The organism is Streptomyces cyaneofuscatus, assembly GCF_000718135.1.
Taxonomy (GTDB): Bacteria; Actinomycetota; Actinomycetes; order Streptomycetales; family Streptomycetaceae; genus Streptomyces; species Streptomyces cyaneofuscatus.
In genome coordinates, this window is the sequence record NZ_JOEM01000014.1 from 1 (window position 1) to 57,671 (window position 57,671).

A 57,671-nucleotide genomic window follows, 5' to 3' on the forward strand; every position below is an offset into this window, starting at 1 on the left:
AAGCAGAAGACGGCATACGAGATTTCTGCCTGTCTCGTGGGCTCGGAGATGTGTATAAGAGACAGCCCCCAACACCCCCCGCACCCCACGACGCCTCCCGTACGCCCCGCCCAGCCCGCGTCCTCCCCCACCCCCGAGGCGCCGATCGGTGCCGTCCGGCCGGCGAAGCCCGTGGCGCGGCGGCCCGTGGTCCGGCCGGTGGAGGAGGACGAGGCGCCGGACGGGCCGCCGTGCCCGAAGTGCGGGACGCCGAACCGGCCCGGGCGGCGGTTCTGCCGGCGCTGCGCGGCCCTGCTCCACCCCAAGGAGGAGTCCGCGCCCCTGCCGTGGTGGCGCACGGTGTGGCCGTTCCACCGCCGAGTGCGGGTCCGGTCGGGCCGGGTGCTGCGGCGGATCCTGCTGGTGCTGGCGGTCGTCGGGCTGCTCTTCGCGGGCTTCCTGTTCCTGCCGGCCGGCCGCGTGCTCTTCGAGGACGTCCGGGACAAGCTCGGCGGCACGGCGGAGATCAGCCCCTCCGGGGTGACCGCGAGCGGCGCGGCCCCCGGCCATCCGGCGGGCGCGGCCACCGACGGCCTGACCAACAAGTACTGGGGCGCACCGTCGCTGGGCTCGTCGCTGACGTGCACCTTCGCCACGCCGTTCCGGCTGGTCGGGGTCGTCCTGCACACCGGGGCGTCGAAGGAGCCCGAGGAGTTCCGCCGGGAGCCGCGGCCGATCCGGGCGGAGCTGATCGTCACGACGGCGGACGGCACGCGCCACAAGCAGCAGCTCACGCTCAACGACAAACCCGGCGAGCAGACGGTACGGACCGGCATCAGCGACGTCGCCTCCGTGCAGCTCGTCCTGCTGGAGGCGGCGGGCCGGGCCGAGGGCCGTCCGATCGCCCTCGGCGAGGTCGAGTTCTTCAAGCGCACCTGACCGGCGTGGGCCCCGGTGCGACGCACTGGGGCCCCTCCGGTTGTTTTCAGTCTCAGAAGCCCTCCAACTGCTCATAGCTGCGCAGCAGTTCTGACCGATGAAGCAATTCCGGTCACATATGGCTTCCCTCCACCCCTCCACAGGGGGTTGACTAAGCCTCACGCATGGTGACGCGATCGGTCTCGCCGACTCGTCGACCCAGCTCCGGTGCCCCACCCCGGCGGAGGAGAGAGGACAGCGATGACCGGCTCACCTCGTACGGTCTCCCCTTGGCCAGGGCATATGGACACCCGGCGGCCGCCCTCCGGCGGGAGCGCGCCCATGCGCGATCACCGGGAATGCGCGGCGCGCATCGCCCATCCGTACTCATTCGACGAGGGGCAGCAATGAGCCAGATAACGTTACCGGCGTTTCATATGCCGTTCGCCAGCGCTGGGTGCAATCCGGGTCTGGAGAAAACCAGGGAGGCCGCCTGGGAATGGGCGGAAGCGGAGGGGCTGATTCTCTCTGTTCCGGCCCGCAGGAAGATGATCCGTACCCGGCCGGAACTCTGGATTTCCCTCATCTTCCCGAAAGCGTCGCAGCACCATCTGGACCTCTTCTGCCAATGGCTGTTCTGGGCCTTCCTGGTGGACGACGAGTTCGACGACGGGCCGGCCGGCCGTGACCCCCTGATGTGCGAGGCCGCGATCACCCGGCTGGTGGACGTGTTCGACGGGGCCGCGCCGCGCGGGCCGATGGAGCAGGCGCTCGCCGGGCTGCGCGAGCGGACCTGCCGCGACCGGTCCCCGCAGTGGAACCGGCAGTTCCGGCGGGATACGGCGGCCTGGCTCTGGACGTACTACGCCGAGGCGGTCGAGCGGGCGGCCGGGCAGGTGCCGAGCCGGTCGGACTTCGTCAAGCACCGCCGGGACTCGGTGGCCATGCAGCCGTTCCTGGATCTCCATGAGATCACCGCCGGAATCGATCTGCCGGATTCGGCCCGGAGCCTGCCCGCGTACATCGCCCTGCGGAACGCGGTGACCGATCATTCGGGGCTCTGCAACGACATCTGCTCGTTCGAGAAAGAAGCCGCGCTCGGCTACGAGCACAATGCGGTACGGCTCATCCAGCGCGACCGCGGCTCCACACTCCAGGAAGCCGTCGACGAGGCCGGAATTCAACTGGCACGTATTGCCGAGCGGGTGGTGCGGGCGGAAAAGGAGCTGATCGAGGAAATCGACGCGGCGGGGATCAGTTCCACGACCCGGGCCGCACTCGAACGCTGCGTACAGGACTACCGGAGTCTCGTACGAGGCGACTTCGACTATCACGCGCGCGCCGAGCGCTACACCCGCCCGGACCTGGTGGAGCTGGACGCGCGGAACTCGATGTCCCGCTACTTCGCCGCCTGAGAGCGCCCCGCCACACCTGCGTGAGGCCAGGGGGCTTGGAGGCGGAAGCCTTCCAAGCCCCCTGGGGCCGACCCCCCACTTCCGATCCGATCCATCGGGCCCATCGGGTCCATCAGATCGATCGGATCACATCGCGGCAGTCGGGAAGGGACAGGCCCGGTCGGAAGCGATCGCATGGAAGACTGTGCCGCGCAAGCATGTCCCGGGTCGCCCCACCGGCCGGGCCGGCCACTTCGCCGTGCCCCCGGTCAGCGGCTGACCGGTCGGAATGCCATGTCTTCCACCACAGTCCCCGGGGAATTCACACGTGAGAGCACAGCAGCGCCTCCGGCTCCACGTACTACACCAGGTCTGCCGTCACCGTCGGCTGGAAGGCGGCCACGCCCGCCGCCCTCGTGAAGCAGTACGAACTGCTCGTCGGCGGCAAGCCGGTGGCCACCGTCAAGGGCAACGTCACCTCGGTCGCGGCCACCCTCGCGGTCGGCAAGCACTCCGTGCAGGTGCGGGCCACCCACCAGTCGGGCAAGGTCACCACATCGGCGGCCGCCACGATCGTCGCCGAGCGCACGGCCCCCGTCTTCACCACCAAGCCGGCCCTGACCCTGCGCGCCGGCACCGTGAACACGGCCGCCGTCCCGCTCACCCTGACGTGGAAGGCCACCGACGCCACCGCCCTCAAGGAGGTCCGGCTCACCGCGCCCGTCGCCAAGACGTACGGCCCGACGACCGGCAGCGCCTCGCACACCGCGAAGTCCGGTGCGGCGACGGCCTGGAAGATGACGGCGTACGACCACGCGGGCAACACGGCCGCCGCCTCGGTCTCCGGCACCCCGGTGATCCTCCAGGAGACCGCCGCCACGAAGACCGGGAAGTGGACGGCGAAGTCCTCCTCCAGCTACCTGGGCGGCAGGTCTCTGACCAGCAGCACCAAGAACGCGAGCCTGACCTGGACGTTCACCGGCCGGTCAGCCGCCTGGGTGGTGTCGCGGGCCGCCACTTCGGGGCAGGCATACGTCTATGTCGACGGCAAGAAGGTGGCCACGGTGGACCTGAAGTCGACCGCCACCAAGTACCGGGACGCGATCTGGACGCAGTCCTGGTCGACCAGCGCCCAGCACACGGTCAAGATCGTGGTGGTCGGTACGAAGGGCCGCCCGGCCCTGACCACGGACGGGCTGGTCTACCTGAAGTGACCCGCTGAAGCCACCGCACCGCGAGAGGGGTTGGCACACACCATGTCCGACATCGTGGAGGCCAGAGCCAGGACCGTGCAGGGCACGGTGCGCGGTGCGGTGGAGCGGGGTGTCGCGGTCTTCCGCGGCATTCCGTACGCGGCTGCGCCGGTGGGCGCGCGGAGGTTCCGCGCGCCGGAGCCGCCGGAGCCGTGGGAGGGCGTGCGCGACGCCCTCGCGTTCGGGCCCACGGCGCCCAAGCGGCCCTACGCCCCGCCGCTGGACCGGCTGCTGCCGGACCCGGCGGTGGAGGGCGAGGAGTGGCTCAACCTCAATGTGTGGACGCCGTCCACGGAGGGGGCCGAGGGTGGCGAGAGGGCCGAGGGGCTTCCCGTACTCGTCTGGATCCACGGCGGCTCGCTGCTGCACGGTTCCTCGGCGGTGCCGGTGTACGACGGGTCCGCGTTCGCCCGGGACGGGGTGGTGCTCGTCTCCGTCAACTACCGCCTGGGCGTCGAGGGCTTCGGCCTCTTCCCGGACGCGCCCGCCAACCGGGGGCTGCTGGACCAGCTGGCCGCCCTGGAGTGGGTGCGGGAGAACATCGCGGGGTTCGGCGGCGACCCGGACCGGGTGACGGTGGCCGGGGAGTCGGCGGGGGCGGTGAGCATCGGCGCCCTGCTGGCCACGGACCGGGCGGCGGGGCTGTTCCGGCGGGCGGTCCTCCAGAGCGGGGCGCCCGCCGCCCTCACCCCGGACGCCGCGCGCGGGACGACCGAGCTGATCGCCCGGCGGCTCGGCGTCCCCGCCACCGCCGCCGCCTTCGCCGCCGTGGACCCGGCGGCGCTGCTGACCGCGCAGACCGAGGTGACGAGCGGCGGCAACCCGCTGACCGGCCGCAACTCCTTCCAGCTCGTGGTGGACGGCGAGCTGCTGACCCAGGACCCGGCCGAGGCGCTGCGTACGGGCCCGGCGGCGGCCGGGATCGACCTGCTGATGGGGACGAACACCGAGGAGTACCGGCTCTGGTTCGTCCCCGGCGGCCTGACCGAACGCATCAGCCGGCTGAAGCTCCGCCTGGCCCTGCTCAAGTTCAAGGTCCCGAACGCGACCGCCCGCACCTACCGGTCCAACCGCCCCGACGCCACCCCGGGCGAACTCCTCGGCGCCCTCGCGACGGACCTCCTGCTGCGGGTCCCGCTCAACCGGCTGGCGGACGCGCGGGCCGGTGCCCCGGGGTCCACGTACGTCTACGAGTTCGGCTGGCCCTCCCCCGTACAGCGGCTCGGTGCCTGTCACGCGCTGGAGCTGGGGTTCGTCTTCGACACGCTCGCCCACCCCGACACGATGGCCCTGACCGGACCGGACGCCCCGCAGGAGCTGGCCGACGCGATGCACCGGGCGTGGGTGGAGTTCGCGACGACGGGCGACCCGGGGTGGCCGTCCTGGGACGCGTCGCGGCCCGTGCGGTTCTTCGGGCCCGGTGCCCCGGCTCTCGTCCTGGCCCCGCGCGACGACGAGTTGCGGAGCTGGGGACGGGGTTAGGGTCGTAGCGACATCCCGTGCGGGTCGGGGACCACGGTGAGGATCGCCGAGACGACCACGACCGCGCCCAGCACGGCCTGTTCGCGGCGGGCGAGGCGGTGGGCGACGGCCGGGTCGGTGTCCCGGAGCATCCGCCGCCGGGCCGCCACCGCCAGCGCGCTGACCACCGCCATCAGCGCCAGCTTGACCAGCAGGGTGCGCCCGTAGGCGGAGGTGAACACGGTGTCCAGCGGCAGCCGGCGCAGCGTCGATGCGGTGCCGGTGGCGGCGAGGGCCACGTACAGCCAGATCGCCAGGCGCGCGTACCGGCCGAGCAGCGCGCGGGCGGCGTCGGGCGACCCACGCCAGAGCCACATGGTCCGCAGGACGTACAGCAGGCCCCCGGTCCACAGGGACGCGGCGGTCAGGTGGACGACGGTGAGCGCGGCGCCGATCTCCGGGCTGTACGCCTCCGGGTGGGCGCGGATGGCTTCCGCGCCGATGACGACGGCGAGCGGGGCGAGGGCGAGGGCCGGCCGCTTGCTCGCGGCGCAGAGGGCGGCCAGGACCAGGCCGTTGGCGATGAGCAGGAGCAGCCCGCCGTCCCGGGTCGCGTACGTCTCGGTGATCCCGAGCCCGCTGACGGCGGCGAGCTGCACGATCTGCCCGGCCGCGGCGGCGGCCCCGGCGAGCGCGGCGTACAGGGACCAGCTCCGTACGGCGGTACGGGGGCGGCTTCGGACGGGCCGGATGAGCTGCGGGGCGAGGAGCTCACCGAGGTGGACGGCGAGTGCGGAGAAGAGGACGGTACGGAGGAGGGTGGTGAGCCCCGCGCCGGGTATCCGCAGCTCCCCGGTGCCGCGCGCGGCGATCCCGGGGCCGGCCAGGGCTATGAGGAGCGCCAGGAGTCCGGCGGCTGCCAGGGCGATGGTCGCGGCGTCGGCGGGTGCACCGGCTGACGGCAGACGGGGAGGGGTGGCCGTCGTACCAGGTCCGGTGGACGGCGGGCCGGCTCCGGTGGCCGACGGCAGACCAGGTCCGGACGACGACGTACCGGAGCCGGATGCCGACGTGCCGGAGCCCGTCGGCGGCGTCGGTGCGGTCGGATCGGCCGGAGGTCCGGAGAAGAGCACGGCTCGATCGTCTCCGGCGGACACCTACCCGGCAAACCGCACAGGTCCCCCGGCCGGCCCAAGGCGGCCGGGGGTCCCGTAGCGGCTCAGGCCTTGTTCTGCGCGGCCCAGAACTCGTCGAAGGTGAGCAGGCCGTCACCGTTGCCGTCGTGGGCGTTGATGATCGCCTGGGCCACCGTCTCGGTGACGAACGGGTCGCCCAGCTGCGCCATCGCGCTCTTGTACTCGTTGGCCGTGATGAGACCGTCGCCGTTCGCGTCGAACTTCTCGAATACCGTCCGCGCCGACTCGATGTCCGCCACTGTTCCCGCCCCTTCGTGGTGCCGAATGTCTGGATCAGATTATCCGGCCGTACGGGTGACGGATGCGGCGGCCGGGGCAGGGGCCGGGAGCCGGCGGCCCCTGGTGCACCGGCCCTGACGTCAGCTCAGCAGCTCCGTGGCCGTCACCGCGCGCAGCCCGCGCCGCTCGATCTCGGTGAGGAGCAGGGGCAGCGCGGCGACGGTGACGGGCCGGGCGAGGCTCAGCCCCACCACGGAGCCGTGCCGGAGCTCGCCCGTCACCTTGCGCAGGACGGCAGGTACCCCGGTCGCGGCGTGGTCGAGCGACTCCACGTCGTACGAGAGGACGTGCGGGTAGCCGGCCCGCCGGGCGAGGTGCTGGACGAGCGGGGTGGCGTCGGGGCCGGGCGAGGGGCGGAACCAGGTGCCGATGGACCCGGTGAGCCGGCGCAGCCGCCGGGCGCAGGCGGTGATCTCCTCGTACGCCGCGCGCTCGTCGAGGGCGGCGAGGTCGCGGTGGTTCTGGGTGTGGTTGCCGATCTCGTGGCCGCCGTCGAGGATCCGGCGGGCCATGGAGGGGTGCGCGTCGAGCCAGCTGCCGACGGCGAGGACGGTGACCCGGGCGCCGGCCCGTTCGATCCGGGCGAGCGCGGCGGTGGCGAGGCCGGGGTCGCCTCGGCCCTCGAAGGTGAGGGCGACGCGGGGCCGGTCGCGGGGGCCGTGGGTGATGCGGACGGGCAGGCCGGGAATGCGGCGCGGGGCGCGTGCGGCGGTGGGCGCGGGGGTGGCGGCGTACGGGGGTGAGGACGCGGGCGCCCCGCCGGCCACGGCCGCCGGACCCCCGGGGCTCCACGCGCAGCCCGCCGCGAAAGCCGCCGCGAGGAGCCCGGCGCCGGTGCCCAGCGCGTCGCGGCGGCGCATCGGCGCCCTGCGTCCGTCCATCCCCGACCACCTCGCGTTCCACAGCGTCCCCGGATTCCCCGGATCTCCGGATCTCCGGATTCCCCGGGACACAGTAGAGGCGGAACGGGCGAAACATCCCGATTGACCGATTGTCGGAATGATCTATGAATCATTCATGCCACGCCATAAGGATGCACGGAAAGCCAGGCGAGTGACCGATCCCACCTATGATTCAGCAAAGAAATGACTGATTAACCCGAGAATCACCCTAAATGAATCTTTGGCACCGAGGTCGCCCGTCTGCCATAGTCGGAGCCACGACCCCCATTGACCCGGGCCGAGGTCGTCGTAAGCGGCCGTGAACACACCCCACCTTTCACGGCCCCCACAGAAGCCCCCGCAGCGCCGCACCACGGCCGACCGGGGGCTTCTGTGCGTCCGGCACGTGTCAGCGGGTCCGGTCAGCGGCCGGATCAGGGCCGGATCAGCGGTCGGAGATCCGCATCTCGAACCAGGTGGTCTTGCCGCGCGGCAGCAGATCCACGCCCCACCGGTCGGAGAGCTTGTCGACGAGGAAGAGCCCCCGCCCGCTGATGTCCATCTCGCGCACCGGCATCAGGCACGGCAGTCCGCGCGAGGGATCCCGCACCTCGATCCGGATCCAGCCCCGGCGGCGCACCATCCGTAACCCGAAGACGCGGGCGCCGGTGTGGCGCACCGCGTTGCCGACGAGCTCCGAGACGAGGAGTACCGCGTACTCGGCGGTCTGCGGAGAGAGGGCCCACTGCCGGAGTACCACACAGGAGGTGAGCCGGCGGGCGGTCGCCGCGGACTCCGGCCGCGACGGCAGCCGGACTTCCCCCTCGGTCGGATTTCCGAACAACTCCAGCGCCTTGAACGCCTGTTCGTCATCCATACCCGACGTCCAGCGTGCCGCGGTCGCGCTGCTGCGCGGTCGCGGCTGATCCACACCCTCCAGGCCCGCCATGCCCACCATCATGGACGCAGAATTCGCACTCCGGGGCCGTTCCGAGGGAATCCGCCCCCCGGAACACCCTATTCCGCACAGGGCAGTTGGCATATGCCGGAGGCAGAACGAGGCTCTTCGGGGCCTCGTTGAGCTGCGGCGATGTGCGGCCCGGGCGGGATTGTCCCGAGGGATACGGCACCGGGCCTTAAGGTTGCCTTAAGGCCCGGATAATCCGCTCGGAGGGATGAACCCGCGTCAGGAGTGCATCCGGAAAAGGCGCTGGGAGAAAATCAGAGGAACTTCGCCTTCCCGGGACCCTCCTCCACGAAGCTGCGCATCCCGCGCTCGCGGTCCTCGGTGGCGAACAGCCCGGCGAACCAGTTCCGCTCGACGGTGAGCCCGGTGTCGATGTCCGTCTCAAGACCCGCGTCGACCGACTCCTTGGCCGCACGCAGCGCCAGCGCGGGCCCCTTCGCCAGCTGGGCGGCCCAGGCGTGCGCCTGCTCGTAGACCTCGGCGGCGGGCACCACCCGGTCCACCAGACCGAGCGTCAGGGCCTCCTCCGCCTTGACCATACGGCCGGTGAAGATGAGGTCCTTGGCGCGGGACGGGCCGATCAGCCGGGCCAGGCGCTGGGTGCCGCCGGCGCCCGGGATCAGCCCGAGCAGGATCTCCGGCTGGCCGAGCTTGGCGTTGTCCGCGGCGATGCGGAAGTCGGCGCAGAGGGCCAGTTCGCAGCCGCCGCCGAGCGCGTACCCGGTGACGGCGGCGACGACGGGCTTGGGGATCCGGGCGACGGCGGTGAAGGAGTCCTGGAGCGCCTTGGAGCGCACGACCATCGCCGTGTGGTCCATCGCCTGCATCTCCTTGATGTCCGCACCGGCCGCGAACACCTTCTCGCCGCCGTAGAGGATCACCGCGCGCACGTCCTCGCGCCGGGTGGCCTCCTCGGCGAGCTCCCGCAGCCGGTCCTGGACCGCCACGTCCAGGGCGTTCATCGGCGGCCGGTCCAGCCGGATGGTTCCGACGTTGTCGCGTACTTCGAGAGTCACAGTCATGCAGGCAGGTTAACCACTGCTAACGCGGACGGACCCGGTGCCGTCGGTCACAGCACGGGCAGAGACGCCGTGGCCCCCGTGCAACAAACTGCTTGTCCCGGCCGGCCGATGACGCTTCTGTATCCACAAGAGCGCCGCCGATCCGCGGTGGCGCTCCGACATCGGGGTGGGATCAGAGTTGAGCAACACGTCAGGAAGAAGCGGCCGCAGGCTGACAGCGGTGCTGATGACGGGTGTGCTGGCCGGGTCGGCGCTGACGGCGGCCACCGGTACCGCGTCGGCGACCGAAGGGGTCGGGGCGGCCGCCGTGGTGCCGTCGGGGCCGGGCATGGAGTTGTCGGCCGCTTCGTTCACCCAGATGACGGTGGACGAGGCCAGTCGGCGCGTATGGATCGCCGGTGACCGGGTCTACCCGGACGGGTCGCGGCGCGGTGAGGTGGTCGGCCTGCTCTACGGGGGCGTGGGCCCCGCCATCGCGAGCGCCGACGGGGCCGCTCCGCTGTCCGGCGTCGCGGTGGCACCGGACGGCTCGAAGCTCTATGCCGGGCAGTCGGACCACATCGCGAGCTACGCCCATGAGAACGGGTCCCTGTCTCCTCTCGACCCGGTTCCCGCTCCGGCCGACGGCTGTGGACGGGAGCTGGTGCACACCGGTGGGCGGCTGTTCTTCACCAGCCGGCCGGCCGCGTCGCCCGAGGACTGCTCCGGTGCGCAGGGAAGTGTCAGCGTCGCCGCGGCATCCACGGACGCCCCGGCCGGGGTCGTCATGTACACGGGCACCGAGGTCCATCTGGAGGGAGGACCCGGAGGTCTGCTGGTGACCGCTCCGGAGCGCTGGTCCCCCACCGACGACCCCGACCTGGGGATCTACCGGGTGACGGACGGGGCCGACGGGAACGTGCTGGAGTTCCTGGGCGAGCGCCGGTTCGGCGAGGACGGCACGGGCCCGGGCATGGATTTCCGGGACGCCGACTTCTCCGCGGACGGCTCCGTCCTCGCGGTCGCCGACGGAGTCCGGGGGACCGTGCTGCTCGGCGGCCAGGACGCCAACTTCCGCGAGAACCCCTACGCGCCGCTGCCGCAGGGCGTGGCACCCACGGCCGTCGCCTTCAGCCCCGACGGCAAGTGGTTCGCCCAGGGCGGCGCGGCATCGGGCGATACGGCCGACCTGACCCTGGCGTTCGCCGACCCGTCGGTCGAGCGGCAGCCGCTGCGCATCAGCTTCGAGGACGAGGCCGCCGGCCACCGTGTGGTCCCGCGGGGCATGGAGTTCTCCGGCGACGGACAACAGCTCTTCGTCGTGACCTCCGACGAGGCGGGCACGAAGTTCTGGCTGCACACGATTCAGACCCGGGAGGCCCTGGCCCCGTCGCGCATCGTGGACGTGGCACACGGCCCGGCGGTCGCCGGGGGCCCGTTCCGGGTGACCGGACGACTGGACCTGGACGGGCTGGAGCCGACCGAGGCGCCGAAGATCACGGCCCAGCGGCTGAACGGCTCCGAGGTCACCGACCTGCCGCCGGTCCCGGTCGCCGAGGACGGGACGTTCGTCCTCGAAGACGTCCTGCCGGACCGGGCCGGCCACGTCCTCTACATCCTCGGCTACGCGGGGGGTGAGCACCACCAGCTCTCGGATCACTGGCTCGCGGTGGAGACGGCCGAGGCGCCGGGCACGGTGCCCCGCGGCGGGCGGTAGACAGCGGGCCCGGTGCTGTGGGTCACAGCACCGGGCCCGCCGGGGTCCAGCCGGGAAGTCGCAGGAGGCAGTCCTACTTCTTCCACTCCTCCCAGTCCATGTTCCAGCCGTTGAGGCCGTTGTCCGGCTGGATCTGCTTGTCCTTGGAGTTCTTCACGATGACCACGTCACCGATGAGCGACCTGTTGTAGAACCAGGCCGCCGGGGTCTGGTTGTCGTAGCCGCCGCGCACATCGCGCAGACCGACACAGCCGTGGCTGGTGTTGGTGGAGCCGAAGATCGAGGACGCGCCCCAGTAGTTGCCGTGCAGGAAGGTCCCCGAGGTGGAGAGCCGCATGGCGTGCGGCACGTCCTTGATGTCGTACTCGCCGCCGAAGCCGACGGTGTCGCCGTTCATCCGGGTCACCTTGAGCTTCTCGCTGATGACCATCTGACCGTTGTACGTCGTCGTCGCCGGGGCGCCCGCGGAGATCGGGATGTCCTTGAGCAGCTTGCCGTCACGGACGACCTTCATCCGCTTGGTGCTCGCGTCGACGGTCGAGACCTGGCTGCGGCCGATGGTGAACGTCACCGTCTTCGCCTGCTTGCCGTAGACCCCCGGCCGTCCCTCCACGCCGTCCAGGTGGAGCTCGACGGTCACCTTGGTGCCCGGCGCCCAGTACTTCTCCGGGCGGAAGTCGAGGCGGTCGTTGCCGAACCAGTGGCCCTCGATCTCGACGGCCGGCTCGGCGGTGACCTTGATGGCCTTCTCCACCGCGGCCGACTCGGTGATGCCCCGGGTGAAGTTGATCGAGACCGGCATGCCGACCCCGACGGTGGAGCCGTCCTCGGGCGTGTAGTGCCCGATGAAGGTGTTCTCCGGCACCAGCGTGGTGAAGGTGGTGTCCTTCGCCGACTCACGGCCCTTGGCGTCCTTGGCGACCGCGTGCACCGCGTACTTGGTGGCGGCGGCGAGGTGCCGCTCCGGCACCCAGCTCGCGCCGTCGGCCGCGATCTCGCCCGCGACCGCGTTCCCCTTGGGGTCGGCGACCTTGACCGTGGTCAATTTGCCCTGCGCGGCGGTGATCTTCAGCGCGCCGCTGGTCGCCACCGACTCCGCGCCGTCCTCCGGCGCGATCGTCACCACCGCCTGCGAGGCCGTGGTGTCCTCCGCCTTCGAGCCGCTCTTGCCGCCGCCCTTGCTTCCCGCTTCCGCGTCCCCGCCGCACGCCGTCACCAGCAACAGCATGGCGCCCAGGGCCAGGGCCAGGGGCCCCGATCCGCCGCGCCGCTTTCTGCCCGCCCCGGCCGATGCCCCCGATATCGGCTGCACGTTCACTGTGGTGTCTCCCCTCGCCGGGCCCGGCTTCCAAGCCATGACCCGCATCCCCCGCGCGCTGCTCATACGCGCTCCACCGCAAGATAATCACACCGTGGGCGGGGTGGATCCCCTCCGGAATGTCACCGTTCCGTCCCAAGTGGCGGGGAGAGCCGTGCAGGTGGGGCGGGGTGCGGGGCGCCCCCGGGACAGGGGCGCCGCACCCGGGGTCAGCGCAGGACAGGGGCGCCGCACCCCGGGGGTCAGCGCAGGGCGGAGCCCGCCTTCCACTTCTTCCAGCCCATGTTCCAGCCGCTGAGCCCGTTGTCCGGAGCGACCTTCCTGTCCTTGGAGTTGACGACCTCCACCACGTCCCCGATCAGGGTCCGGTCGAAGAACCAGCCGCCCGGCGTGGTGGCGCTGCCGCCCTTCGCGTCGCGCAGCCCGATGCACCCGTGGCTGACGTTCTCCTCGCCGAAGACCTCCTCGTCGGCCCAGTAGTTGCCGTGCAGGAAGGTGCCGGAGGTGGTGAGCCGGATGGCGTGCGGGACGTCCTTGATGTCGTACTCACCCTTGCCCTTCTTGTCCGTGAAGCCGACGGTGGCACCGTTCATCCGGGTCACCTCGTGCATCTCGGAGACGACCATCTTCCCGTTGTACGTGGTCGTCTTCGGGGCCCCCGCGGTGATCGGGACCGTGCTGACCAGCTCCCCGTCCCGGCGCACCTCCATGGTCTTGGCCTCCGCGTCGACGAGGGAGACCTGGGAGCGCCCGACGGTGAAGGCGACCGTCTTGTCCTGGCTGCCGTAGACCTTCGGCGCGCCCTCCACGTCCCGCAGTCCGATGTCCACGGTGACCTCGGTGCCCGGCTTCCAGTACGTACGGGGGCGGAAGTCGAGGCGGTCCTTGCCGAACCAGTGGCCGACGACCTCCACCGCCGGTTCCGCGGTCACCCGGATGGCCTTCTGCACGGCCGCCCGGTCGGCGATGGGCCGGTTGAAGGAGAAGGAGACGATCATGCCCGTGCCCACGGTGGACCGGTTCTCCGGCTTGAAGTAGCCGATGAAGCGGTGCTCGGGGACGAGGGTGGTGAACGTGGCGTGGCGGGCCGAGCGCTGTCCTGACGCGTCCACCGCCACCGCGTCGACGCTGTACTTCGCGGCCAGGGCGAGCCGGGCCGCGCCGGGCTCCGGGTTCCAGGAGAGGCCGTTCTTCGCGATGCGCCCGGCCACCGTCTGCTGCTGGGCGTCCTCGATCCGCATCACCTTGACGCTCTCCAGCCGGCCGTCGGGGATCTTGACCCGGATCGGGGTCTCCGCGTCGACCTCCTTCGCCCCGTCCTCCGGAAAGATGCTGATCACATCGTTGGGAGAGCCTGGTTTGCCGTTGAGCAGGGCCTCTCTCGTATCGGTGCATCCGGTCAGCAGGACCAGCATGGTGAGCAGTCCTGCGCATGTCAGCACGGCGGCCGAGCCCGCCCGTGCGCTCTTCGCTGCATGGTTCACGCTCCCCCAACGACCAGGGCCGGTCGGGGGAAACGTGAGTGCGGGGCCCGCGGTGGGCAGAACAGAGGGAAGGACTACCAGGAGAGGGCCGCGGCCGGGACGTCGCGCGCCCCCTTTCCGGTGCCCGTCCTCATGAGCCGCGGGAGGCGACACGGTGTCGAGCGCAGCCGAGCAGGAGGCAGTACAGGAACCGGCCGGGAGGGCGGTGGAGCCCGGTCAGCCATCCGGGCGGGCCGCGCCCGTCACCGTACGTACGGAGGTCACGGGTACGGAGGCCGCCGGCGCCGTACGCACGGAGGACCCGAACGGCCTACGCGTGGCGGCCGCGCAAGCGGTCCGCCCGGAGGTCACGGGTACGGAGGCCGTGCGCGCCGAGCCCCGCGCGCCCGTCGTGTGGCCCGGGGCGCCCATGCCGCTCGGGGCCCGCTTCCGGGTCGGTCCGGACGGGGTGGCGGGCACCAACTTCGCGCTCTGGGCCGGCGGGGCCGAGGCGGTCGAGCTGTGCCTCTTCGACGAGCACGGCAACGAGACCCGCTGCCCGCTGACCGAGCTGACCCACGAGATCTGGCACGGCTTCGTGCCGGGCATCCGGGCCGGTCAGCGGTACGGCTACCGGGTGCACGGCCGCTGGGACCCGTGGACGGGCGCCCGCTGGAACGCGGCCAAACTGCTCCTGGACCCGTACGCCCGTGCGGTCGACGGCACCTTCACCCTGCCGCCGGAGGTGTACGGGCACGTCCGCGACTGGCCCCAGCAGCATGTCGCCGACACCGTGCGCGACGACCGGGACTCGGCTCCGCACGTCCCCAAGGGCGTGGTCGTCCACGATGACGACGACTGGGTGGAGGACCGCCGCCCCAAGACCCCGTGGGCGGACTCGGTCATCTACGAACTCCACGTACGCGGCTTCACCAAGCTCCACCCGGACATCCCGCCCGAGCTGCGCGGCACCTACGCCGGGCTCGCGCACCCGGCCGCGATCGACCACCTGACGCGGCTCGGGGTGACGGCCGTCGAGCTGCTGCCGGTCCACCAGTTCGCCCACGAGGACCATCTGCTGCGGCGCGGGCTGCACAACTACTGGGGCTACAACTCCATCGGCTACTTCGCCCCGCACGCCGACTACTCCGCCTCCGGCTCGGCGGGCGGCCAGGTCGGCGAGTTCAAGCGGATGGTGCACGCCCTGCACGGAGCGGGGATCGAGGTCATCCTCGACGTCGTCTACAACCACACCGCCGAGGCCGGTGAGCTCGGCCCGATGCTCTCCCTGCGCGGCATCGACAACCGCGGCTACTACCGCCTCCAGAACGACCCCCGCCGCTACGCCGACTACACCGGCTGCGGCAACACCCTGCACGTCGTCCAGCCCCAGGTGTTGCGGCTCATCACCGATTCGCTGCGCTACTGGGTCACCGAGATGGGCGTCGACGGCTTCCGCTTCGACCTGGCGGCGGCGCTCGCCCGCTCGATGCACGACGTCGACATGCTCTCCCCGTTCCTCGCCGTCATCGCCCAGGACCCGGTGCTGCGCCGGGTCAAGCTGATCGCCGAGCCGTGGGACGTGGGCAACGGCGGCTACCAGGTAGGCGCCTTCCCTCCTCTCTGGACCGAGTGGAACGACCACTACCGGGACGCCGTACGGGACTTCTGGCGCGGCGCGCTCCCCGACGTACGGGATCTCGGCTACCGGCTGACCGGCTCCAGCGACCTGTACGCCTGGGGCGGCCGCCGCCCGTACGCCTCCGTCAACTTCGTCACGGCGCACGACGGGTTCACCCTGCGCGACCTGGTCTCCTACGAGCACAAGCACAACGAGACCAACGGGGAGGGCAACCGGGACGGGACCAGCGACAACCGGGCGTGGAACTGCGGGGCCGAGGGCGAGAGCGACGACCCGGAGGTCAACGCGCTGCGCCGCCGCCAGCTCCGCAACCTGCTCACCACGCTGCTCCTCTCCACCGGGGTCCCGATGCTGGTGGCGGGCGACGAGATGGGCCGGACGCAGGGCGGCAACAACAACGCCTACTGCCAGGACAACGAGATCGGCTGGCTGGACTGGTCACTGCTGGAGCAGCCCGAGTGGCAGGAGCTGACCGAGCTGACGGCCCGGGTGCTGAAGCTGCGCCAGACCCATCCGGTGCTGCGCCGCCGCGCGTTCTTCTCCGGCCGGGCCCAGGCGCCGGACGGGCTGCGGGACCTGGCGTGGTTCACCCGGGACGGCCGGGAGATGACGGAGGGCGACTGGTACGCGCCCGCCGCCACGCTCGGCCTCTACCTCTCGGGCCGGGACATCCCGGGGCGGGACGCGCGGGGCGAGCCGGTCACCGACGACAGCTTCCTCGCCGTCCTGCACGCAGGCGCGGAACCGGTCGCCTTCGAGCTGCCGGGAGCGCCGTGGGCGGCGGCGTACGAACTGGTCCTGGACACCTCCCGGGAGGACCAGGCCGAACCGCACGGCACGGTCCTCGAAGGCGGTACGGAGCTGACGGTCCCGGCCCGCTCGGTGCTGCTGCTGCGGGTGACGGCCTGAGGGGCGGCGCGACGGCCGGTCGCCGGCCCCGGTAGCGCGAGATTCGGCGGAGCTCGACCAGCCGGATCAGGCCATTTCAGCCATGGCCCGCCGGCGCCGAGGAACCCCCCGTCGGCGCCGACGGCGGTCTCCTCGGCACCGGCGGCGCTCCCGTCGGCGCGCGCAGGTGCCGTTCGGGTCAGCGGCGCCACACGGCCACGGCCGCCGCGGCCGCCGCCAGGAGCAGGCAGCCCACTCTCGTACGGAACGCCACCCCCCGGTTCTCGACGTGGCCCCCCAGGGGCGTACCCGGGTGCTTGCGGGCGTAGTGGCCGACCAGTTGGCGCTGCCCCTCCGTCTTCTCCAGCCAGAGGGTCCTGAAGTCGCATTCGCCGCACCAGTAGCGGTTGGTCACGTCGATTCCCTGACTTTCTCCGGGCGGCCGGGGGCTGTTCCCGTCCACGGTGGTCCCGGTGACGGTGACCGGCCAGGTCAGGCCACCGGCCATCGATGGCCGGTGGGGCGCCGACCGGGCACCGGTAGGCTCTCCGCCGCCGAACGGGGGGAGTGGGCGGATGACGGAGAATGTCGGCACGTTGCTGCGCAGGCTGCGCGACCGGGCGAACCTGACGCAGGAGCAGGTGGCGCACCGGTCCGGGGTCAGCGAGCGCACCATTCGCCGGCTGGAGAGCGGCGGGTCCATGAGCCACCGCACGGACACGCTGAACCGCCTCGCCGACGCGCTGGAGCTCGGCGAGGGCGACCGGCTCCTGCTGGCGGCGACCCTGGCCGGCGGCCCGGCGGACCCCGGGTCAGGCACGGGGCCCGGCACCGCAGCCGCCGACCCGGCAGCGACCGTCCCGGCCGGAGCCTCGTCGCAGAGCCCCGCCCCGGCCGGAGCCTCGCCGCAGAGCCCCACCCCGGCCGGAGCCTCGCCGCCGGGCCCCGCCCCGGCCGGGCGCGAGCCGGGGCACCGGGCACCGCCGGTCCCCGAGGCGCTCGCCGACGCCGTACGGGACCTGGCGACCGAGGTCCGGCGCCGCTGGCGCGGCGAGGAGGAGCAGCGACGCGTCCACGACCCCTTTCCGCTGCCCGTGCGGTGGACCTCCGCACCGGCGGCCCTGGTGGACCGGGCGGAGAACATCCAGCGGCTCGGACCGGGTGAGGAGCTGGGCCGGGTGGACCTCGACGGGGACCTGAGGAGCACGGCCCACGTCTACCGCAGGATCCCCTCCGGGCGGCTGGTGGTGCTCGGCAGGGCCGGGTCGGGCAAGTCGGTCCTGACGATCCGGCTGGCCCTCGACCTGCTCGATCCGGCGGCCCCGTACGGGCGGGTTCCGGTGATCTTCAGCGTCGGCTCCTGGGACCCGTCGGCGACCGCGCTGCGGGACTGGATGACCGGCCGCCTGCTGCGGGACCACCCTCACCTGTCCCGCCGCTCCTCCGGCGGGGCGACGCTCGCCGCCGCGCTCATCGACGCCGACCTGGTCCTCCCGGTCCTGGACGGCTTCGACGAGATCGCCGAAGGACTGCGGCCCGAAGCCCTGGACGCGCTCAACGCGTCCTCCTTACCGCTCGTCCTCACCAGCCGGCGCGAGGAGTACGCCGAAGCGGTGCGGGCGGCGCGGTCCCCGCTCGTCTGGGCCGGGGCGGTGGAGCTCACCGACCTCACCCCCGACGACCTGGCGGACTACCTGCCCCGCACCGCCCGCGCCATGGGCAGGGCCGACGACGTGCCCGAGGCACCGGCCGCGCGGGGGTCGATGTGGGACGCCGTCCTCGCGGAGCTGCGCGGGAGCGGGGACAGCGGGGACAGCAGGGACAGCGGGGACCCGGCGCCCACCCGGCTGGCCGCGGTGCTCGCCACGCCGCTCATGGTCGTCCTGGCCCGCACGCTGTACAGCGAGAGCGCGTCGCGGGACCCCGCCGAACTGCTGGACCCCGTCCGCTTCCCCTCGGTCCGGAGCCTGGAGGAACACCTGCTGGCGGGGTTCGTACCGGCCGTCTACCGGCGCCGCGCCCCGGAGCGGGACTCCGGGGGACGGCGGCCGAAGACCCCGTACGCCGATCCCGCGAAGGCCGAGCGCCGGCTCGGCCACCTCGCGCACCACCTGGTCCGCCTCGACCACGAGCGGCAGGACCTGGCGTGGTGGCGGCTGGGCCGTTCGCTGTCGCGCTGGTCACGGACCTGGGCCTTCACCCTGGCCACCGCCGTGAGCGTCACCCTGGCGGTCTGGATCGTCGGAGTGCTGCTCAACCCGCTGACCCTCGGGGCGGTGCTGCTGCAAGGGCTCCTGATGGGGCCGGCCGCCGGTCTCACCTTCGGCGCCGTCTACGCGCTCACCGACCGGTACGGCGGGGAGGCCTTCGAACCGACCCGGGTCCGGCTCACGCTGCGCTTCACGCACGGTGGTCCCGTCCACCGGCCGCTGCGCACCGTGGCCCTGCGTTCCGTGCAAGGTCTGCTCGGCGGCACGGTGGCGGGCATCGGGTGCGCGTGCGCCCTCACCCTCGAACGGGCGCTGGTCCAGCGGATACCGCTGCTCGATCAGGACGTCGTCGTCGACACCCTGCTCAACATGGCGATCCTCGGGCTCATCTTCGGCTCGGCCGGTGGCCTCGTCTTCGGTGCCATGGGGCTGCTCGAAGCGCCGGTGGACGTCATGACGGCGGCCACGCCCGTCAGTCTGCTGGCCGCGAACCGGGCGACGGCCGCCCGCCAGTTCCTCATCCTGGCACCGGCCCTGAGCGTGACCATCGCCGTCGGCGGATACCTGATCGTCGAGCTGCTCCGCGGGGTGATGGGGCCGCTCCACTGGGAGGTGGCGGACAGCGTGCTGTTCGGGGCCGCGTGCGGACTCGGCGGCGCGGCCTCGTACGTGCTCACCTTCACCGCGTGGGGCCAGTGGCTCGTGCTCGCGCGCATCTGGCTGCCGTTGGCGGGGCGCCTCCCCTGGGACCCCGCGGCCTTCCTGGACGACGCCTACCGCCGAGGGGTGCTCCGCCAGACCGGGGCGGTGTACCAGTTCCGTCATGCCCGGCTCCAGCACCATCTGGGACGGGTCTTCCGCGAACGGCACCCGGACTTCGCCCCCACCGCGTTCGACCGGTCAGCGATGGCCGGTCGTCTGGCCTGTCGGCCCGGCGCACGGGACACCAGCATCGAACCGTCCGGTTCCCGGCGGCCACCGCCTAGCGAACCACCCTCGACCGAAGGTTCCCGATGAAGTCCCTGCGCCTCACCGCGATCGGCGCGGTCCTCGCGCTCGCTCCCCTGACGAGTGCCGGCCTCGCGCACGCGACGGCCCCGGCCACCCTCTCCTCGACGGCCGTCTCTGCTTCCGTCCCGGTGTTCACCGACGGCCACGGCCTGACCGTGGTGCCCGGCGGGACGGAGGTGCACAGCCCCACCGACCTCACCCTCACCGTCACCACCGGCCAGCTGTCCGGGAAGCACAAGATCCGGGTCCTGCTGCCCTCCGGGTACGGGAGTGACCCCGAACGGCGCTGGCCGGTCACGTACTTCCTGCACGGAGGCGGCGGCACCGTGAACGACGTCGTGGCCGCCCCGGCGCTGCGTTCGGATTCGATGATCACCGTGGTGCCGGACGGCGGTCTGAAGGGCTGGTACGCGAACTGGGTCATGCAGAACACGGCGGAGGGCGCAGCGAACTGGGAGACCTTCCACCTCACCCAGGTCGTGCCGTTCATCGACGCCAACCTCCGCACCCGCGCCGACCGGGACCACCGGGCCGTCGTCGGCCCGTCCATGGGCGGCTTCGGCGCGCTGCACTACGCGCAGGCCCGTCCCGACCTGTTCGGCCACGTGGCCGCGCTCTCGGGCGGCATCGACTTCGGCATGTGGCAGGTCCGGGCCGCCGTCCTGGCCACCGAGCTCAACGCCACGGGCGCCTGGTGCGCGGCGAGCAGCTCCTCCAGTACGTCCGGCTCCGGCGAGTGCACCGGATACGGCCCCTACGTGGACAGCGACGCGATCTTCGGCTCCCCGTACCCGGTCCTCGGGGCGGACCGGGTGTGGAACGCGGTCGACCCGGCCGCGCCGTCGAACCTGGCCAAGCTGTCCCGTACCGGCATCACCCTCTACACGGGCGACAACGACCTCATCGACGTCCACACCGCGGCGGCCTCCACCACCGTCAAGTCCCGCCTGGACCAGCTGAAGATCCCCAGCCGCCTGGTGAACTACGGCGACGGCAGCTCGCTCTCGTCCACCTGCGACGGCGGGCACAACTACGGCTGCTGGGCTCCGGCCTTCGCCGACTACGTCCCGCGTCTCACGGCAGCGTTCGCGGCCGCCGGCTGACACCCCGGGAGAAGAAGAACCATGCCTGAACCACGTGTTCACGCGCGCCTCACCCGAGCGGGACACCTGCTGGCGGTACTGGGGCTCGCCCTGGCCCTCGTCGGCGGGGGTACGGTCCCCGACGCCCGTGCGGCCCCCACGCCCAAGCCGACCCCGCCGGCAAACGACGTACGCCCGCCCGGAGCGGCGGACGGGCTCGACCTGTCCAAGATGAAGGGCGTCGACAACCCGCTGCTGCACCCCCTGCTGCTGCCCGTGGCCGACCTGCGTCAGGAGCTCTACCGCGGGCTGCTGGCCAAGGGTCAGAAGACGGCCGCCGAAGACGCCTTCGCGGGCTACCGCAACGGCGCGGTGGAGTTCATCGACCCGACCCTGGTGGATTTCGAGAAGTGGGAGGAGATGCGGAACGACACCGTCGAGCCGCATCTCCGCGGGCAGTTCTGGCGCTTCTCCCTGGTGCGGCTCGACTCGGTGGCGGCGTTCCTCGACCCGAAGGCGGTCGCCCGGATCCGGAAGGAATCCGGCCCCCAGTTGATCGCCATGAGTGCGCTGAACGTCCTCGCGGGGGAGAAGAACGCAGGCGTCAAGCAGAAGAAGCCCATTCACTCCGAGGCGCTGCTCAAGCGGCTCCGCGGCCGCCACAAGATCCCGGAGGCGGCGCGTCTCTACGCCGCCTCGGAGCGCCGGCAGTGCGAGCGAGGATGTTCCCGGCTGCACCCCCTCTCCCTGCGGACGGGATACGGCTGGCCGTACGGGTTCTCCACGCTGGCGATGGAACTCAAAGCACGGCGGTTGGCGCAGATCGACGCGAGTGACGCCACACCGGAGCAGCGCGCGAGGCTGAAGCAACAAGCCATAGACCGGATGGAGGTGGACCGCGAACAGCTCAACAACACGACGAGGCAGCATCTCGACTACGCCCTGGACCAGGTCAAGGCACTGGCCGGCTCCGAGCAGGAAGCGACCGTCAGCGCTCTCGCCGGAATGTTCCACACCGACGCCACGCGCAAGTGCCCGCCTTCCTCCTCCCGCGTACGGTCCCTGGGCCGTGGTCTGCCCGGAGTGGCGGCGCCCGTGATGGCGCTCCGCGCCGCCGCGCCCTGCGGCGAGGCCGAGGAGGAGGACCGGGTACGGCCCGGCGCCACGGCGACGGGGCTCGGCCAGGCGCTCGCGGGTTCCGCCATGGACCCCGGAGGCATCGACTTCACCTCCATGGAGCTGCGCTACCTCGCCGACCCGGGCGACGGCAGCGGTCTGCAGTACGCCTTCGAGGCGGGCCGCGACCCGTGGCGCGGCGACGCGCGGACCAGCACCGGCCTGAGCGCGGCCACCCTCAGCTCGGACGCCTTCTTCGTCTGGCTGTCGCTGCGTCCCCAGGACTTCTGGGTCAACCTCAACCCCGACGAGCCCGACCGCATCGTCGACCGCGACCTCGGCACCACCGACGCGGGCCGGGTGCTGCTCCAGGCCGACCTGCTCATGAAGAAGACCGTGGGCAGGCTGATCCACCCCGACACCGGGGCGGGCAAGGACCTGTGGAACCGCATCCAGGGGCAGTGCCTGTCGTTCCGCACCTGGATCGTCCCCGCACCCGCCTCCGTACACCAGCAGGGCGACAAGCTGTACATCCTGGACGCGCCGCTGGACGTGAAGATGGAGACCCAGTACCTCAAGTCCCGTGGCGTGACGGCAGGCCAGAGCTGCCCGCGCCGGAGCAAGGCCGACGAGGAGCACAACGAACGGGTCTACCGCGACCTGGTGCTCTCCAAGCTGAAGAAGGCCATCAACACCGACCGCGACTACGCCGACCTGCGCCGCGTCTACCTGGCCCGGGTCGCGGCCGAGTGGTACCGCAACCTCAGCCGGACCAGGGAGACCACCTACGGCTCGCTGATCGACCGCGGCGACGCGGACGCCTGGCGGACGAAGACGTCGTGGAAGCCCACCGACACGTTCGACGCGTTCGTACGGTCCTACACCAAGGGCGAGTTCAAGGTCACCCGGCGCAGCACCCGCGGCAACGCGGAGTACGTCACCACCTACACGTACGGCGGTGTGGACCTCACCCGGGTGCCGATGCGCAACGCCCCGTCGGCGGAGTTCGCCGCGCAGGTGGAGCGGTCGCTGCGCGCGGCGGACACGCCCGGGACGGGCGGGACTGCGTGGCTCGGCGCGCCCACACCCCTGCAGGCCGCCGGACCGGGCGAGCCGGCCGGCGGGCTGTCCGACTCCGCTCTGGCCCTGCGTCTCCTGCCCACGCTCCTGGTGCCCGTCGCCGGATTGCTGTGGTGGCGCAGACGCCGCCTGAACGGCGCCGGGGCCAGTCCTCTCCGCCGCGCTGTCGCGTCGGCTCCGCGCTCGCCCCTGTGGTCACGTACTCGGAGGTCCCGATGAGCTTCTTCGGCCCTGAACCGCCCGATCCGGCCGGGCGTCCCGACAGCCCCGACGGTCCCGACGGCCCCGGCCCGGACCGGCAGCCGCCGCGGCGGCTCATGGCGGTCGTGGGCGGCCTCGGGGCGGCCGCGATCGTGCTCGGTGCCCTCGTGGGATTCACGAGCGATCCGCCGATCCCGCTGCCGGAGAAGATGCCGACCATGCCGTCCCGCCCGGGCATGGCCCCACCGCCCTCGGGATGGCCGACGGAGCTGCCGTCGGACTTCCCGACGGACTTCCCGACCGGTCTGCCCTCGGATCTCCCGTCGGACTTCCCGACCGGTTTGCCATCGGACTTCCCCACGGATTTCCCGACGGGGCTGCCCTCCGACTTCCCCACAGACTTCCCCTCCGGCTTCCCCACCGCACCCCCCGGGCCCGCCCCGCAGGGAGGTACCCCATGACCTCGCCCGACTCCGTCGTCCCCTCACCCCCGCCCCGCCCGCCGGACCCGTTCCGGCGCCCCTGGCACATCGCTCTGGGCATCGCACTCGTCCTCTCCGCGGCCTTCGCGACGGCACAGGTGCTGTACTGGGCGGCACCGGAGATCACGTCGCCCCTGCCGTGGATGAGGATCTATCTGCTGCCCCAGCCCCCCGCCCTCCGGCTGACGCGCGTGCTGCTGTACTCGGGCTGGGGCGTCGCCCTGGTGCTCGCGGCGGTGCTGTACGGCGCCACGCGTGCCGGCCGCGTGCGCGTCGTACGGGTCTGCCGGGCGGCCATCCTGACCGTGCTGCTGCTGCCGTACGCCGTGATGGCGCTCGACACGCTCGCGGGGGCTCCGCTCACCGCGCTGCTGTGCCTGGCGACCTCCGCCGTGGCCCTGCTCGCCGTGCACCGGGTCCAGCTGTACCTGCGGCTCCCGGCGCGTCTGACGCTGCTGGCCTTCGCGTGGGGCGCCCTGGTCGGGTCCGGGTTCGCCATCGTGATGAGCATGTGGTTCGGCTGGTACGCGGGGGGCTACCTGCTGGACTTCGAGCGGCCACGCGGTTCGATCCGTACCCTCCTGGCGCTGTTCGCCCTGAACGCCGACTTCTTCTCGGAGGTGGGCAAGGCGGCGGGCGTCGCACTCGTCCTGCTGGTCTTCCGGCGGTACGTGGACGGGGTGGTCTCCGGCCTCGTGCTGGGAGCGGCCTCGGGTATCGGCCTGAACCTCACCGAGACCGTGCGCTACATGGCCGAGATCGAACCGGGCCAGCCGGCGGCACAGTTCTGGACCCGCCAGGTGGTGGGCCTGCTGACCGTGCACGCCGTCTTCAGCGGGCTGGCGGGGGCGGGGTTCGGGGCCGCGCTGCGGGCGGGGCCCGGGCGGGGCAGGGTGTCCCTGTGCCTCAGCGGACTGCTGGCCGCGTTCGGCGGGCACCTGCTGTTCGACACCCTCATGCCGCTGCTGGACCGCCGGCGCCGGGACCTGTTCTCCGGCGCCGAGACGCTGGGGGTGCTGGTCGGGGTGCCGCTGGTCACCCTGATCGCCGCGGGCCCGTTCGTGGTTCTCTGCCTCCTGCTGCTGCGGCGGGGACTGCGCGATCAGGCGGCGGTGCTGCGGGCGGCGCTGCCCGTGGAGACGGCGAGCGGAACGGGCGCCGTGACACCGGCCGAGGGCGGCCTGCTGCTCTCACCGGGGCGCCGGCTGCTGCTGGAGCTCGCGGTCTGGAGACGCGACGGGACGGCGGGGCTGCGGCACCTGATCCGCCTCCAGCAGGCCCAGTTGAGGCTCCTGCACGATCCGCTGCCGCACCGGAGCGATGAGGTGCGGCAGTTGAAGGGCCTGCCGCCGCTCTCCCCGAATCCGACATTGCCCATCGACCAGGGAGTCTCCTCATGACCCGGATCTCTCGGGCCGGGCTCGTCACCGGGCTCACCGCCGTGGTCCTTCTCCTCGTACCGCCCGGGCAGGCGTTCGCCCAGTGCGCGGCCCCCGACTACCGGGGCGGCCGGGCGCTGCCCAGCGGGGCCTGCCCCACGGAGACCGCCGGTATGGCGTCCGCCGTGGTGTGGATCGTCCTGGTCCTGGCGGCGCTGGCCTGGCTTGCTCTGGCGAAGCAGCGCCGGCGGACCACCACGGAGGCGGACCTGGCGCTCGTGGACGCGGGCTTCGCGGCCGGACCAGGGCAGGAGGGCGAGGAAGGCGAAGCGGGAAGCGACGTTCCGTCGCGTACGGGTCAGCCGAGGATGCCCCGGTCGTAGCCGACGGCCACGGCCGCGGCCCGGTCCTTGGTGCCGAGCTTGGCGAAGATGTGGGTGAGGTGGGTCTTCACGGTCGCCTCGCTGATGAAGAGTTCGGCGGCGATCTCCCGGTTCGTCGTGCCCTTCGCCACCAGCACCAGCACCTCGCGCTCGCGGGCCGAGAGGGTCGCGTCGGCGGGGGCGGTGGGGGTACGGACCCGGGTCATCAGCCGGGAGGCGACGGCGGGCGACAGGACGCTGCGGCCGTCGGCGGCGGCCCGGACGGCGGCGAACAGCTCCTCGCGCGGGGCGTCCTTGAGCAGATAGCCGGTGGCGCCCGCCTCGATCGCGGGGAGCGTGTCGGAGTCGGTGTCGTACGTCGTCAGCACCAGGACCTGGGAACGGGCGCCGCGCCGGGTCAGCTCGGCGATGGCGGCCACTCCCCCGCCGCCGGGCATCCGCAGGTCCATCAGGACCACGTCCGGGTCGTGGCGTTCGACGACGGCGAGGGCGTCGACGCCGTCGGCCGCCTCGCCGAGGACGTCGAAGCCGGGTTCGGCGGTGAACATGCCGCGCAGGCCGTCGCGGACGACGGGGTGGTCGTCGACCAGGACGACGGTGATGGTGCGTTCGGGGGTGCGTTCGGGGTTCTCGGTCATGGCAGGGATCACCGTACGGCCGGTCGCGGCTGCCTGGCCAGAGCCGCCGTACAGCCGGTCACGCGTGCCTGACCAGGGGGACCCGGGCCGAGACCGCCGTGCCCCCGCCCGGTTCCGACTCCACCTCCACCGTGCCCGCGATGCGTTCCGCGCGGGCCCGCATGCCGCCGAGGCCGAAGCCGCCGGTGCGGCTCGCCGGTGCGGCGGCGCCCGGGTCGAAGCCGCGGCCGTCGTCCCGTACGTCCAGGGCCAGTTCACCGTCCATGAAGGAGAGCGTGACGCCGACCCGGGAGGCCCCGGCGTGGCGGCCCGCGTTGGCCAGGGCCTCGCCCGCGATGCGCAGGAGGGTGGCGGCGACCTCGTCGTGGACGGGTTCGGCGGTGCCGGTGACGGTGAAGTCGGCCCGTACGCGGTGCTGTTCGGCCCAGGTGGCGACCGTCTTCTCCAGGGCGCCGGTCAGTTCGTCGTGCTCCAGGGCGACGGGGGCCAGGTTGTGGACGGAGCGGCGGGCCTCGCCGAGGCTGTGACGGGCGAGGGCGGCGGCCCGCTCCAGGTGGACGCGGGCGGTCTCCGGATCGCGGTCCGTGACGGAGGTGACGACCTGGAGCTGGGCGATGATCCCGGTGAGGCCCTGGGCGAGGGTGTCGTGGATCTCGGCGGCGAGCCGGCGCCGCTCGTCGTCGACCCCGGCCTCGCGGGCCTGGACGAGGAGCTGGGCGTGCAGGGCCGCGTTCTCCGCCATGGCCGCTTCCAGCCGGAGGTTGGTGCGCTCCAGCTCGGCGATGGTCGCGGCCTGGACCCGGGCCTTCTCCTCCTCCCGCAGGCCGACCTGCCAGAAGAAGAGGGCGAGGGTGGCGTTGACGACGTACAGGACGGCGAAGGCGACCCAGTTCATCAGGGAGGCGGGCGGCAGGCCGCCGCTCTGCGAACCGGCCAGGGTGACGGCGGTGGTGAGCAGCCCGGCGCGGACGAAGCGCTTGGGGAGCAGGGGTTCGACGTCGAAGTAGCTGAGCGCCGCGTAGATCGCGAAGAACGGGTTGAGCCAGGACAGGGCGAAGGCGAGGAGGGTCCTCACGCTGTAGTAGGCCACCCCGGCCGGGGCTCCCGGAGCGGTACGCGGGCGGGCCCGGCCCCACCAGATCTGGAGCCCGTACGCGGCGACGGCCAGGGCCCCGGCCGCGTACATCTCGGTGCGGGTCATGATCAGGTCGGCGGCGACGGCGCCGACCAGGACGGAGAGGGTGAGGACGGCGTAGGGCCCGTACCGGTAGAACTGCTCCCAGCGCTGCTCGGCCGTGACGGGGGCCGCCGGTCCCGGTACGGAGGGGAAGCGGCGGGGCGGGGACGTCATACGGGCAGTCTCCCCCGGCCGCACCGGGCCCACCAGGGCCGCCTCCGCCCCGCTCACACCCACACCCACACCGACGCCCCCGCCCACACTCACGCCCCCGCTCACTGCCACCGGAACATACGGCTCGCGGCGACGCCCATCCCGGCCGTCCACAGGGCGACGATCCCGAGGTGGATCCAGCCCGGCCAGCTCCCGGACGCGGCCTGCTCCAACGCCTGGGAGGCGGCTCCGAACGGGGTGATCTCCACGATGCGGCGCAGGATGTCGGGCATCACCTGGACGGGCAGCCAGACCCCGGCGGTGAACATCATCACCAGGTAGGCGCCCGAGCCGACCGCCGTGGCTGCCTTCGCCGTCGGGGTCACAGCACAGATCATGGCGCCCAGGCTCAGCGCGGCGGCGACGGCGAGCAGCAGCGCCAGCAGATAGCCGGGGAGTTGCCCGGGCAGCGCGACGCCGTAGGCGGTCCGGCCGACGGCGGTGACGAGGAGCGCGGAGCCGAGGCAAGCCGCGCCGTGCAGCAGGATCTGGGCGCCGAGCAGGGCGGAGGGCCGCACCGGGGTGGTGGACATCCGGCGCAGGATGCCGCGCTCGCGGTAGGCGGTGAGGACCGGCGGCATCGCCTGGATCCCCGCCGTGATCATGGCGAGCAGGATCGAGATGGGGACGTACAGGTCGATGACGCGGCGTCCGCCGAGGTCGTCCTGCGTCTCCCTGAAGGCGGGCACGAAGCCGAGGATCACCAGGAGGAGGGAGGGGAAGACGAAGACCCAGAACAGGCTGCCCGGTTCGCGGAGGAAGAGCCGGGTCTCGGCGATCAGGACGGCGGTCGCGGGACCGCGTCGCCGGGCGGCGCCGGGCCCGGGGGTGGTGGCCGGTGCGGTGGTGGTCTCGGTCTGCATGTCAGGCGTCCTGTCCGGTGAGGTCGAGGAAGGCTTCGTCGAGGCTGGTCTCGGTGATGCGCAGCTGCCGGGCGGTGACGCCGAGTTCGGCGAGCAGGGCGACGAACGGGGTGACCGTCTCGTCGGTGCCGTGGACCGTGAGCGTCCCCTCGCGGTCGGGCGGGGTCACGGACGCGACGCCGGGAAGCGCGGTGAGCCGGGTGAGGTCGGGGCCGGTGAGCGCCCGGGACGGCACGAAGGAGATGACGGTGGAGCCGGTGGCCTGCCGGATCAGCCCGGCCGGGGTGTCCAGGGCGACGACCTTGCCCCGGTCGATGACGGCGATCCGGTCGCAGAGGCGCTGGGCCTCCTCCATGAAGTGGGTGACGAGCAGGACGGTCACCCCGCCGTCGCGGATCTCCTCGATGAGCTTCCAGGTGTCGCGGCGGGCCCGCGGGTCGAGGCCGGTGGTCAGCTCGTCGAGGACGACGACCTTCGGGTCGCCGATCAGGGCGAGCGCGATGAAGAGCCGCTGCTTCTGGCCGCCGGAGAGCTTGGCGAAGCGGGTGGTGAGCTTCTCGTCGAGGCCGAGCCGGGCGGCGAGCGGGCGCCAGTCGACGGGGGCCGGGTAGAAGGAGGCGTAGAGCTCCAGCGCCTCCCGTACGGTCAGTTTGGCCTGGAGCTCGCTCTCCTGGAGCTGGGCGCCGAGCAGCCGCGTCACCCGGTCGTGGTCGGCGACGGGGTCGAGCCCGGCGACCTTGACCGTGCCCGCGTCCGGGATGCGCAGGCCCTCCACGCACTCGACGGTGGTGGTCTTGCCCGCCCCGTTGGGACCGAGGATGCCGAAGATCTCCCCCTCCTCGACGGAGAAGGAGACGCCGTCGACCACGTGGCGGCCCGCGTAGGTCTTGCGCACCTCGTTGACTTCGATGATTGCCATGCCCCCAGGGTTCCGGCGGGCGGCGGCGGGCGGTATCCGTCATCACGCTCGACGCTCCATCAACCGATCGGTTGACCCGGGCCTACGACCCCGGGACCAGGCGGGCCCCGGCCGAAATGGGGAGGACCGATGTCAGTGGTGAAACGTAGAGTCGGTTCTGATGCCCCAAAAGCCTGCAGAGCACACGGACCGGTCCGCCGTGCGCTCCCTCCTGCGTCTGTGGCCCTATGTCCGCCCGGTACGGGTCCGTCTCTTCACCGCCGCCTTCGTGGCGATCCTGGCGTCCTGTCTGTCGCTGGTGATCCCGCTGATCCTGAAGTGGATGGTGGACGGGCCCGTCGCCGACCGGGACCCGGGCGGCGTCTGGCTGGGCGCGCTGTATCTGCTGCTGCTCGGGATCGCGGAGGCCGTGCTGTTCGGGTTCCGGCGGTGGCTCGTGGCGCGTCCGCTGGCCGGGGTCGAGGCGTCGATGCGGGCCGACCTCTACCGCCATCTTCAACGGCTTCCGGTGGCCTTCCACGACCGGTGGCCCTCGGGCCAACTACTGTCGCGCGGGACGACGGACCTGATGCTGCTGCGGATGTTCCTGGCGTTCCCGCTGACCTTCCTGGTCGTCAACGCGGCGACGATCCTGGTCGGTTTCCTCATCCTGTTCGCCCAGGACTGGTCGCTCGGTCTGGTGCTGCTGGCGCCCGCGGTGCCGCTGATCATCCTGTGCTCGGTGTTCGAGACGAAGTACTCGCTGGTGGCGCGCAAGGCCCAGGACCAGGTCGGCGATCTGACCACGGTCGTCGAGGAGAGCGTGCTCGGCATCCGGATCGTCAAGGGCTTCGGCCGCCACCGCAGCCAGGCGAAGGCGTTCAAGGCGCTCTCGCAACGGCTGCGCTCCACGGAGCTGGGCAAGGCGCGGCTGCTCGCCGGGATCTGGGCGCTCATCACCACCATCCCGGAGCTGGCGATCGGGGCGGCGCTGGTGCTCGGCACGGTCCAGGTGGCGGACGGCTCGCTGTCGGCGGGCACCCTGGTCGCCTTCCTCTCGACCGCGCTCGCGCTGCGGTGGCCGGTGGAGTCGATCGGGTTCCTGCTGGCGATGAGCCAGGAGGCGGCGACCGCGACCGACCGGTACTTCGAGGTGATGGACGCGGCGGAGGAGGAGGACACGGCGGGCGCCCACGTAAAGGCGCCCGAGGCTCCCGCCGGGATGGTGTTCGAGGGCGTGGAGTTCCGCTACCCGGACGCGGAGCCGGGCTCGCCGCCGGTCCTCGCCCGGATCGACCTGCATGTGCGGCCCGGCGAGACGATGGCCCTGGTGGGCGGTACGGGCTCCGGCAAGACGACGCTCACCGCGCTGGTCCCCCGGCTGCACGAGGTGACCGGCGGGCGGATCGCGCTGGACGGCGAGGACATCGCCACGATGGAGCGCTCACGGCTGCGGGAGCTGGTGTCGGTGGCGTTCGAGGAGCCGACGCTGTTCTCGGCGACCGTCGGCGAGAACGTGCTGATGGGGGCCGAGGGCGCGGACGAGGACCAGGTGCGCCGGGCGCTCGCGGTGGCCCAGGCCGACTTCGTGGACCGGTTGCCCCAAGGCCTGGACACGGAGGTCGGCGAGCAGGGCCTGAGCCTCTCCGGCGGCCAGCGTCAACGCCTCGCCCTGGCCCGGGCGGTGGTGGGCCGGCCGCGCTTCCTGGTGCTGGACGACCCGCTCTCGGCGCTCGACGTGCACACGGAGACGCTGGTGGAGGCGGCGTTGCGCCAGGTACTGGAGGAGACGACGGCGGTGGTGGTGGCGCACCGGCCGTCGACCGTGATGCTGGCGGACCGGGTGGCGCTGCTGTCGGAGGGCCGGATCACGGCGGTGGGCACGCATCAGGAGCTGCTGCGGTCGAACGCGGAGTACGCGTGGCTGATGTCGGGGGCGGAGCCTGGTGGCGGCCCCGACCCGCTGACCACCGGGACCCCCGCCGCCGCCCAGCAGGTACCCGTCGAGGAGGGCACCCGATGACCACGACCGCCGACGACGCCGCGCGCACCACCTCAGGTGACGACGGCACACCGGAGCCCGGACAGAAGGCACAGGCACCCGCACCCGCCCCGGACAGCCCCGGCGACCCCTTCGACCAGGACGACCTGCCCGCACCGCCCGGCGCGACCCGATCGCTCCTGTTCTCCCTGCTCAGGCCGATGCGCGGCCGGGTGGCGGTGGCCGCGCTGCTGCTGGTCCTCCAGCAGGCGGCGGTGCAGGCGGGCCCGCTGCTGGTGGCGTACGCGATCGACAGCGGCGTCCCGGCGTTCCGGGACCACGACTACGGGCCGCTGATCGCGGTGGCCGTGGGCTATCTGCTCTGCTCGGTGGGCGCGGGCGTGCTCCAGTACGCGTTCATCCGGGGCTCGGCCCGCATCAACCAGGACGCGCTGCTGGACCTGCGCGGCCGGATCTTCCGGCACGCCCAGGTGCTGAGCGTGGACTTCCACGAGCGCTACACCTCGGGACGGCTGATCTCGCGCTCCACCACGGACGTCGAATCGCTCCAGGAGCTGCTGAGCGAGGGGCTCCAGGAGCTGATCACCGTCGTCCTCTCCTTCGTGTCGATCGGGCTGGTCCTGCTCTGGCTGGACCTCGGCATAGGAGGGATCGCCGTGCTCTCCTTCGTACCGCTGTATCTGCTGGTACGGCTCTACCGGCGGCGGGCGGCCGTGGTGTACGGGGCGCGGTCGACGGCGATCGCGTCGGTGATCGTGAAGTTCGCGGAGACCATGAACGGCATCCGGCCGGTCCGGGCGTTCCGCCGGGAGCGGTCCAACGACACCGCGTTCGCCTCGCTCAACCACGTCCACGAGCGGCGCAACGGTGACGCGCTGCTGGAGATGGCGCGTTACGTGGTCGGCTCGCGGCTGGTCGCCAACACGGCGGTCGCCGGGATGGTCCTGTGGGGCGCCTACCGGGTGGCCGACGGGACGCTGGCGCTCGGGGTGCTGGCGGCGGCGGTGCTGTATCTGCGCCGGCTCTACGACCCCATCGACCGGCTGGGGATGTTCCTCAACTCCTACCAGTCGGCAGCGGCCTCGCTGGAGAAGATCGCCGGCCTGCTGGCCCAGACCCCGACGGTCCCGGTGCCGGCGGACCCGAAGGAGCTGCCGGCCCGCTCCGACGGCCACCCGGGCCGGGAGGTCGTCTTCGACGGGGTGCGGTTCGCCTACCGTACGGGCGGCGAGGTGCTGCCCACGTTCGACCTGCGCATCCCGGCGGGCGCCACGGTGGCGGTCGTCGGCTCGACGGGCGCGGGCAAGTCGACCCTGGCCAAGCTGCTGGCCCGCTTCTACGACCCGACCGACGGCCGCGTGCTGCTGGACGGGGTGGACCTGCGGGACCTGGCCACGGCCGAGCTGCGCAAGGGCGTGGTGATGGTGACCCAGGAGGCGTTCCTGTTCTCCGGAACGGTCGCGGAGAACATCGCGATCGGCCGCCCGGACGCCACCCCGGACGAGATCGAGCGGGCGGCGAAGGCGATCGGCGCGCACGACTTCATCGCCGCGCTGCCCGAGGGCTACGACACCGACGTACGCAAGCGGGGCGGCCGGATCTCGGCGGGCCAGCGCCAGTTGGTCGCCTTCGCCCGCGCCCTGCTGGCGGACCCGGCGGTCCTGATCCTCGACGAGGCGACCAGCTCCCTGGACATCCCCGGCGAGCGGGCGGTGCAGCGCGCCATGGACACGATGCTGCACGGCCGCACGGCGGTGGTGATCGCCCACCGCCTGTCCACGGTGGAGATCGCGGACCGGGTGCTGGTGATGGAGGGCGGCCGCATCGTGGAGGACGGCGCGCCCGCCGAACTCATCGGCGGCACGGGGCGGTTCGCGGGGCTGCACCGGACGTGGAAGGACAGCCTGGTCTGAGGGTCGGCCAGTGATCGGCTGGACCGGTCGGCGGGGCGTTCGGGAAACTGATGGTTCAGCGGTGCGCACCGCACCTGGCGAGGGGGCCCGATCGCATGCCCGACCTGCTGGACGACCGATTCCGGCTGACCGCGCGGCCACCGGCCGACGGTGAGGAGGGGTATCTGAAGGCGTGGGACCGGCAGCGCAGGCGTTCCGTGGAGTTGAAGCTGCTGGTGGGCCCTCCCGTGGCGCCCGGCGACCCGGCCCGGGCGGAGGTGTTCGCGGAGGCGGCCCGGAGCGCGCTGGGGATGGCGGCGCCGCATCTGACCGACGTCCATGACTGCGGGCAGGGCACCGTGGACGGCAGGTCCGCGAGGTATCTCGTGCTGGCACCCCTGCTCGACGACACGGTGGCGGAGTCGTCGCGGAACGAGCCGCCGGAGCTGGCCACGGTGCTGGAGTGGGGCGTCCAGCTGTGCGGGGCGCTGGAGCGGGTGCACCGGGCCGGGCAGGTGCACGCGGACCTGCGTCCCGACAACGTGTTCCTCAAGAAGGGCACGGTCACCCTGGGGGCGCCGAGCATCGCCCGGCTCGCCGCGCGGCCCGTCCCCGGCGGCGCGGTGCACTACACCTCACCCGAGCTGGCGGCCGGGCACGGTGAGGTCGGGCCGCACTCCGACCTCTACTCGCTGGGCTGTCTCCTGTACTTCCTCGTCACGGGCCGTCCGCCTTTCACAGGAAGTCGCGACGAGGTGCTCGAACTGCTCCGCGCGAGCGAACCCGATCCGTCCTGGCTCCACGCTCCGATGGTCCCGCAACGGCTCGACCACCTCCTGCGGGAACTCCTGGAGAAGGATCCGGGGCGCCGCCCCGCCGACGCCGCCGAAGTCGCCCGCAGGCTACGGGAGATCGCGGACGGGCCCCTGCCGAGGACCGCTCATCCGCCGGTGCCGAGCGTCTCGTCCACCCCGCCCTCCTCCCACTCCTCCCCGGACGCGGGCGTCGCCACGAGGATGTTCGAGCCGGGCCCGGCCGGGGTCGATACGGCGGTGCCGTCCCTCGCCACCGTACTGATCTGCCTGTCCGTCGCGGGCGCCACCGGGGGCGTGCTGACCGCGCTCACCTCCGTGGGCCTCCCGGCGGCGGCGGGACTCACCGCGCTCGCCCTGGCGCTCTGGTTCGGGTTCGCCCACCTCGCCCTGGGGCTGCGGCGTCAACAGGACGGCGCGTTGCAGAGCCTGGGGTGCGGCATGTTCCTGGCCTTCGCGGGTGTCAGCGCGGTGGCCGTGGCGCGGCTGCCCTGGTCCTGGTGGGCGGCCCTGCCCGTCGGTCTGCTGATCGCCGCCGCCACCAGTCTCCTCGCACTCATCGCCTATGCCGGGCTCGTCGGTTCCCCGCACGGGGTCTTCCACTCGTACGGATACCCGTGGGCGCTCTCCCAGTACGCCGGGGCCGGGGCCGCCGTCATCGCCCTCGTCACCGGTGCGGCCGTCCGGTACGGGCAGGACGCCCCGTGGGACCGGGCCGCCGTGTCAGGGCTGAGCGCCTGGCTCGGCGCGGGCCTCGCCCTGGCCCTCGTACTGATCGGGTATCGCGGGCGCCGGCCCGGCCTGTGACCCCTCCCCCGGCCGTCCGGCCCCCGCCAGCTCCGCGAGGTACCGGGGGATACGGCGTACGAGCGGTTCTCCGGGCCCCAGGAAGCGCTCCGCGTCGGCGGCGGCGGTCGTGAGCAGGGAGACGGCGCGACGCGTGTCCCCCGTCGCCGCATACGTACGGGCCAGTGCGGTGCGCGCCGCCACCGTGACACCGTCACGGCGCCCGCAGTGCGCCTCGGCGTCGTAGAGGGTCCCCTCCAGCAGGGACACCGCTCGTTCCAGGTCGCCGCTCTCCCGGTACGCGCTTGCGCGGTCGACGCGTGCGACCAGAACCGGGGCCGGGCGCACACCTGCGGCCGACTCCAGTTCCAGGAGAGCCCGCTCCAGCAGGGGCACCGCACGCCGCGTGTCACCGGCCGCCAGCAGCGCCCGCCCCAGCAGTTGCCTGAACGCCGTGGTCTCGGCATGGCTCCCGCCGAAGACGTCCTCCGCCAGCGCCAGGCCTTCCTCCAGGAAGGGGACCGCCCTCTCCTCCTCCCCCGCCGCCATCAGGGCCACCACGAACGCCTTCTTCAGGTGCAGGACGTCCGGGTGGCGGTCCCCGAGAGCGGTGATCCAGTCGCCGAGGCTCTCCTCGTGGAGGGCGAGGGCCTGCTCCGGCTGCCCGGCCCCCACCGCGACGCGTGCCCGGTGGCTGCGCATCGCGGGAACGATGAGGGTCTCGTCGAAGAGGCTCCCGGCCTCGGCGATGCCGTGATCCAGCACCTCGGCGGCCCGGCCCGGCTCTCCGGCCTCCTCATAGGCGAGCGCGAGCCCGGTCCGGCAGGCGAACACCGAAGGGTGCCGAGGTCCGAACAGGGCTTCCCTCCGCGCGAGGCTCTGCCGGTACAACTCGACCGCCCGGAGCGGGTCCTGCGAAGCCGCGTAGGCGTCGGCCAGGTTCTCCCGTGCGTCACAGGTGTCGGCGTCCTGCCCGCCCAGCGCCGCCTCGGCGTCGAAGAGGTTCCGCTCGAACATCGCCACGGCGTGCTCCGGCCACCCCGCCGCCTGGTAAGCGGCGGCGAGCCGGCCACGTACGCCGACCGTCCGGCGGACATCGCCGCCACCGCTCATGACGGCGGCCAGCTCCCTCTTCAGCAGCGGGACGGCCTGCTCGGGCCGCCCCAACTCCATGTAGCAGCGGGCCAGTCGGATGAGGGAGGGACCGGTGAGACCCCGCCCACGGGGTCCGCGCCGCCGGCCCTCGTGCTCCAGGCGGTCGACGGCCCGCTCCAGCTCGCCCGCGTAGATCAAGGCCTCGGTGTAGTTGCTGCTCAAGGCCGTGCGGGCCGGGTGGGAGCCGCCCCAGATACCCGAGGACGAGCGCCCCTTCCTGCGGGCGCGACCAGCGGCTGCTGTAGTCGGCGAGGCGCACCAGGAGTGCAGCGGTGTCCACCCTGTCGTCCGCCGGGCCGGTCAGCCGGAGAAGCGCCTCCAGGTGCGGCACCATCTCCCGTTCGCGCGCCCATCCACCCGTGCCGTCCGGGATGTCCAGAACCGCTCCCAGCAGCAGCTCCACGGCCTCCTGCCGGGCAGCCCGCACGCTCCGCCCATGCGCGGGGTCCGGGGTGCGGGCGACAGCCTGGACCAGGCGGTGCACCTTCACCGACTCGCGGTCGAGCCTGATGAGGCTGTACGCGTGGAGCACCCCGAGCGCCCGGTCGATCTCCGGTCCGGTCAGCTCCCGGTGCGCGGTACGGCCGCGTTCCTTCACCCATCCGGCGCGCTGCGCCCACCGCCGCCGCGCGTACGGGAGGGTCCAGCCCCACAGCCGCCGCGCCGCTCGCCCGGAAGGCGCCGACCTGTCCTCGCGGAGCCGGCCGAGGAGGCTGCGCGGCACCTGGTCCGGCGCGAACCAGGACAGCACCCGCAGGACGTAGGTGGCGTACGGGTTCTCGTCCTGGGCGGCGCGCAGCGAGTGCTGCCAGACGCGGGCGACCGTCCGCTCGTGCTCGTCGCGGCGCGGCCCGATGGCGAGTGCCTCCGCCGCGGGGTCCCGCAGCAGCGCCAGATAGCCGGACGGGTCGGTCCTGGTCTGGTTCAGGTACGCCGCCGCCTGCTCCAGGGCGAGCGGGAGGCAGCCCAGCTCTCCCGCCAGCTCGCGGAACCGGGCGCACTCGCCCCCGTCCACCACCAGGCGCTCCAGGAACTCCACGGCCGCGTCCTCGGGCAGCTCGTCCAGGGCCAGTGTTCCGCACCGCGCGTGCCAGCCCGTGGCCTGCCGGGTGGTGATCAGGATGCGGCCGCCGACGAGGGAGCCCAGCAGGGCGTCGACGTCCGCCGGCCGCTCGGCGTTGTCCAGGATGAGCAGCCAGCCGCCATGGCCCTGGAGCCAGTTCTTCGCCCAGGTGGCCCGCTGGTCCGGCGAGAGCCCGCTCGGCTCCAGGAGGTGGTTGAGGTCGTCGGCGAAGGCGGCCAGCGCGGCGGTCATGCCGACGGGACTGTCCGCCGGGAGCCGCAGGATCGGGTTGTGGTCCTCGCGGTACCGGTAGGCGTACTCCAGCGCGAGAGCGGTCTTGCCGACGCCGCCCATGCCGTGGATGACCACGGCGGTACGGCCGTCCTCGGGCCGCAGCACGTCACGCAGGCGGGCGAGTTCCCGCTCGCGTCCGACGAACACCTGGTTCCGGGGCTCCGACAGGCGGATGAGTCCGTCGTGGGCCGCCACCTCGCCCGTGGGCAGAAAGGGCAGGTGCGTGTGGTGCTGGATGAGCCCGAAGTTGTACTTGACCGCCGTGGAGCCGATGCCGGAGGCGATGAACTGCTCCGGCCGTTCCTCCGATGCCACAGCGCCTCACCGCTCGACGGTCACATCGCCACCGGTGCTGATCACCCCGTGGTTCACCCTCGCCGTGACGGCCCCCTGGCCGGAGGCCACGTACGACTCGTTCGGACGCACCGGAGCCGGCAGCAACTCCGCGAGGTCGCGGGCCAGTTCGTCGTCCTCCCGGAGCAGCCGCCTGATCTCGGCGCGCAGCCCCGCCTGGGCCTCCGTGTCCTCAGGGTCGTCGGCGACACCCTGCACGGCCCGCTGGAGGTAGGGGCGGCTCTCCTCGCGACGCCACAGGCGCTGGAGAACGCGCTGCCCCAGGGAGACGGTCGCCGTCACCCCCTCGTCGGCGGTCCGCGTCAGCACAGCCGTGCCGTACGCCCCCACCGCCGCGCCGACGAACGGCCAGCCCTGCTCCACCAGTTGTGCCACATCGAACGTCATGCGCCCTCCCCCGCTCATGAGTTCTCCATGGTGCCAGGTTTCGGGTGCGTACGCAGGTGCCCCCGGGGTCACCACCGCACAGGGGCGCCCCCTGCCCGGGTGAGGACAGGGGGCGCGTTCACTTCCCGTACGTACGTCAGGCGGTCGCGTCGCCCTTGCGGCGGCGGCCCAGCGCGAAGACGACACCGGCGCCGGCGAGGATCGCCACCCCGCCGATGGCCGCGATGACCGGCAGGTTGGAGTCGGACCCGGTCTGGGCGAGGGTGCCCTCGGGCTTGATCTCGGTGTTGCCGACGGGCTTGGCCGGGACCGGCTTCTTGCCGCCCGTCTGGGGCTCGGCCTCGTTCGGCTCGCCCGCGTCGGTGCCTGCGGCCAGGACGTCGAACTCGTAGAACTGCTCGCCCTCGGGGTAGACGCAGTTGCCCTCCTCGTCGGCGTAGAGGCCGATGATGATGGCGAAGCCGTAGCCCTCGGGCGCCTTCTTGTCGACGCTCAGGCGCAGGTCGATGGAGAAGGACTCCTTGGCCCGGATGTCGGTGTAGCCGATGTAGCCGATGACCTCGTCGTCCTGGTCGAGGGAGATGTCCGACCAGGCGCCCGTCTCCGGGTCCTTGAACTGGAGCGTGAGGTGGTCGGTGTTCGGCAGCCAGTTGTCGTCGTCGACCTGGGCGGCGACGAGACCGAGGTCGACCCGCTTGTAGGCCTTGTCGCCCTTGTTCTCCACGTTCAGCTTGAAGGCGTGGAACCCGCTGCCCGCGACGACCTCGGAGGGAAGACCGGAGAGCGAGGTGCGCAGGTTCTCATCGGTCCGCTCGTCCTCCGTGTCCTGGCAGATGTCACTGGGCGAGGTGACGGACGGGGCCGGGGAAGGCGGGGTGGCGGAGGGGGAGGTGGGCTTGTCCTCGGGCTTCTCCGCCGGCTTCTCCTCCTCACCGGCGGGCTTCTCCTCCTCCTCCTTCTCCTTCTCCTCCTCGGCCGGGGTCTTCTCCTCGCCCTCCTCGGCAGCGGGGTTCTCCCCGTCCGGGGCGGGGACGGTGTCGGCCTCCTCGTCCGCAGGCGGCGTCTCGGGCTCCTCCGGCGCGGTGGCGGTCTCGGTCGCCTCCGGGGTGGGGCTCGGGGTGGCGAAGGCGGCCGGGGACGACAGGAGGGTGACCGGGGCGAGTACGGCGGTCGCTGCTGCGACGGCCAGAGCGCGGCGGATCTTCATGCGATGAGGTCCTCTGGAGAGTCTGGGTGCCGCTGCGACGGCACGAAGGCTGGGAGGGCCGTCCGGGTTTCGATGGGGAGGGAGACGCGGGTGAGGCCAATGGGTGTGACTGTCGCCGGTGGTGCGGGGTTGTACCCGACAGACGATCGAATCGTGTGAAGCAGCACACAGCAAGCACACAGGAAGTGCACATTCCGGGACTTCCGCCCCCTCGCCTCCCCCGACTCACCCCTTCACCCACTCCCCCGCTCACCCCGGCAGCAGCCGCACCGCCCCGTTCCGCAGCCGGGTCCGTTCCGTACTCATGAAGCGGTGCAGGGTCAGGGAGGCGAAGGCGGTCCGCTGGGCGCTGCGGCGGCGTTCGCGGTCGTAGGCGCGCAGGGCGGCGGCGAGCCCGGCGGCGCCCGGGGGCGCCACGGCGACCGCCCGGGCCAGGGCGTCCGCGTCCAGGATCGCGGTGCAGGCACCCTGGCCCAGGTTGGGCGTCATGGCGTGCGCCGCGTCGCCGACCAGCGCGACGTGGCCCACCGAGGCGTCGCCCGAGACGAACGAGGGCAGCGCCGGGTGGAGGTGGCGCATCTCGTACCGGATCCAGGTGTCCGGGTCGGTGGCGTCCAGGATGCGCGGGATCGGGTCGTGCCAGCCGGCGAAGGAGGCGCGCAGCTCGTCGGCGGTGGTGACCTCGGGGACGGTGGCGTACCAGTTGGTGCGGCCCGGCTCCACCGGGGTCAGTCCGAAGAAGCGGCCGCTGCCCCAGGTCTCGCCGTGGACCGGGCTCTCGAAACCGGCGATGCCGATCCACGCGACCGTGCCGACCTCGCGCGGGCCGCTGCGGTCGCCGAAGCGGGCGGTACGCACGGCGCTGCGGATGCCGTCGGCGCCGACCACCAGGTCCGACCCGGCGGCCAGGGCGCTCACCTCGGTGACGGTCTCCCCGAGTTTCACCGGTACGTCCCCGAAGGCGTCCAGGCCCGCGAGCAGGGCGTCGACCAAGTAGGGCCGGGAGATGAGAAGTTCGGGACGGCCCGCCTTCTCCTCGATGCGCTCCAGCGGGAGACGGGCCAGAACGCGGCCGTCCGGGGTGCGGATGCGGGCGTCGCGGTAGGGGACCGCGTGGTCGCGCAGGGCCGCTTGGACGCCGAGGCGGTCGAGGGCCGCCTGCGCGGTGGGGTGGATGCCGAACGCGGCGCCGTACCGCTCCAGTTCGGTGCGGCGCTCCAGCACGGTCACACGCCAGCCCGCCCGCCGCAGCCCGATCGCGGTGGCGAGGCCCCCGATGCCCGCCCCGACGACGGTCGCCGTCCTGGTCCCCACCCCTGCTCCTACCCCTGTGCCCGTACGCCGCGTCATGCCGTACTCCCGAAGCTCGCCCGGCCGGTGCGAAACAACCACCACATCCGTGGTACCACGCCTGGGGTAGCATCGGCAAGCAGCACGAAGACCACAGCGGTACGGAACCGAGGGAGCGCGCGTGAATCCCGACCGGCGCGACCGGCTGCGCGACGCGGCCGTCGCCGTCCTGGCCGAGGAGGGCGGGCGCGGCCTCACCCACCGCGCCGTGGACCGGGCGGCCGAGGTGCCGGACGGGACCACCAAGAACTACTTCCCGACCCGGGACGCGGTGCTGCGGGCGGTGGCCGAGCGTTGCCTGGAGCAGTACCTCGCGCTCACCGCCCAGCTCGCCGCCGGACCCGGCCCCGCCGACCGCGAGGGGCTGACCGCCCTGTTCCGCACCCTCCTGGAGAACGTCGCCGGACCCGGCCGCCCCCGCCTCCTCGCCTACCTGGAGCTCCAGGCGGAGGCGGCCCGGCGCCCCTGGCTCTCCGCCCTCCTCGACCCGATGGCGAGCGGCGACTTCGCGGGGTTCGAGGCGGCCCAGCGGACCGCCGGACTGCCCGTCACCCCGCAGCGGGCGGCCACCGTCACGCTCGCGCTGCACGCGGCGATCCCGCACCTGCTGGGAGGCGGCCGGGGCACGCTGGCGGCGGCAGGGCTGGACGACCTGGACCGGTTCGTACGGGGTCTCCTGGACGCGGTGTACCCGCCGGACGCCACCCCGGCCTGAGCGCGCCGACCCGGCGCACGCCATCACCGCCCGAGCGCGCCGCCAGGACCACGCGCGGACCACCCCCTTCCGCTGGCGGGATCTGGCCAGAACCCGTCCCCGTCTCACCAGATGGGCTGTAACCGCTTCCGGGCGTGCCGCTCGCATGTGCCCCCGACGCACCGAACCTGTGCGCACCCTGTGAATACGGGCCTTCACACACCCCGGCAACATTGCGGTAATGATCGGCGAAACGTCCGCTTAACGAACATGACCTTTCTGGCAACGAACGAATTCCGGCCAACTTATTGACGCGCTCCTGACAGGCGCACGGATCTCCTGCCACTCTTCACCCCGTTCTGCGCACCGCCTGCACTGTCCCGGACGGCTCGTCCAGCGCCGCCGGGTAACCCCCCTCGCAGAAGGAGTCCGCGTGAGATCCACGCCCAGCCGTCGCGCCACCGCGACCGGCGCTCTGATAGCCGCAGCAGCCATGATCGCCGTCGGACTGCAGTCCGGCTCCGCCACCGCCACCCCGACCTCGGCCGCCCCCGCCGGCGGAATCACCGCCGGCTCGAAGGCCGACCCGGGTTCGCTCCCCGCCAAGCTCTCCCCCGCCCAGCGCGCCGCGCTCCTCAGCGAGGCCGACGCCACCAAGGCGGCCACCGCCAAGGAGCTCGGGCTCGGCGCCACGGAGAAGCTCGTCGTCCGTGATGTCGTCCAGGACCGGGACGGCACCACGCACACCCGCTACGAGCGCACCCTCGACGGGCTCCCCGTCCTCGGCGGCGACCTGGTGGTCCAGGAGACCACGGCCGGCAAGACCCTGAGCGTCGTCAAGGCGTCGAAGGCGACCACCGCCCAGCTGAAGGCCGTCGGTCTCACCGCCGACGTGGCCCCGGCCGCCGCCGAGAAGCAGGCGCTCGGTGCGGCGAAGACCGAGGGCTCGAAGGCGACGAAGGCGGAGAAGGCACCGCGCAAGGTCGTCTGGCTGGGCAGCGGCTCCCCGCAGCTCGCCTACGAGACGGTGGTCGGCGGACTCCAGCACGACGGCACCCCCAACGAGCTCCACGTCATCACCGACGCGGCCTCCGGCGAGAAGCTGTACGAGTGGCAGGCCGTCCACAACGGGACCGGCAACACCCAGTACAGCGGCCAGGTGACGCTGGGCACCGCGCCCTCGTACACGCTGACCGACACCACGCGCGGCAACCACAAGACGTACAACCTCAACCGGGGCACCTCCGGCACCGGCACGCTGTTCTCCAAGTCGACCGACGTCTGGGGCAACGGCACCCCCCAGAACGCCGAGACGGCAGGCGCCGACGCCCACTACGGCGCCGCGCTCACCTGGGACTACTTCAAGAACGTGCACGGCCGCAACGGCCTGCGCGGAGACGGTGTCGGCGCGTACTCCCGCGTCCACTACGGCAACAACTACGTCAACGCCTTCTGGCAGGACAGCTGCTTCTGCATGACGTACGGCGACGGCGACGGCAACGTCAAGCCGCTGACCTCCATCGACGTGGCCGCCCACGAGATGACCCACGGCCTGACCTCGGTCACGGCCAAGCTGGTCTACAGCGGTGAGTCCGGCGGCCTCAACGAGGCGACGTCCGACATCTTCGCGGCCGCCGTCGAGTTCAACGCGAACAACTCCCAGGACCAGGGCGACTACCTGGTCGGCGAGAAGATCGACATCCGTGGCAACGGCACCCCGCTGCGCTACATGGACAAGCCGAGCAAGGACGGCAGCTCCAAGGACGCCTGGTACTCCGGCATCGGCGGCATCGACGTCCACTACTCCTCGGGCCCGGCCAACCACTGGTACTACCTGCTCTCCGAGGGCAGCGGCACCAAGACGATCAACGGTGTCAACTACGACTCCCCGACCTCCGACGGACTGCCGGTCACCGGCATCGGCCGGGACAAGGCGTCGCTGATCTGGTTCAAGGCGCTCACCACCAAGTTCACCTCGACGACCAACTACGCCGCTGCCCGCACCGGCACGCTCGCGGTCGCCAGTGAGCTGTACGGCGCCACCAGCCCCGAGTACGCGGCCGTGGCCCACGCCTGGGCCGGCATCAACGTGGGTGCCCGTCCCGGCGGCGGCGACCCCGACCCGGGTGGCAAGGTCTTCGAGAACAACACCGTCGTGAACATCCCGGACGCGGGCGCGGCCGTCACCAGCACGGTCAACGTCACCGGTGTCACCGGCAACGCCCCGAGCACCCTCAAGGTCGACGTGAACATCACGCACACCTACCGCGGTGACCTCGTGATCGACCTGGTGGCCCCGGACGGCACCGCCTACCGGCTGAAGAACTCCTCCTCCGGCGACTCCGCGGACAACGTGGTGGCGACCTACACGGTCAACGCCTCGTCCGAGGTGGCCAACGGAGCCTGGAAGCTGAAGGTCCAGGACGTCGCGCGGGCGGACACCGGCCGCATCAACAGCGTCAAGCTCACCTTCTGACCCCACGGGATCACCGCACCACCGCACCACCGCATGACCGAACGGCCCGGCAGGGGTTCTGCTCCCCTGCCGGGCCATTCGCCGTGCTCAACCCCTCGCAGTTCAGGCCGGGTTGTCGGCGTGGGTCAGCGTCTCCCAGGCCACGAACAGGTTGTTGGACCCGGCCGGCCGCTGCCGCTCGGTCAGCGTCCGCGTGTTGGTCATCGCGTAACCGAGCCGGTTGGACAGGGCGTTGAACCCGACCTCGGTGATGGGACCGAGGCTGTCCTTGAGCGAACCGCCGCAGAGCGAGGACGGGACAGGCGTCCCGAGCTGATGCTTGGCGTGCAGCCCCATCGCGTGCCGCAGCCGGTCGGCGACCTCCGGGTAGAGGTCCTGGCCCTGGATCCGGCTGGTCTCCGCGATGTGCGCGATGGCCGAGATGCCGTAACCGGTGTGGGTCAGATCGCGGCAGGTCTCCTGGGAGAGCCCGTCCATGAAGGTGGACTGGCCCTGCCAGTAGTTGATGATTTTGGCCCGGGTGTCGAGTCCGCTCCCCGGTGCGACCTTGGGCAGCGCGCCGTCGGCGGTCACATAGATGTACGCGGGGACCCGCCCGCGGAACTTGGAGACGGCCTTGTCGTAGGCGGCGCGGTCCTCCAGGAAGACCGAGATCCCGATCGCCGCCTCGGTCATCGACAGTTCCCAGTTACCGTTGGAGTGGGAGCCGTTGGTGACCTTCGGCAGGTAGACGTTGCGCAGCATGGTCCCGAAGCGCCCCGAGCCCGGCCAACCGCTGTACGTGTACTTGATGATCTCGGCGGCCCGCGGCCAGGAGGAGCCGGCCCAGCCGGTCTGGAGCGGCGCGTTGCTGTTGGTGTGGTCCCGGATCACGGCCGACCAGGCGTCCATGATCTCGATCGCCTTCTGCGCGTACCGGCTGTCCTGGGTGATGTACCAGGCCAGCGAGAGCGTGTACGCGGCGATGGCGTCCTCGCGCTCGTCGGTGCAGCCGTTGTTGGGGTTGGAGTACGAGCCGCACTCGACGATCGCGCGGGGCTTGGCGGTCCGGGACAGCGAGGCGTACCTGCTCCCCATCATCTGGTCGTACGCACCCTTCCAGGGCTGGGCGCCCGCCTGCACCCTGCCCCGGACGAAGTCCAGTTGGGGCCGGCTGACGAGGACGCCGGGGTGGGTGAAGGAGGCCGGGGCGGCGGCTGCGGCAGGTGCAGGTGCGGCGGCCGGGGCTCTCTCCGCCAGGGCGGGGGCGGCGAGGGCGGTGGTGAGCAGCGCGGCCAGTCCGGCGGCGGTGCCGAGGACGCGGGGGATGGTGCCGGTACGCATGTGGGGTGCCTTCCGGAGCGGTGATGGTCCGACGGCCCCGCCCGACAGGGAGTTCACATACATGAACATGAGGCCGCATGGTGAACCTGTGATGTGTGAGGAACGTAAAGCCATCCCATGAACACGTCAAGGCTCTGTGTTCACTGCACGAACTCGGGCCCCTCCCGCAGCCGAAGGGCCCGGCACCGCACATCGCGGTACCGGGCCCCTCTTCGCCACAGCTCAGCGCATCAGGACGCCCGCGCCCTCCCCTGTCGCCTCGTTCGGCACCGCGACCAGGCCCAACTCGGCACCGGAGGCCAGCAGTTCGTGGGAGGGCAGGACGCGCACGGTGTAGCCGTACGGTCCCGTCCGGTCCAGGGCGAGCGGGCCCTCGTACAGCCAGCGGTCCTCCAGGTCATGGCCGCCCGCCGGCTTCAGCGGGAAGACCTGGGCGTCCGCGATGGCGTCGGCCGAGTCCACCCGGCCCGCCACCACCTGCACCTCGACGTCGTCCGGGGCCAGGCCGCCGAGGGCGATCCGCACCCGGAGCGACAGGGTCGCCCCCAGCTCCGCCGAGCCGCCCGCCACCGTGCCGGTGACCGACTCCACATGGTCGACGGAGACTTCCGGCCAGGCCGCCCGGACCTTCGCCTTCCACTCCGCCAGGTCCCGCGCCACCGCCGGGCCGAGCGCCCGCCGGGACTGCGCGGCGGGGGCGTAGAGCCGCTCCACGTACTCACGCACCATCCGCCCCGCCAGCACCTTCGGCCCCAGGTTGACCAAGGTCGAGCGGACCATCTCGATCCACCGGTCCGGCAGCCCCGTGGCACCCCGGTCGTAGAAGCGCGGGGCGACCCGGTCCTCGATCAGGGCGTACAGGGCGCCCGCCTCCAGCTCGTCCCGCCGGTCGTCGTCGACCGCCGAGCCGTCGGCGGTGGGGATCTCCCAGCCGAAGTCCGGCTCGAACCACTCGTCCCACCAGCCGTCGCGCACGGAGAGGTTGAGGCAGCCGTTGAGCGCCGCCTTCATCCCGCTCGTGCCGCACGCCTCCAGCGGGCGCAGCGGGTTGTTGAGCCAGACGTCGCAGCCCGGGTAGAGCTTCTGCGCCATGCCCATGCCGTAGTCCGGCAGGAACACGATGCGGTGGCGCACCCGCGGGTCGTCCGCGAACCGCACCAGCTCCTGGACCAGCCGCTTTCCGCCGTCGTCGGCGGGGTGGGCCTTGCCGGCGACGACGATCTGGATCGGGTGCGTCGGGTGCAGGAGGAGCTCCCGCAGCCGGTCGCGGTCGCGCAGCATCAGCGTCAGCCGCTTGTACGAGGGGACGCGGCGGGCGAAGCCGATGGTGAGGACGTCCGGGTCGAGGACGCCGTCGATCCAGCCCAGCTCGGCGGTGCCCGCGCCGCGCCTGCGCCAGGAGGCGTAGAGGCGGCGGCGGACCTCGGTCACCAGTTGGCCGCGCAGCTCGCGGCGCAGCTCCCAGATCTCCTGGTCGCCGATCCCGCCGACCGCGTCCCAGCGGCGCGGGGTGCCGGCCTGCGGCGAGGAGGAGGCCTCGCCGTCCACCGGTCCGCCCGCCAGCACCTGGTGGGCGCGGCCGGTGCCGACCTGTCCGGCACCGAGCCGGAAGACCTCGGGGGCGACCCAGGTCGGGGCGTGCACCCCGTTGGTGACGGATGTGATCGGCACGTCGGCCGGGTCGAAGCCCGGCCAGAGCCCGGAGAACATCTCCCGGCTGACGGCCCCGTGCAGAGTGGAGACCCCGTTGGCTCGCTGGGCGAGCCGGAGCCCCATCACCGCCATGTTGAACAGCTCGGGCTCCCCGCCGGGGTAGGTCTCCCGGCCGAGGCGGAGGATCTTCTCCACCGGTACGCCGCTCAGCTCGCCGTCGTCGCCGAAGTGGCGGGCGATCAGCTGCCGGTCGAAACGGTCTATCCCGGCGGGTACCGGGGTGTGGGTGGTGAAGACGGTCCCGGCCCGGACCACTTCGAGGGCCGCGTCGAAGCCGAGCCCGTCGGCGGCCAGTTCCCGGATGCGCTCCAGGCCGAGGAAGCCGGCGTGGCCCTCGTTGGTGTGGAACACCTCCGGCTCCGGGGTCCGGGTGAGCCGGCACCAGGTGCGCACGGCGCGCACCCCGCCGATGCCGAGGAGCATCTCCTGGAGGAGGCGGTGGTCGCTGCCGCCGCCGTAGAGCCGGTCGGTGACGTCGCGCTCGCCCGGCGCGTTCTCCTCGACGTCGGAGTCGAGGAGGAGGAGCGGGACGCGGCCGACCCGGGCCAGCCAGATCGAGGCGTACAGCGAGCGCCCGCCGGGCAGGGCGAGCACCACCCGGGCGGGAGTGCCGTCGGCCTCGCGGACCAGGTCGAGCGGGAGCTCGTTGGGGTCGAGGACCGGATAGTGCTCCTGCTGCCAGCCCTCGCGGGAGAGGCTCTGGCGGAAGTAGCCGTGCCGGTAGAGCAGGCCGACGCCGATGAGCGGGACGCCCAGGTCGCTGGCGGCCTTGAGGTGGTCACCGGCGAGGATGCCGAGGCCGCCGCTGTACTGGGGCAGTGCGGCGGTGACGCCGAACTCGGGTGAGAAGTAGGCGACGGCGGAGGGGAGTTCGGCGCCCGCGGCCTGCTGTTCCTGGTACCAGCGGGGGCCGTCCAGATACTCCTTCAGGTCGGCGGAGGCCTCGGCCAGGCGGCCCAGGTACTCCTCGTCCCGGCCCAGTTCGGCCAGGCGCCCGGCGGTCAGGGAGCCGAGCAGCCGTACGGGGTCGGCGTCCGCGGGCCGCCACCCCTCGGGGTCGGCGGACCGGAAGAGCTCGCGGGTCTCGGTGTGCCACGACCAGCGCAGGTTGCGCGCGAGGTCGTGGAGGGGTCGGAGGGGTTCGGGGAGGACAGGACGCACGGTGAATCGACGAATGGCCTTCACGTACTCCACCTTTACAGGGGACTTGCGCATCCGAGCGGACGCACCACGGTGTGCGTCCCTTCCGTCACCCTCGACGGTAGCGGCCGTCCGTGGCCCGCGACCACGGCGCGTGGACGGCTCACTAGGGTCTTTCGTTCGGATCAGGGCGGATCAGGGAGCGGGGGCCGGTGCGTGCAGCTGCAAGGCGGAGGATTGAGGCAACGCGGAGCGTTGGTGATTGACGACAACGCCGCAGATGTGCGTGCCGGCCCCCGCGAGCCCGGCCTGATCCGAACGAAAGACCCTAGGTCCGGGACCGGCTGCCCCGCGCCTCCCCACAGGAGCACCACGCACACCACCGGCCCTCTCCCACCCCACCCTTCACCTGCGGGTTTGGCCGATTTCGTTCCCGTACGCAGCCTTGTGGACCTTCCTGACACAGGGAAGGCTGCCGTGTGGCGCCGCAGAGCGGGTATCCGGAACCTGTGAGGGCGCTTCGGTCTCCCGTACGCCGTGGGGCGCACGCCGGGCGCCACCGGACCCTGAGCGGACCTGACCGAGCGGTTACGACCGAGTAGTTAACACGGCGCCGGATTTCCCGGGAACGAACGTGGGGAAGGCTTTCCCGGTGCCTCCCAGGACTCTTCCCGGCACTTCCCTGTACGCAGCACGACCCGGTCCGCACACCCTCCCCAGCGCATCCGAAACATGCGTGAAACCCCCGCGACCCACCCATTCGAGTGCCATTCGGGTGAATGCGGACAGGAGCGGCCATGCCCACAGCCCGTCAGCAGTCAGCTGAGCAGCTACAAAGGACAGATCCCCATCATCGCGGCACGCGCGGTCGGTCCTCCGCGTCGGCGCCGTCGCCCGTGCACGCCGAGCTCCTCCAGCCCCCAGGTGATTCCATGATCGGTCGTATTCCCGTCCTGGACGTCCGTCCCCTCGTCGACTGCGGCAGACGTCCGGCGAAGGCGGTCGTCGGTGAGACCTTCCAGGTCACCGCCACCGTCTTCCGCGAAGGCCATGACGCGGTGGCGGCCAACGTCGTCCTGCGCGATCCGAGCGGACGGGTGGGACCGTGGACCCCGATGCGCGAGCTGGCCCCGGGCACGGACCGGTGGGGCGCCGAGATCACGCCGGACGCCGAGGGGCGCTGGACGTACACGGTGGAGGCGTGGAGCGATCCGGTCGCCACCTGGCGCCACCACGCGGCGATCAAGATCCCGGCGGGCATCGACACCGATCTGGTCCTGGCGGAGGGCGCGGCCCTGCTGGAGCGGGCCGCCGCCGGCGTACCGAAGAAGAACGGACGTGAGGCGGTGCTCGCCGCGGTGGACGCGCTGCGCGACACCGGCCACTCCCCCGCCGCCCGGCTGGCCGCCGCCCTGACCCCGGCCGCCGAGGCCGTCCTCGGCCGGTACCCGCTGCGCGAACTGGTCACCCGGTCCAAGCCGCTGGCGGTGCGCGTCGAGCGCGAGCGGGCACTGTACGGCTCGTGGTACGAGCTGTTCCCGCGCTCGGAGGGGGCGAAGCGGGTGCCGGTGGACCCGGCCGACACCTCGCCGGACGCGCCGACCCGGCTGGTCAGCGGCACGTTCCGGACGGCGGCCGAGCGGCTGCCCGCGGTCGCCGCCATGGGGTTCGATGTCGTGTACCTGCCCCCGATCCACCCGATCGGTACGACCCACCGCAAGGGCCCGAACAACACGCTGACGCCCGGTGAGCACGATCCGGGCGTGCCGTGGGCGATCGGTTCGCCGGACGGCGGGCACGACGCCATCCACCCGGAGCTGGGCACGCTGGAGGACTTCGACCACTTCGTGGAGGTGGCCCGCAACCTCCGGATGGAGATCGCGCTGGACTTCGCGCTCCAGTGCTCCCCGGACCACCCGTGGGTCAAGGACCACCCGGACTGGTTCCACCACCGGCCCGACGGCTCGATCGCGTACGCCGAGAACCCGCCGAAGAAGTACCAGGACATCTACCCGATCGCCTTCGACAAGGACATGCGCGGTCTGGTGGCGGAGACCGTACGTATCCTGCGCTTCTGGATGGACCACGGCGTACGTATCTTCCGCGTCGACAACCCGCACACCAAGCCGGTGGTGTTCTGGGAGAAGGTGATCGCCGAGATCAACGGCACCGACCCCGACGTCATCTTCCTGGCGGAGGCGTTCACCCGTCCGGCGATGATGCACACCCTGGGCGCGGTCGGGTTCCAGCAGTCGTACACGTACTTCACCTGGCGGAACACCAAGCAGGAGCTGACGGAGTACGTCACGGAGCTGTCGGGGGACGCCGCCTCGTACATGCGGCCCAACTTCTTCGTGAACACCCCGGACATCCTGCCGGGCTACCTCCAGCACGGCGGCCGCCCGGCCTTCGAGGCCCGGGCCGTGCTCGCCGCCACCCTCGCCCCGTCCTGGGGCGTCTACGCGGGATTCGAGCTGTGCGAGAACACCCCGGCCAAGCCGGGGAGCGAGGAGTACCTGCACTCGGAGAAGTACGAACTGCGCCCGAGGGACTGGGAGTCGGCGGAGCGCGAGGGCCGCACGCTGACGCCCCTGATCACCTCGCTGAACCGGATCCGACGACGTAACCCCGCGCTCCAGCAGCTGCGCGAGGTGCACTTCCACCACGCCGACAACGAGTCGCTGATCGTCTACAGCAAGCGTTCCGGTTCGAACACCGTTCTGGTGGTCGTGAACCTCGACCCTCACCACACCCAGGAGGCCACGGTCTCGTTGGACATGGAGCGGCTCGGCCTCCAGGGGCACGAGCGCGTACCGGTGCGCGACGAGCTCACCGGCGACACCTATCACTGGGGCAGGGCCTTCTATGTGCGCCTAGAGCCGGGCATCACGCCCGCGCACATCGCCGTCCTGCGACCGTCCCCGCCGACCGGAGGGTCACCCACACCATGATCGTCAATGAGCCTGTCCACGACACGTTCGAGGACACACCCGCCAAGGACCGTGATCCCGACTGGTTCAAGCGCGCCGTCTTCTACGAGGTGCTCGTCCGGTCCTTCCAGGACTCCAACGGCGACGGAATCGGCGACCTCAAGGGCATCACCGCCAAACTGGACTACCTCCAGTGGCTCGGTGTCGACTGCCTCTGGCTGCCGCCGTTCTTCAAGTCCCCGCTGCGCGACGGCGGTTACGACGTCTCCGACTACACCGCCGTGCTGCCGGAGTTCGGTGACCTCGCCGACTTCGTGGAGTTCGTGGACGCCTCGCACCAGCGGGGCATGCGCGTCATCATCGACTTCGTCATGAACCACACGAGCGACCAGCACGAGTGGTTCCAGCAGTCCCGCACCGACCCGGACGGGCCGTACGGCGACTACTACGTCTGGGCGGACGACGACAAGCAGTTCCAGGACGCCCGGATCATCTTCGTCGACACCGAGACGTCCAACTGGACCTTCGACCCGGTGCGCAAGCAGTACTACTGGCACCGCTTCTTCTCGCACCAGCCGGACCTCAACTACGAGAACCCGGCCGTCCAGGAGGAGATCCTCGCGGCCCTGCGGTTCTGGCTGGACCTCGGCATCGACGGCTTCCGGGTCGACGCGGTGCCCTACCTCTACCAGCGCGAGGGCACCAACTGCGAGAACCTCCCCGAGACCCACCACTTCCTCAAGCGGGTTCGCAAGGAGATCGACGCCAACTACCCGGACACCGTGCTCCTCGCCGAGGCCAACCAGTGGCCGGAGGACGTCGTCGACTACTTCGGCGACTACGAGGCCGGCGGCGACGAGTGCCACATGGCGTTCCACTTCCCCGTCATGCCGCGCATCTTCATGGCGGTGCGCCGCGAGAGCCGCTACCCGGTCTCCGAAATCCTGGCGAAGACACCAGAGATCCCCAAGAACTGCCAGTGGGGCATCTTCCTGCGCAACCACGACGAGCTGACCCTCGAAATGGTCACGGACGAAGAGCGCGACTACATGTACGCGGAGTACGCCAAGGACCCGCGGATGCGCGCCAACATCGGCATCCGCCGGCGCCTGGCCCCGCTGCTGGACAACGACCGCAACCAGATCGAGCTGTTCACCGCCCTGCTGCTGTCGCTGCCCGGCTCCCCGATCCTCTACTACGGGGACGAGATCGGGATGGGCGACAACATCTGGCTGGGCGACCGGGACGCCGTGCGCACCCCGATGCAGTGGACGCCCGACCGCAACGCCGGGTTCTCCTCCAGCGATCCGGGGCGGCTCTACCTCCCCACGATCATGGACCCGGTCTACGGCTACCAGGTCACCAACGTGGAAGCGTCGATGGCCTCGCCGTCCTCGCTGCTGCACTGGACCCGGCGGATGATCGAGATCCGCAAGCAGAACCCGGCCTTCGGGCTCGGCGAGTACACCGAGCTGCCGTCGTCCAACCCGGCGGTGCTGGCGTTCACCCGCGAGTACAAGGACGACCTCGTCCTGTGCGTGCACAACTTCTCGCGGTTCGCGCAGCCGACGGAATTGGACCTCCGATCGTTCAACGGACGTCATCCGGTGGAATTGATCGGCGGGGTACGCTTCCCGGCCATCGGCCAGTGGCCCTACCTGCTGACACTGGCCGGACACGGCTTCTACTGGTTCCGGCTGCGCAAGGACGCGCCGCCGGCCTGATCCGGCGGCGCTCCGTGCGGGACGGTTTCCGCCGTCCCGCACGGGGCACTCTGGACGCAGGGCCCGGGCCTTCACGGTTCGGCCGTTCGAGTCCGTAAGCACCTTCCTCTCCCGACACGTCCCGCACAGCCGGACAGCCATTGCCGCAATCCGGGACACTCTTCGCATCCTGTGTGCCCGGGGAAAGGACGCGATGCCATGTCGGAGGCTGCATCCACTCACGTCGCCCTGGCGAAGAGCACGAGGAACAGCGCAACCCCAAGCAGTACGGTGGACGGCGCCCTGCTGCCGTCCCTCGCCCCCCTGCTCCACGAATGGCTGCCCCGGCAGCGGTGGTTCGCCGGCAAGGGCCGGCCGGTCACCGGGTTCGCCCTGGTCTCGGCCACCGAGATGCTGCCGCTGGACGGCACCGCGGGCCCCGGTCTGCTCCATCTGCTGGTCCGGGTCCAGCAGCCGTCGCCGTCGGCCCGCCCGGGCGACGACTGCTACCAGCTCCTGATCGGCGTACGGGGTTCGCTGCCGACCACGCTCGCCGCGGCCCTGATCGGCCGGGTGGAGCGCGGACCGCTGGCCGGGCGGACCGTCTACGACGCGCTGCACGATCCGCGCCTGGCGGACCTTCTGCTGGAACGGTTCCGCCGCCCGGGCACCCTCGGCTCCCTCCGCTTCGAGCGGACCGCCGCGATCCCGGCCGGTCTCGCGCCCCGGGTGCTGGACGCCGAACAGTCCAACTCCTCGCTGGTCTACGGCGATGCGTACATCCTCAAGATCTTCCGCCGGGTCTTCCCGGGCACCAACCCGGATCTGGAGCTGCCGCTCGCCCTGGCCCGCGAAGGGTGCGACCGCGTCCCGGCGCCGGTCGCCTGGTTCGAGGCCCCCGGCACCGAACCGCTCACCCTGGGCGTGCTCCAGCCCTTCCTGCACGGTGCCCGGGACGGCTGGCAGCTCGCGCTGACCGCGCTCACGGCGGGCCGCGACTTCGTCCCCGAGGCGCGGGCGCTCGGCCGGGCCACAGCCGAGGTGCACACCGCGCTCGCCGCGGCGCTGCCCACCCCGGCACTGCACGGCACGCAGACCCGGCAGCTGATCGCCCAGATGGCCCAACGTCTGGAGGCCGCCGCCCAGGCGGTGCCCGCCCTCGTCCCGTACGTCCCCGCGCTGCGCACCGCATTCGACGCCGTCACGGCGCTCGGGCACCGGGGCGGCGGCTGGGCGCAGCAGCGGGTGCACGGCGACCTCCATCTCGGCCAGGCGCTCCGCTCCCCCGACGGCTTCTGGTCGCTGATCGATTTCGAGGGCGAACCGGCCCGCCCGCTGGGCGAGCGCCGCCGTCCGGCACCCCCGGTCCGCGATGTGGCGGGCATGCTGCGCTCCTTCGACTACGCGGCCCGCTCGCACCGCCCGTGGAACCCCGAGTGGGCGGCCCGCTGCCGTGCCGCCTACTGCGAGGGGTACGCGCTCGCTTCGGGCACCGATCCGCGCGGGGAACCAGAGCTGCTGCGCGCCCACGAGACCGACAAGGCGGTCTACGAGGTGGTGTACGAGGCCCGGCACCGCCCCGACTGGCTGCCGGTCCCGATGGCCGCCATCCAGCGACTGGCCCAGTCCGCCGCGGCCTGAGCCGCACTCCCCCTTCCCCCTCCTTCTCCCCTCCGCCCTCCGACCTCTCCGAGGAGGCAGTCCCTGTGACCGCCCGCAAGCCGTCCCGTAAGGGATCCCGCAAGACCGCCGAAGCCGCCGCCCCTGAAGCCGTGAGCGTGGAGACCGTGCCCGCTCCCGTCCCGGTGGAAGCCGTCGAAGCCGCCGCGACGACGACCGAGCCCGCGCCCGCACCCGCCAAGCGCGCCCGGCCCAAGCGCGCTGACGCCGTCCCGCCGCTCCCCCGGCAGGCCGGTGACGCGAGCGCCCGTCCCGCACCGGCTCTGGACCTCGCGGACCGTGGCCGGCTGCTGGCCGGTGACCACCACGACCCGCACTCCGTGCTCGGCGCCCGTCCGATCCCGGGCGGGGTGCTGGTGCGCGCGCTGCGCCCCTTCGCCCGCTCGGTGACAGTGCTGACCGATGACGTACAGGCCGAACTGCACGACGACGGGGACGGGTTCTTCTCCGGGGTGCTGCCGGTGAAGGAGGTCCCGGCCTACCGGCTCCGGGTCGCGTACGACGACAACACCATCGAGGTGGACGACCCGTACCGTTTCTGGCCCGCGCTCGGCGACCTCGACCTCCACCTGATCGCGGAGGGCCGCCACGAGGAGCTGTGGCGGGCGCTCGGCTCGGAGCCGATGGTCCACCAGGGGGTGGCCGGGACCCGGTTCACCGTGTGGGCGCCGAACGCGCGCGGGGTGCGGGTGACCGGCGACTTCACCTACTGGGACGGCACGGGCCTGCCGATGCGTTCGCTCGGCTCGACCGGGGTGTGGGAGCTGTTCCTGCCCGGGATCGGCGAGGGCGCGCTCTACAAGTACGACATCTGCCGCCCGGACGGTTCGCACACGGTCCGCGCCGACCCGATGGCCCGCCGCACCGAGGTCCCGCCCGCGACCGCCTCGGTGGTCACCGCCTCGCACCACGAGTGGCGGGACGCGGACTGGATGGCGCACCGGGGCGACCGCCCGGTCCACGAGGCCCCGTTCTCCGTCTACGAGGTCCACCTAGCCTCCTGGCGCCCCGGCCTGACGTACCGTCAACTCGCCGACCAGCTCCCCTCCTACGTCAAGGACCTCGGCTTCACGCACGTCGAGCTGATGCCGGTCTCCGAGCACCCCTTCGGCGGTTCCTGGGGCTACCAGGTCACCGGGTTCTACGCGCCGACCTCCCGGATGGGCACCCCGGACGACTTCCGGTACCTGGTGGACGCCCTGCACCGGGCCGGCATCGGCGTCATCATGGACTGGGTCCCGGCCCACTTCCCGCGCGACGACTGGGCGTTGGCCGAGTTCGACGGGCGGCCGCTGTACGAGCACGCCGACCCGCAGCGCGCGGCGCACCCGGACTGGGGGACGCTGGAGTTCGACTACGGCCGCACGGAGGTCCGCAACTTCCTGGTCGCCAACGCCACGTACTGGTGCGAGGAGTTCCACATCGACGGGCTGCGGGTCGACGCCGTCGCCTCGATGCTCTACCTCGACTACTCCCGTGAGGACGGCCAGTGGTCGCCCAACGACCAGGGGGGCCGGGAGAACTGGGACGCGGTCGGCTTCCTCCAGGAGATGAACGCGACCGTCTACCGGCGCAACCCCGGGGTCGTCACCATCGCCGAGGAGTCCACCGCCTGGGACGGCGTCACCCGCCCCACCGACAGCGGCGGCCTGGGCTTCGGGCTGAAGTGGAACATGGGCTGGATGCACGACTCGCTCCAGTACGTGTCCAAGGAACCGATCCACCGTAAGTACCACCACAACGAGATGACGTTCTCGATGGTGTACGCGTACAGCGAGAACTACGTACTGCCGATCTCGCACGACGAGGTGGTGCACGGCAAGCAGGCGCTGGTGGCGAAGATGCCCGGCGACTGGTGGCAGCAGCGCGCCAACCACCGCGCCTACCTGGGCTTCATGTGGGCCCACCCGGGCAAGCAACTCCTGTTCATGGGCCAGGAGTTCGCCCAGGGAGCGGAGTGGTCGGAGGGCCACGGCCCGGACTGGTGGCTGCTGGACCCGACGTACGAGGCCTCCGGCGACCACCGCGGGGTGCGGAACCTGGTGGGCGACCTGAACGCGGTGTACGGGGCGGTGCCCGCGCTGTGGCAGCGCGACACGGTGCCGGAGGGGTTCAGCTGGGTGGACGGCGGCGCGGCCGAGGACAACGTCTTCGCGTTCCTGCGGTACGACGCGGACGGCTCGCCGCTGCTCGCGGTCTCGCACTTCTCCCCGGTGGTCCGGCACGACTACCGCCTCGGGGTGCCGGAGACCGGGACCGAGGGCTGGGTGGAGGTCCTGAACACGGACGCGGACCGGTACGGCGGCAGCGACGTACGCAACGAGGAACCGCTCAAGGCGGAGGCGGTGCCCGCACACGGCCGCCCGGCCAGCATCTCGCTGACGCTGCCGCCGCTGGCGACGGTGTGGTTCCGGCCGGCGTGATGGCCTGACCTGTACGGAAGGGGCCCGCCCCGGGTCGCTCAGGCCCCGGGGCGGGCCCCTTCCGTGCGTCCGGTCACGCGGCCGCGAGCACGTCCTCCAGCTCTTGGAGCAGCTTGCGCTTCGGCCGGGCGCCGACCATCGACGTCACCGGTTCGCCCGCGCGGAAGACCATCAGGGTCGGTGTCGCCATGACGCCGAAGCGGACGGTGACGCCGGGGTTGCGGTCGACGTCGAGCTGGACGACCCTGATCCGTCCGGCCTCCTGCAGGGCTATCTCCCCGAGCACCGGGGCGAGTTGGCGGCAGGGTCCGCACCAGTCGGCGGTGAACTGGACCAGCACCGGCAATGCGGAGCCCAGCACCTCCCGCTCGAAGGTCTCCTCGGTCACGTCGGCGATGCCTTCGGTACGAATCATGGTTGCCCTCCTAGTTCGCAACGGGGCGCCGGGCCGCCGGGCAAGCCGGGGGACGCCTCCAGTTCGGCTCGGGCGAGCTGGACGCCGACCTCGGCGCGCACCGAACGCAGCTGGCCGATCAGGGCGTCCAGCTCGTCGAGCTTGCGCCGGTAGACGGCGAGCGAGGCGGGACAGGAGTCCCCGGCCGGGTGGCCGGCCCGCAGGCAGTCGACGAAGGGCCGGGTCTCCTCCAGGTCGAACCCGAATTCCTGCAGGGTCCTGATCTGCTGGAGGAGACGCAGGTCGCCCTCGTCGTAGCTGCGGTAACCGTTCTCCGCGCGCCGCGCGGGCAGCAGCCCGCGCGACTCGTAGTAGCGGAGCGTCCGCGTCGTCGTCCCGGCCCGTTCGGCCAGCTCCCCGATTCGCATGGGCCGACCGTATTCCTTGACGCCGACGTCAAGGCAAGGCCGCCGCCGGGACCGCGCGGCCGTCAGCTCGCGCGGGCCGCCGAGCGCCGGCGTACGGCCCAGACGATGGAGCCGCCCGCGAGCAGCGCGGCGCCTGCCGCGCCCGCCAGGGGCAGGGTGGAGTCCGAGCCGGTCGCCGCCAGGCCGCCGCCCGTCTGCGGGGTGGTCCCGCCGGAGGTGGAGCCGCTGCCGGAGGTGGCGGAGCCGCCGGTGGTGCCCGTGTCGCTGCCGCCGGTGGAGCCGGACGAGGCCGAGCCGGAGGAGCCGGAGGTGGAGCCGCCCGTGGAGCCCGTACCGCCGTCGGTGGAGCCGGTGGGGCCGGCCGAACCGCCGGTG

Annotated in this window: 41 protein-coding genes and 2 pseudogenes (1 of these 43 running past the window's edge); 21 read left to right on the forward strand and 22 right to left on the reverse strand. The window is 72.2% G+C overall.

The features are described 5' to 3' along the window. From IF17_RS0122870 to IF17_RS0122885, 4 genes and pseudogenes are all read left to right on the forward strand, one after another. A partial coding sequence (locus IF17_RS0122870; RefSeq protein WP_342342168.1) for a zinc ribbon domain-containing protein occupies positions 1–918 on the forward strand: 918 nt, incomplete at its 5' end. A 386-nt stretch (positions 919–1,304) separates the two neighbouring features. Then, complete coding sequence (locus tag IF17_RS0122875; RefSeq protein ID WP_030568864.1) at positions 1,305–2,312, forward strand: terpene synthase family protein; 1,008 nt, start codon at positions 1,305–1,307, stop codon at positions 2,310–2,312. A 317-nt stretch (positions 2,313–2,629) separates the two neighbouring features. Beyond that, positions 2,630–3,505 (forward strand): annotated as a pseudogene (locus tag IF17_RS0122880) (N-acetylmuramoyl-L-alanine amidase); the annotation flags it as partial. 42 nt (positions 3,506–3,547) lie between these two features. Next, positions 3,548–5,026 carry a carboxylesterase/lipase family protein gene (locus tag IF17_RS0122885; protein ID WP_030568866.1) on the forward strand — a complete coding sequence of 493 codons (1,479 nt, stop codon included), beginning with the start codon at positions 3,548–3,550 and terminating at the stop codon, positions 5,024–5,026. Here IF17_RS0122885 and IF17_RS0122890 read toward each other — a convergent pair. The 5 genes from IF17_RS0122890 to IF17_RS0122910 all read right to left on the reverse strand — a co-directional run bounded on the left by IF17_RS0122890 (position 5,023) and on the right by IF17_RS0122910 (position 9,350). Then, positions 5,023–5,970, reverse strand: a complete 948-nt coding sequence (locus IF17_RS0122890; RefSeq protein ID WP_373036960.1) for a CopD family protein — start codon at positions 5,968–5,970, stop codon at positions 5,023–5,025. The genes IF17_RS0122885 and IF17_RS0122890 overlap by 4 nt on opposite strands. 254 nt (positions 5,971–6,224) lie before the next feature. Continuing rightward, complete coding sequence (locus IF17_RS0122895; protein ID WP_018509815.1) at positions 6,225–6,440, reverse strand: EF-hand domain-containing protein; 216 nt, start codon at positions 6,438–6,440, stop codon at positions 6,225–6,227. A gap of 120 nt (positions 6,441–6,560) precedes the next feature. Next, positions 6,561–7,361, reverse strand: a complete 801-nt coding sequence (locus tag IF17_RS0122900; protein ID WP_030568869.1) for a polysaccharide deacetylase family protein — start codon at positions 7,359–7,361, stop codon at positions 6,561–6,563. Positions 7,362–7,806: 445 nt separating this feature from the next. Further along, on the reverse strand, positions 7,807–8,322 hold the full coding sequence (locus IF17_RS0122905) for an ATP-binding protein (protein ID WP_018509817.1): 516 nt from the start codon (positions 8,320–8,322) through the stop codon (positions 7,807–7,809). Positions 8,323–8,582: 260 nt separating this feature from the next. Next, the gene (locus tag IF17_RS0122910) at positions 8,583–9,350 is read right to left on the reverse strand and encodes an enoyl-CoA hydratase/isomerase family protein (RefSeq protein WP_026241053.1); all 768 of its coding nucleotides are present in this window, start codon (positions 9,348–9,350) and stop codon (positions 8,583–8,585) included. A gap of 226 nt (positions 9,351–9,576) precedes the next feature. Between IF17_RS0122910 and IF17_RS0122915 the strand changes: the two genes are divergently transcribed. After that, complete coding sequence (locus IF17_RS0122915; protein ID WP_244890541.1) at positions 9,577–11,046, forward strand: WD40 repeat domain-containing protein; 1,470 nt, start codon at positions 9,577–9,579, stop codon at positions 11,044–11,046. A 73-nt stretch (positions 11,047–11,119) separates the two neighbouring features. Here IF17_RS0122915 and IF17_RS0122920 read toward each other — a convergent pair whose 3' ends face one another. Further along, positions 11,120–12,364: a L,D-transpeptidase gene (locus IF17_RS0122920; RefSeq protein ID WP_030568874.1), complete on the reverse strand. Its 1,245-nt coding sequence runs from the start codon at positions 12,362–12,364 to the stop codon at positions 11,120–11,122. A gap of 242 nt (positions 12,365–12,606) precedes the next feature. After that, the gene (locus tag IF17_RS0122925) at positions 12,607–13,848 is read right to left on the reverse strand and encodes a L,D-transpeptidase (RefSeq protein WP_030568876.1); all 1,242 of its coding nucleotides are present in this window, start codon (positions 13,846–13,848) and stop codon (positions 12,607–12,609) included. A gap of 154 nt (positions 13,849–14,002) precedes the next feature. Here IF17_RS0122925 and glgX point away from each other — a divergent pair, with 154 nt between their 5' ends. Then, positions 14,003–16,378, forward strand: coding sequence for a glycogen debranching protein GlgX (gene glgX / locus IF17_RS0122930; protein ID WP_030568878.1), 2,376 nt, complete (start codon positions 14,003–14,005; stop codon positions 16,376–16,378). A gap of 178 nt (positions 16,379–16,556) precedes the next feature. On the opposite strand, the gene IF17_RS01000000136645 is transcribed toward glgX, so the two are convergent. Beyond that, on the reverse strand, positions 16,557–16,865 hold the full coding sequence (locus IF17_RS01000000136645; RefSeq protein ID WP_032772460.1) for a hypothetical protein: 309 nt from the start codon (positions 16,863–16,865) through the stop codon (positions 16,557–16,559). A gap of 67 nt (positions 16,866–16,932) precedes the next feature. Between IF17_RS01000000136645 and IF17_RS0122940 the strand changes: the two genes are divergently transcribed. Genes IF17_RS0122940 through IF17_RS0122965 form a run of 6 tightly spaced genes read left to right on the forward strand, consistent with a single transcriptional unit; the run spans position 16,933 to position 25,301 of the window. Further along, the gene (locus IF17_RS0122940) at positions 16,933–19,584 is read left to right on the forward strand and encodes a helix-turn-helix domain-containing protein (RefSeq protein ID WP_032772461.1); all 2,652 of its coding nucleotides are present in this window, start codon (positions 16,933–16,935) and stop codon (positions 19,582–19,584) included. Beyond that, positions 19,581–20,681 carry an alpha/beta hydrolase gene (locus IF17_RS0122945; protein ID WP_030568882.1) on the forward strand — a complete coding sequence of 367 codons (1,101 nt, stop codon included), beginning with the start codon at positions 19,581–19,583 and terminating at the stop codon, positions 20,679–20,681. Before IF17_RS0122940 ends, IF17_RS0122945 begins: the two co-directional genes overlap by 4 nt. Before the next feature lie 21 nt (positions 20,682–20,702). Next, complete coding sequence (locus tag IF17_RS0122950) at positions 20,703–23,075, forward strand: hypothetical protein (protein WP_030568884.1); 2,373 nt, start codon at positions 20,703–20,705, stop codon at positions 23,073–23,075. Further along, positions 23,072–23,518, forward strand: coding sequence for a hypothetical protein (locus IF17_RS01000000136650; RefSeq protein WP_051884100.1), 447 nt, complete (start codon positions 23,072–23,074; stop codon positions 23,516–23,518). The genes IF17_RS0122950 and IF17_RS01000000136650 overlap by 4 nt, the downstream gene beginning before the upstream one ends. Further along, entirely contained in the window at positions 23,515–24,939 is a 1,425-nt protein-coding gene (locus tag IF17_RS0122960) for a PrsW family glutamic-type intramembrane protease (RefSeq protein WP_051884101.1), read from the forward strand. Before IF17_RS01000000136650 ends, IF17_RS0122960 begins: the two co-directional genes overlap by 4 nt. Beyond that, on the forward strand, positions 24,936–25,301 hold the full coding sequence (locus IF17_RS0122965; protein ID WP_030568893.1) for a hypothetical protein: 366 nt from the start codon (positions 24,936–24,938) through the stop codon (positions 25,299–25,301). Before IF17_RS0122960 ends, IF17_RS0122965 begins: the two co-directional genes overlap by 4 nt. Here the strand turns inward: IF17_RS0122965 and IF17_RS0122970 are convergent. The 4 genes from IF17_RS0122970 to IF17_RS0122985 all read right to left on the reverse strand — a co-directional run bounded on the left by IF17_RS0122970 (position 25,277) and on the right by IF17_RS0122985 (position 29,111). Further along, positions 25,277–25,939: a response regulator gene (locus IF17_RS0122970; protein WP_030568896.1), complete on the reverse strand. Its 663-nt coding sequence runs from the start codon at positions 25,937–25,939 to the stop codon at positions 25,277–25,279. The two genes, IF17_RS0122965 and IF17_RS0122970, sit on opposite strands and share 25 nt — an antisense overlap. Before the next feature lie 58 nt (positions 25,940–25,997). Then, positions 25,998–27,290, reverse strand: a complete 1,293-nt coding sequence (locus IF17_RS0122975; RefSeq protein WP_030568899.1) for a sensor histidine kinase — start codon at positions 27,288–27,290, stop codon at positions 25,998–26,000. A 101-nt stretch (positions 27,291–27,391) separates the two neighbouring features. After that, a complete protein-coding gene (locus tag IF17_RS0122980) occupies positions 27,392–28,192 on the reverse strand; it encodes an ABC transporter permease (protein WP_030568902.1) in 801 nt (266 codons plus the stop codon). Between the two features lies 1 nt (position 28,193). Beyond that, on the reverse strand, positions 28,194–29,111 hold the full coding sequence (locus IF17_RS0122985; protein WP_030568905.1) for an ABC transporter ATP-binding protein: 918 nt from the start codon (positions 29,109–29,111) through the stop codon (positions 28,194–28,196). Between the two features lie 160 nt (positions 29,112–29,271). Between IF17_RS0122985 and IF17_RS0122990 the strand changes: the two genes are divergently transcribed. The 3 genes from IF17_RS0122990 (at position 29,272) to IF17_RS1000000137205 (ending at position 34,603) form a co-directional block, all read left to right on the forward strand. Then, positions 29,272–31,113, forward strand: a complete 1,842-nt coding sequence (locus IF17_RS0122990; protein WP_030568909.1) for an ABC transporter ATP-binding protein — start codon at positions 29,272–29,274, stop codon at positions 31,111–31,113. After that, positions 31,110–33,005 (forward strand): ABC transporter ATP-binding protein, encoded by a 1,896-nt coding sequence (locus IF17_RS0122995; RefSeq protein ID WP_030568911.1) that lies wholly within the window; start codon positions 31,110–31,112, stop codon positions 33,003–33,005. Before IF17_RS0122990 ends, IF17_RS0122995 begins: the two co-directional genes overlap by 4 nt. Before the next feature lie 95 nt (positions 33,006–33,100). Beyond that, positions 33,101–34,603, forward strand: coding sequence for a serine/threonine protein kinase (locus tag IF17_RS1000000137205; RefSeq protein ID WP_051884102.1), 1,503 nt, complete (start codon positions 33,101–33,103; stop codon positions 34,601–34,603). On the opposite strand, the gene IF17_RS1000000140145 is transcribed toward IF17_RS1000000137205, so the two are convergent. From IF17_RS1000000140145 to IF17_RS0123025, 5 genes and pseudogenes are all read right to left on the reverse strand, one after another. Further along, positions 34,520–35,599, reverse strand: a complete 1,080-nt coding sequence (locus tag IF17_RS1000000140145) for a tetratricopeptide repeat protein (protein ID WP_280518076.1) — start codon at positions 35,597–35,599, stop codon at positions 34,520–34,522. The genes IF17_RS1000000137205 and IF17_RS1000000140145 overlap by 84 nt on opposite strands. A gap of 1,399 nt (positions 35,600–36,998) precedes the next feature. Continuing rightward, positions 36,999–37,409: pseudogene (locus IF17_RS1000000140425) on the reverse strand (AAA family ATPase); the annotation flags it as partial. A gap of 6 nt (positions 37,410–37,415) precedes the next feature. Next, positions 37,416–37,835 carry a hypothetical protein gene (locus IF17_RS0123015; protein ID WP_032772480.1) on the reverse strand — a complete coding sequence of 140 codons (420 nt, stop codon included), beginning with the start codon at positions 37,833–37,835 and terminating at the stop codon, positions 37,416–37,418. A 136-nt stretch (positions 37,836–37,971) separates the two neighbouring features. Beyond that, on the reverse strand, positions 37,972–39,042 hold the full coding sequence (locus IF17_RS01000000136655; RefSeq protein ID WP_030568921.1) for an LPXTG cell wall anchor domain-containing protein: 1,071 nt from the start codon (positions 39,040–39,042) through the stop codon (positions 37,972–37,974). Between the two features lie 249 nt (positions 39,043–39,291). Continuing rightward, a complete protein-coding gene (locus tag IF17_RS0123025; RefSeq protein ID WP_051884104.1) occupies positions 39,292–40,392 on the reverse strand; it encodes an FAD-dependent oxidoreductase in 1,101 nt (366 codons plus the stop codon). A 121-nt stretch (positions 40,393–40,513) separates the two neighbouring features. Between IF17_RS0123025 and IF17_RS0123030 the strand changes: the two genes are divergently transcribed. Continuing rightward, on the forward strand, positions 40,514–41,107 hold the full coding sequence (locus IF17_RS0123030) for a TetR/AcrR family transcriptional regulator (RefSeq protein ID WP_030568927.1): 594 nt from the start codon (positions 40,514–40,516) through the stop codon (positions 41,105–41,107). Between the two features lie 412 nt (positions 41,108–41,519). Further along, positions 41,520–43,562, forward strand: coding sequence for a M4 family metallopeptidase (locus IF17_RS0123035; RefSeq protein ID WP_030568930.1), 2,043 nt, complete (start codon positions 41,520–41,522; stop codon positions 43,560–43,562). Positions 43,563–43,664: 102 nt separating this feature from the next. Here IF17_RS0123035 and IF17_RS0123040 read toward each other — a convergent pair whose 3' ends face one another. Together IF17_RS0123040 and glgP are read right to left on the reverse strand one after the other, a co-directional pair. Then, complete coding sequence (locus IF17_RS0123040) at positions 43,665–44,885, reverse strand: alginate lyase family protein (protein ID WP_030568932.1); 1,221 nt, start codon at positions 44,883–44,885, stop codon at positions 43,665–43,667. Positions 44,886–45,107: 222 nt separating this feature from the next. Continuing rightward, positions 45,108–47,783: an alpha-glucan family phosphorylase gene (gene glgP, locus IF17_RS0123045; protein WP_030568934.1), complete on the reverse strand. Its 2,676-nt coding sequence runs from the start codon at positions 47,781–47,783 to the stop codon at positions 45,108–45,110. 887 nt (positions 47,784–48,670) lie between these two features. Here glgP and IF17_RS0123050 point away from each other — a divergent pair. The 4 genes from IF17_RS0123050 (at position 48,671) to glgB (ending at position 56,474) form a co-directional block, all read left to right on the forward strand. Further along, positions 48,671–50,689, forward strand: coding sequence for an alpha-1,4-glucan--maltose-1-phosphate maltosyltransferase (locus IF17_RS0123050; RefSeq protein WP_030568937.1), 2,019 nt, complete (start codon positions 48,671–48,673; stop codon positions 50,687–50,689). Then, entirely contained in the window at positions 50,686–52,392 is a 1,707-nt protein-coding gene (gene treS, locus IF17_RS0123055; RefSeq protein WP_030568940.1) for a maltose alpha-D-glucosyltransferase, read from the forward strand. Before IF17_RS0123050 ends, treS begins: the two co-directional genes overlap by 4 nt. Before the next feature lie 198 nt (positions 52,393–52,590). After that, positions 52,591–54,012: a maltokinase N-terminal cap-like domain-containing protein gene (locus IF17_RS0123060; RefSeq protein ID WP_030568942.1), complete on the forward strand. Its 1,422-nt coding sequence runs from the start codon at positions 52,591–52,593 to the stop codon at positions 54,010–54,012. Positions 54,013–54,077: 65 nt separating this feature from the next. Next, positions 54,078–56,474 (forward strand): 1,4-alpha-glucan branching enzyme, encoded by a 2,397-nt coding sequence (glgB, locus tag IF17_RS0123065; protein ID WP_078616010.1) that lies wholly within the window; start codon positions 54,078–54,080, stop codon positions 56,472–56,474. 73 nt (positions 56,475–56,547) lie between these two features. On the opposite strand, the gene IF17_RS0123070 is transcribed toward glgB, so the two are convergent. The 3 genes from IF17_RS0123070 to IF17_RS0123080 form a co-directional block, all read right to left on the reverse strand. Continuing rightward, a complete protein-coding gene (locus IF17_RS0123070; protein ID WP_030568949.1) occupies positions 56,548–56,889 on the reverse strand; it encodes a thioredoxin family protein in 342 nt (113 codons plus the stop codon). After that, positions 56,886–57,296, reverse strand: coding sequence for a MerR family transcriptional regulator (locus IF17_RS0123075; RefSeq protein ID WP_030568953.1), 411 nt, complete (start codon positions 57,294–57,296; stop codon positions 56,886–56,888). Before IF17_RS0123075 ends, IF17_RS0123070 begins: the two co-directional genes overlap by 4 nt. A 62-nt stretch (positions 57,297–57,358) precedes the next feature. Then, positions 57,359–57,671: the end of an LPXTG cell wall anchor domain-containing protein gene (locus IF17_RS0123080; protein WP_030568954.1), read on the reverse strand. Its footprint extends 1,028 nt past the window's final position; only the last 313 of its 1,341 coding nucleotides appear in the window; the start codon falls outside the window, past its right edge; its stop codon occupies positions 57,359–57,361.

What these genes read in the sequence shown, in the direction of transcription:
- IF17_RS0123015 (WP_032772480.1), bottom strand. Translation starts at nt 37,835, where the DNA reads ATGACGTTCGATGTGGCACAACTGGTGGAGCAGGGCTGGCCGTTCGTC.
- IF17_RS0122885 (WP_030568866.1), top strand. Translation starts at nt 3,548, where the DNA reads ATGTCCGACATCGTGGAGGCCAGAGCCAGGACCGTGCAGGGCACGGTG.
- IF17_RS0122975 (WP_030568899.1), bottom strand. Translation starts at nt 27,290, where the DNA reads ATGACGTCCCCGCCCCGCCGCTTCCCCTCCGTACCGGGACCGGCGGCC.
- IF17_RS0123060 (WP_030568942.1), top strand. Translation starts at nt 52,591, where the DNA reads ATGTCGGAGGCTGCATCCACTCACGTCGCCCTGGCGAAGAGCACGAGG.
- IF17_RS1000000137205 (WP_051884102.1), top strand. Translation starts at nt 33,101, where the DNA reads ATGCCCGACCTGCTGGACGACCGATTCCGGCTGACCGCGCGGCCACCG.
- IF17_RS0122945 (WP_030568882.1), top strand. Translation starts at nt 19,581, where the DNA reads ATGAAGTCCCTGCGCCTCACCGCGATCGGCGCGGTCCTCGCGCTCGCT.
- IF17_RS0123075 (WP_030568953.1), bottom strand. Translation starts at nt 57,296, where the DNA reads ATGCGAATCGGGGAGCTGGCCGAACGGGCCGGGACGACGACGCGGACG.
- IF17_RS0123025 (WP_051884104.1), bottom strand. Translation starts at nt 40,392, where the DNA reads ATGACGCGGCGTACGGGCACAGGGGTAGGAGCAGGGGTGGGGACCAGG.
- IF17_RS0122910 (WP_026241053.1), bottom strand. Translation starts at nt 9,350, where the DNA reads ATGACTGTGACTCTCGAAGTACGCGACAACGTCGGAACCATCCGGCTG.
- IF17_RS0122905 (WP_018509817.1), bottom strand. Translation starts at nt 8,322, where the DNA reads ATGATGGTGGGCATGGCGGGCCTGGAGGGTGTGGATCAGCCGCGACCG.
- IF17_RS0122990 (WP_030568909.1), top strand. Translation starts at nt 29,272, where the DNA reads ATGCCCCAAAAGCCTGCAGAGCACACGGACCGGTCCGCCGTGCGCTCC.
- IF17_RS0122960 (WP_051884101.1), top strand. Translation starts at nt 23,515, where the DNA reads ATGACCTCGCCCGACTCCGTCGTCCCCTCACCCCCGCCCCGCCCGCCG.
- IF17_RS0122965 (WP_030568893.1), top strand. Translation starts at nt 24,936, where the DNA reads ATGACCCGGATCTCTCGGGCCGGGCTCGTCACCGGGCTCACCGCCGTG.
- IF17_RS1000000140145 (WP_280518076.1), bottom strand. Translation starts at nt 35,599, where the DNA reads ATGTTCGAGCGGAACCTCTTCGACGCCGAGGCGGCGCTGGGCGGGCAG.
- treS (WP_030568940.1), top strand. Translation starts at nt 50,686, where the DNA reads ATGATCGTCAATGAGCCTGTCCACGACACGTTCGAGGACACACCCGCC.
- IF17_RS0122970 (WP_030568896.1), bottom strand. Translation starts at nt 25,939, where the DNA reads ATGACCGAGAACCCCGAACGCACCCCCGAACGCACCATCACCGTCGTC.
- IF17_RS0122900 (WP_030568869.1), bottom strand. Translation starts at nt 7,361, where the DNA reads ATGGACGGACGCAGGGCGCCGATGCGCCGCCGCGACGCGCTGGGCACC.
- IF17_RS01000000136655 (WP_030568921.1), bottom strand. Translation starts at nt 39,042, where the DNA reads ATGAAGATCCGCCGCGCTCTGGCCGTCGCAGCAGCGACCGCCGTACTC.
- IF17_RS0123050 (WP_030568937.1), top strand. Translation starts at nt 48,671, where the DNA reads ATGATCGGTCGTATTCCCGTCCTGGACGTCCGTCCCCTCGTCGACTGC.
- IF17_RS0122995 (WP_030568911.1), top strand. Translation starts at nt 31,110, where the DNA reads ATGACCACGACCGCCGACGACGCCGCGCGCACCACCTCAGGTGACGAC.
- IF17_RS0122980 (WP_030568902.1), bottom strand. Translation starts at nt 28,192, where the DNA reads ATGCAGACCGAGACCACCACCGCACCGGCCACCACCCCCGGGCCCGGC.
- IF17_RS0122875 (WP_030568864.1), top strand. Translation starts at nt 1,305, where the DNA reads ATGAGCCAGATAACGTTACCGGCGTTTCATATGCCGTTCGCCAGCGCT.
- IF17_RS0122985 (WP_030568905.1), bottom strand. Translation starts at nt 29,111, where the DNA reads ATGGCAATCATCGAAGTCAACGAGGTGCGCAAGACCTACGCGGGCCGC.
- IF17_RS01000000136645 (WP_032772460.1), bottom strand. Translation starts at nt 16,865, where the DNA reads ATGGCCGGTGGCCTGACCTGGCCGGTCACCGTCACCGGGACCACCGTG.
- IF17_RS0122950 (WP_030568884.1), top strand. Translation starts at nt 20,703, where the DNA reads ATGCCTGAACCACGTGTTCACGCGCGCCTCACCCGAGCGGGACACCTG.
- IF17_RS0123040 (WP_030568932.1), bottom strand. Translation starts at nt 44,885, where the DNA reads ATGCGTACCGGCACCATCCCCCGCGTCCTCGGCACCGCCGCCGGACTG.
- IF17_RS0122915 (WP_244890541.1), top strand. Translation starts at nt 9,577, where the DNA reads ATGACGGGTGTGCTGGCCGGGTCGGCGCTGACGGCGGCCACCGGTACC.
- IF17_RS0122940 (WP_032772461.1), top strand. Translation starts at nt 16,933, where the DNA reads ATGACGGAGAATGTCGGCACGTTGCTGCGCAGGCTGCGCGACCGGGCG.
- IF17_RS0123070 (WP_030568949.1), bottom strand. Translation starts at nt 56,889, where the DNA reads ATGATTCGTACCGAAGGCATCGCCGACGTGACCGAGGAGACCTTCGAG.
- IF17_RS01000000136650 (WP_051884100.1), top strand. Translation starts at nt 23,072, where the DNA reads ATGAGCTTCTTCGGCCCTGAACCGCCCGATCCGGCCGGGCGTCCCGAC.